Annotated in this window: 37 protein-coding genes (1 of these 37 running past the window's edge); 16 read left to right on the top strand and 21 right to left on the bottom strand. The window is 60.6% G+C overall.

Going from position 1 to position 57,671, the window contains the following annotated elements; translation table 11 throughout:
• Positions 1-11,209: the 5' portion of a GEVED domain-containing protein gene (locus tag H1B37_RS22420; RefSeq protein ID WP_182868970.1), read on the bottom strand. 4,595 nt of this gene lie to the left of the window's left edge; only the first 11,209 of its 15,804 coding nucleotides appear in the window; the start codon lies at positions 11,207-11,209; its stop codon lies beyond the left edge, outside the window.
• Between the two features lie 479 nt (positions 11,210-11,688).
• Here H1B37_RS22420 and H1B37_RS22415 point away from each other — a divergent pair, with 479 nt between their 5' ends.
• The 9 genes from H1B37_RS22415 to H1B37_RS22375 all read left to right on the top strand — a co-directional run bounded on the left by H1B37_RS22415 (position 11,689) and on the right by H1B37_RS22375 (position 23,246).
• Positions 11,689-12,486 (top strand): tetratricopeptide repeat protein, encoded by a 798-nt coding sequence (locus H1B37_RS22415; protein WP_182868968.1) that lies wholly within the window; start codon positions 11,689-11,691, stop codon positions 12,484-12,486.
• Between the two features lie 225 nt (positions 12,487-12,711).
• Positions 12,712-13,338, top strand: coding sequence for a Uma2 family endonuclease (locus H1B37_RS22410; RefSeq protein WP_182868966.1), 627 nt, complete (start codon positions 12,712-12,714; stop codon positions 13,336-13,338).
• A gap of 317 nt (positions 13,339-13,655) precedes the next feature.
• The gene (gene scpC / locus H1B37_RS22405) at positions 13,656-15,185 is read left to right on the top strand and encodes a succinyl-CoA:acetate CoA-transferase ScpC (RefSeq protein WP_353620895.1); all 1,530 of its coding nucleotides are present in this window, start codon (positions 13,656-13,658) and stop codon (positions 15,183-15,185) included.
• A gap of 361 nt (positions 15,186-15,546) precedes the next feature.
• The gene (locus H1B37_RS22400) at positions 15,547-17,157 is read left to right on the top strand and encodes a glycine--tRNA ligase (RefSeq protein ID WP_182869016.1); all 1,611 of its coding nucleotides are present in this window, start codon (positions 15,547-15,549) and stop codon (positions 17,155-17,157) included.
• Positions 17,158-17,610: 453 nt separating this feature from the next.
• A complete protein-coding gene (locus tag H1B37_RS22395) occupies positions 17,611-18,348 on the top strand; it encodes a hypothetical protein (protein WP_182868962.1) in 738 nt (245 codons plus the stop codon).
• A gap of 58 nt (positions 18,349-18,406) precedes the next feature.
• Positions 18,407-20,668, top strand: coding sequence for a hypothetical protein (locus tag H1B37_RS22390; protein ID WP_182868960.1), 2,262 nt, complete (start codon positions 18,407-18,409; stop codon positions 20,666-20,668).
• A gap of 10 nt (positions 20,669-20,678) precedes the next feature.
• Positions 20,679-21,977 carry an esterase/lipase family protein gene (locus H1B37_RS22385; RefSeq protein ID WP_182868959.1) on the top strand — a complete coding sequence of 433 codons (1,299 nt, stop codon included), beginning with the start codon at positions 20,679-20,681 and terminating at the stop codon, positions 21,975-21,977.
• Positions 21,978-22,239: 262 nt separating this feature from the next.
• Positions 22,240-22,863, top strand: a complete 624-nt coding sequence (locus H1B37_RS22380; RefSeq protein WP_182868957.1) for an RNA polymerase sigma factor — start codon at positions 22,240-22,242, stop codon at positions 22,861-22,863.
• On the top strand, positions 22,860-23,246 hold the full coding sequence (locus H1B37_RS22375; RefSeq protein WP_182868955.1) for a hypothetical protein: 387 nt from the start codon (positions 22,860-22,862) through the stop codon (positions 23,244-23,246). The genes H1B37_RS22380 and H1B37_RS22375 overlap by 4 nt, the downstream gene beginning before the upstream one ends.
• Before the next feature lie 141 nt (positions 23,247-23,387).
• Here H1B37_RS22375 and H1B37_RS22370 read toward each other — a convergent pair whose 3' ends face one another.
• The 16 genes from H1B37_RS22370 to H1B37_RS22295 form a co-directional block, all read right to left on the bottom strand.
• Positions 23,388-25,340, bottom strand: a complete 1,953-nt coding sequence (locus H1B37_RS22370; RefSeq protein WP_182868953.1) for a hypothetical protein — start codon at positions 25,338-25,340, stop codon at positions 23,388-23,390.
• A gap of 377 nt (positions 25,341-25,717) precedes the next feature.
• Positions 25,718-27,427 (bottom strand): vWA domain-containing protein, encoded by a 1,710-nt coding sequence (locus tag H1B37_RS22365; protein WP_182868951.1) that lies wholly within the window; start codon positions 27,425-27,427, stop codon positions 25,718-25,720.
• 5 nt (positions 27,428-27,432) lie between these two features.
• Positions 27,433-28,857, bottom strand: a complete 1,425-nt coding sequence (locus tag H1B37_RS22360; RefSeq protein ID WP_182868949.1) for a magnesium chelatase ATPase subunit I — start codon at positions 28,855-28,857, stop codon at positions 27,433-27,435.
• A gap of 408 nt (positions 28,858-29,265) precedes the next feature.
• Positions 29,266-30,015 carry a hypothetical protein gene (locus H1B37_RS22355; protein ID WP_182868948.1) on the bottom strand — a complete coding sequence of 250 codons (750 nt, stop codon included), beginning with the start codon at positions 30,013-30,015 and terminating at the stop codon, positions 29,266-29,268.
• Positions 30,016-30,712: 697 nt separating this feature from the next.
• Positions 30,713-33,136 (bottom strand): carboxylesterase family protein, encoded by a 2,424-nt coding sequence (locus tag H1B37_RS22350; protein WP_182868946.1) that lies wholly within the window; start codon positions 33,134-33,136, stop codon positions 30,713-30,715.
• A gap of 221 nt (positions 33,137-33,357) precedes the next feature.
• Positions 33,358-34,038: a hypothetical protein gene (locus tag H1B37_RS22345; RefSeq protein ID WP_182868944.1), complete on the bottom strand. Its 681-nt coding sequence runs from the start codon at positions 34,036-34,038 to the stop codon at positions 33,358-33,360.
• Positions 34,035-34,703 carry an RNA polymerase sigma factor gene (locus tag H1B37_RS22340; protein WP_182868942.1) on the bottom strand — a complete coding sequence of 223 codons (669 nt, stop codon included), beginning with the start codon at positions 34,701-34,703 and terminating at the stop codon, positions 34,035-34,037. Before H1B37_RS22340 ends, H1B37_RS22345 begins: the two co-directional genes overlap by 4 nt.
• A 4-nt stretch (positions 34,704-34,707) precedes the next feature.
• Entirely contained in the window at positions 34,708-35,412 is a 705-nt protein-coding gene (locus tag H1B37_RS22335; protein ID WP_182868940.1) for an FHA domain-containing protein, read from the bottom strand.
• A 345-nt stretch (positions 35,413-35,757) separates the two neighbouring features.
• Complete coding sequence (locus H1B37_RS22330) at positions 35,758-36,522, bottom strand: lipoate--protein ligase family protein (protein ID WP_182868938.1); 765 nt, start codon at positions 36,520-36,522, stop codon at positions 35,758-35,760.
• A 4-nt stretch (positions 36,523-36,526) separates the two neighbouring features.
• The gene (gcvH, locus tag H1B37_RS22325; RefSeq protein WP_182868936.1) at positions 36,527-36,928 is read right to left on the bottom strand and encodes a glycine cleavage system protein GcvH; all 402 of its coding nucleotides are present in this window, start codon (positions 36,926-36,928) and stop codon (positions 36,527-36,529) included.
• A gap of 214 nt (positions 36,929-37,142) precedes the next feature.
• On the bottom strand, positions 37,143-38,279 hold the full coding sequence (gene gcvT, locus H1B37_RS22320; RefSeq protein ID WP_182868934.1) for a glycine cleavage system aminomethyltransferase GcvT: 1,137 nt from the start codon (positions 38,277-38,279) through the stop codon (positions 37,143-37,145).
• Positions 38,280-38,514: 235 nt separating this feature from the next.
• Positions 38,515-40,785, bottom strand: a complete 2,271-nt coding sequence (locus H1B37_RS22315) for a ribonuclease R family protein (protein WP_182868932.1) — start codon at positions 40,783-40,785, stop codon at positions 38,515-38,517.
• 323 nt (positions 40,786-41,108) lie between these two features.
• A complete protein-coding gene (locus H1B37_RS22310) occupies positions 41,109-42,536 on the bottom strand; it encodes an aldehyde dehydrogenase family protein (protein ID WP_182868930.1) in 1,428 nt (475 codons plus the stop codon).
• Positions 42,533-43,237, bottom strand: a complete 705-nt coding sequence (locus H1B37_RS22305) for a class I SAM-dependent methyltransferase (protein WP_182868928.1) — start codon at positions 43,235-43,237, stop codon at positions 42,533-42,535. Before H1B37_RS22305 ends, H1B37_RS22310 begins: the two co-directional genes overlap by 4 nt.
• Complete coding sequence (locus H1B37_RS22300) at positions 43,234-44,427, bottom strand: glycosyltransferase family 2 protein (protein WP_220498322.1); 1,194 nt, start codon at positions 44,425-44,427, stop codon at positions 43,234-43,236. Before H1B37_RS22300 ends, H1B37_RS22305 begins: the two co-directional genes overlap by 4 nt.
• Positions 44,428-44,593: 166 nt before the next feature.
• Positions 44,594-46,081, bottom strand: coding sequence for an ArnT family glycosyltransferase (locus tag H1B37_RS22295; protein WP_182868924.1), 1,488 nt, complete (start codon positions 46,079-46,081; stop codon positions 44,594-44,596).
• Between the two features lie 184 nt (positions 46,082-46,265).
• On the opposite strand from H1B37_RS22295, the gene arsS reads away from it, so the two are divergent.
• Positions 46,266-47,297 (top strand): arsenosugar biosynthesis radical SAM (seleno)protein ArsS, encoded by a 1,032-nt coding sequence (gene arsS / locus H1B37_RS22290; RefSeq protein WP_182868922.1) that lies wholly within the window; start codon positions 46,266-46,268, stop codon positions 47,295-47,297.
• Between the two features lie 37 nt (positions 47,298-47,334).
• On the top strand, positions 47,335-48,489 hold the full coding sequence (locus tag H1B37_RS22285; RefSeq protein ID WP_182868920.1) for a DUF8838 domain-containing protein: 1,155 nt from the start codon (positions 47,335-47,337) through the stop codon (positions 48,487-48,489).
• Between the two features lie 55 nt (positions 48,490-48,544).
• On the opposite strand, the gene H1B37_RS22280 is transcribed toward H1B37_RS22285, so the two are convergent.
• Positions 48,545-48,769, bottom strand: a complete 225-nt coding sequence (locus H1B37_RS22280) for a hypothetical protein (protein ID WP_182868919.1) — start codon at positions 48,767-48,769, stop codon at positions 48,545-48,547.
• A gap of 9 nt (positions 48,770-48,778) precedes the next feature.
• Entirely contained in the window at positions 48,779-49,567 is a 789-nt protein-coding gene (locus H1B37_RS22275; RefSeq protein WP_182868917.1) for a GxxExxY protein, read from the bottom strand.
• 90 nt (positions 49,568-49,657) lie between these two features.
• Between H1B37_RS22275 and H1B37_RS22270 the strand changes: the two genes are divergently transcribed.
• Together H1B37_RS22270 and H1B37_RS22265 are read left to right on the top strand one after the other, a co-directional pair.
• Entirely contained in the window at positions 49,658-50,053 is a 396-nt protein-coding gene (locus tag H1B37_RS22270) for a VOC family protein (protein ID WP_182868915.1), read from the top strand.
• Between the two features lie 175 nt (positions 50,054-50,228).
• A complete protein-coding gene (locus tag H1B37_RS22265; protein WP_182868913.1) occupies positions 50,229-50,768 on the top strand; it encodes a Uma2 family endonuclease in 540 nt (179 codons plus the stop codon).
• Between the two features lie 98 nt (positions 50,769-50,866).
• Here the strand turns inward: H1B37_RS22265 and H1B37_RS22260 are convergent, their stop codons facing one another.
• Complete coding sequence (locus H1B37_RS22260; RefSeq protein ID WP_182868911.1) at positions 50,867-52,837, bottom strand: sulfatase-like hydrolase/transferase; 1,971 nt, start codon at positions 52,835-52,837, stop codon at positions 50,867-50,869.
• Positions 52,838-53,172: 335 nt separating this feature from the next.
• On the opposite strand from H1B37_RS22260, the gene H1B37_RS22255 reads away from it, so the two are divergent.
• The 3 genes from H1B37_RS22255 to H1B37_RS22245 all read left to right on the top strand — a co-directional run bounded on the left by H1B37_RS22255 (position 53,173) and on the right by H1B37_RS22245 (position 56,659).
• Positions 53,173-54,603 (top strand): sulfatase, encoded by a 1,431-nt coding sequence (locus H1B37_RS22255; RefSeq protein ID WP_182868909.1) that lies wholly within the window; start codon positions 53,173-53,175, stop codon positions 54,601-54,603.
• 264 nt (positions 54,604-54,867) lie between these two features.
• Positions 54,868-55,686, top strand: coding sequence for an alpha/beta hydrolase (locus H1B37_RS22250; protein WP_182868908.1), 819 nt, complete (start codon positions 54,868-54,870; stop codon positions 55,684-55,686).
• A gap of 7 nt (positions 55,687-55,693) precedes the next feature.
• Positions 55,694-56,659, top strand: a complete 966-nt coding sequence (locus H1B37_RS22245; RefSeq protein ID WP_182868906.1) for a bile acid:sodium symporter family protein — start codon at positions 55,694-55,696, stop codon at positions 56,657-56,659.
• A gap of 149 nt (positions 56,660-56,808) precedes the next feature.
• Here H1B37_RS22245 and H1B37_RS22240 read toward each other — a convergent pair whose 3' ends face one another.
• Positions 56,809-57,501 (bottom strand): hypothetical protein, encoded by a 693-nt coding sequence (locus H1B37_RS22240; protein ID WP_286178042.1) that lies wholly within the window; start codon positions 57,499-57,501, stop codon positions 56,809-56,811.
• Positions 57,502-57,671 lie beyond the last annotated feature (170 nt).

The raw sequence follows: 57,671 nt of genomic DNA, 5'->3' as shown, positions 1-57,671 counted from the left end.
CGATCGAGTTCGGCAGGAAGCGTTCCAGGATCGCGGTCTGGACCGCCACGGCGACCTCGCTGGCCGACATTGCCGCACGCACGTCAATCAGGTTGGCCCCCGACACCGACGTGTTGCGGATCGTGATCAGGTTGGAACTGGATGTCAGGTCGACGGCGTCACCGAATTCGACCGTGTTGCGGTCGGCCACGAAATCGTAAAGGGTCAGGGTCGACGGCGGCGCCGCGGTGACGGCCGCTTGAATCAACGAGGAGATTTCCGCGGCCGTCAAATCGGCCACGTCGGCGGTTCCCGTCAGGCCGCTGGTCAAATCGATCGAAATCTCATTCGGTGCCGAATTGGGGTCATTGGGATCCGAGGGCGATGTGTCAACGGTCCGAGTGCCGTCATTGAGCACGTAGGTTTGACCGTCCAGCACGAAGGTCGCCCGGTTGTTCGGATCGGCCACGTAGGCGGTCGCAATTTGCGCCCCGGCCGGCGCGATCAGGGTCGGCGGGAAGTCGACGGTGAACGTTTCGCCGCTGATCCGAATCGTTTGGCCTTCGACCAGATCCGAGGCGGCGACGGTGCGAATCGAAGTCGACCCGGTATCCAATTGCCCGGCGGTGGTGAACTCGATCCGCAAGCTGAGGCCGGCTTGCCCGGCGAAGTCGGACAGCGGGACGCGGGCTTGTCGCCACGTCGCGGTGTTGTCGAACAGTTGTTGCTTGTCGACATCGATCACGTCGTTGTAGGGGGCGACCGGATCGGGATCGTCGAATTCGTCGTTCGCACCCGGGGCCGCGTTCCGCGCGGTCGTGTTGAGTGCGACGGCGTGTTCGGTGCCGTCGGGCTGGACGACATACACTCGCAACGCGTCGGTGTTTCCGCCGCCATCGGCTTCGATCAGGTAGTTGAAGTACAGGACCGGAACGTCGCTGGGCGAGTAGTTTTCCAACGAGAACGTCTTACTTTGGACTTGGCCTTTGGCACCGCCGGGGAAGTTGTACGTGTTGTTGACGCCCTGGCCGTCACGCCGCGCCGTGCTGGTCGGGTACTCCGCCGGGCTGCTGTAATTGTTCTGGAAGGACGTTTCGTAGGTGAACGCCAGCGAGGTGCTGCCGCCGTGTCCGGCGTCGCCGCTGCGGGCGCCGGTGTAGTGCCAGAGGTTGTAATCGAGCGTGCTGAAATCAAGGCCTTCGGCGTTGGTGATTCCGGTCGAGATGCTCGAACGGCCGCCGGCGAAGTAGGGCAGGAATTCCCCGTCGGTGTTGAACGCATAGATATCGCCGCCGGGGGTGATGCCAAACAGGACATCGGCAAACACTCCGCCGTCGACACTGTTGGGGCCGGCGCGGAGTCCGGTGAAGCCGCCCGGAACCCGCAACAGGTCGGTGGCCGATTCGACGTAGGTTCCGATCTGGCGGTTGCCGTTGAGGAACTGGTTGCCGCCGCCGGTCAGTTCGGCGTCGGTGACCCGGAACAAGCCGCCGGCATCGGTGATCGCGTACATGTCGTTGCCGACCATTTCCACGCCGGTGACCGTTCCGCCTTGCGGCAGGCCGCCAGCGACCAGATTTCCGCTCGCCCCGCCGATGAATCCGCCGGTGATGGAGACGCTGCGGTTTTCGGCGGTCGCGCTGGCGTTGCCGCCCAGGTTGTTGATCGCGTCGGCGACCTTTTGGGCGACGTCGGCGGCGGTGTCGGACAATTCCAGTTGGATCGGAATGCGACCGACCTGGACGCCGGGGCTGCCGCCGCTGACCAGGGCTTGGGAATCCACGCTGATGGAGGTCGCGCCGGGGACCGAGAACGATTGGCCGACGACCGTGTGGGCGATGCCGTTGGCGGTCAAGGCGTCCGTGATAGCGTCGAGCACCTCGGTCGCACCGAAGGACTCGTCGACCGGGATTGCGATGTTGCCGGCGGTCACGCCGTTGGCACCGACGATCGACATGCCGGCCCCGTCGAACGTGAACGTCGCGTTGTCAAACGCCAGGTCCGTGTTCAACACGGTGGTCGTCACGCCGGTCAGGTTGGCTTGGATCGCGAGCGCCAAATCGTTGTTGATTTGGCCCGCCGTGCGGGCTTGCCCGCTCGTCAGGCGGATGTTGATCGGGATGTTTCCCGGGGCCGCGGCATCCCCTTGGTTGACGAACTCGAAGGTCGCGCTGGCGTTGCTCGAATCAGTCACCGTCAACGTTTGTCCGATGTCCAGACCGCCGTTGGCCGAAACGGCGGCCAGTTGCAGACGCGGGCCGGCGTCGAATTCGAACACACTCGATCCGATCGTCAGCGTGTCGCCGTCCAGGACCGGAGCGCCGGTCACGGCCACGTCGCCGGCGATGTTGAATTCGAATGTCGTCGTCGTGGTGCCGCTGATCAGGGTGAACGTGTCGCCGTCGAAGAGCTGTTGCTGCAGCAAACCGTTGCCGGCGACTTCGACGACGTCGGAAACGCCCAGTTGAGTCGACAGTGCGGTCGCCGGCGCCGAGGTGTCGATCTGGCCGATTTCACGCGGGATCGTTCCCGCACCAGAATTGAACAGGAATCGGTTGAACGACGGACCGACCGCCAGACCGGATTGCGGGCTGAATTCCCACAACACGTTGTCGCGATACTGTAGACCCGACGCCCCGTTGAGCGTCGGACGACTGCCGACGAACAGCCCCCGTTCGACGTTCTTGTATTCGCGGATCGAAATCGCTTCGACAAAAATCCCTTCGTTGGCCACCGCGTCGAGGATCTGTTGCGAATTGACCTCGACCAAAATGTCGCCATAGGTCGTGATGCCGGCCCCGGTGCTGATCTGATTCAGCGACGCGTCTCCGGTATCGATTTGCGTGTAGAACCAGGTGTTGTCGCTGCGGACCCGGTTGGAAAAACCGGTGTAGGCATACAGTTCGCCGTTGCTGCGGAACGCCACGTCGTAGATGTCTTCGCCGCCGAAGGAGCCGACCTGGCCGTAGTTTTGGCCGGTGAACGGGTTGACGACGTGCAGCCCGGAACTGGTGTTGACGTACAGCACCACATCGTCCAGCGAATAGGGGACGATCGAGCTTTCGTCGAACAGCACGCGATCGTTCATGTCGTCTTCGGCGATCCGATCGATCGCGGCGATCGGTTCCAGGCGGACCAGCGGGTTGTTGCTCGCGGCGTTGAAGAACTGATCCAACGCGATCGGAACCTGCGTCTGGTTGGAGATCGCCACGTAGTACGTCCCCTCGATCAGTTCCACGCTGCCCAGGAACGGATCCTGGACTCCCGCCCCGCCACGGCTGAGGTCGTCGCTGCTGTTGTTGGAGTTGGAGGCCGGCAGGTCGTTGGCGACGTTGCTGTCGGTGGCCGTGTAGATCAGGTCGCCTTGAGCGTTGAAGACGTACAGGGCCATGTCGCTGCGGGCGAAGTTGGACGCGTAGTCCAAATCGATGATCGTCGACAGGTACAGCGGTGATCCGTCCCGCGTCAGGTTTTCGTAAGCGATATCGAACGAGTACCAGTCCACGTCGGTCGCCGAGTCGATGGTTCCGGCGAAGGACTTGGCCAGCCGATCGCTCTGCAGCGGTCCGGCTTCGATGCCCGCATCGGCCCCGACGCCGTAATACCCGAGCCGCTGGGCATCGGAGGCGGTGTCATTGGGTGCGGTCGTCTCGGCATCTTCGCCCGTCAAAGCCGAGTGCAGCGGTTGCCCGATGATTTGGACGCCGTTGGTGGCGTAGCGGACGTCGGTCAGGTTGATCTGGGTCCCGGCGCTTTCATCGGTTTCACCCAGGCGGATCTGCATCGAGTACCGGCCTTGGGTCAGGCCACCCAGGACGTTTCCGTTGACCAGACCGTCCAGGTCGCTGCCGTCGCGGACGTTGCTGCTTCGCACACGCACGTGATACTGGTTCAGCGTGCCCGATTCACCCGGCAGACGGATTCGCATCCCGGCGTCTTTCGGGTTGTAGGAATACGTGTCTTGAAGGACCGAGTCGCGGACGTCGGTTTCAAACCCGAGGCTGTCGATGGCCGGGAAGACCGGGTTGGCCGTTCCGATGATCTGGGGCACTTGCAGGGCCGTGAAGAAGGCCGCGTCGAAGCGGACTTCGACGACGAAGTCACTGGTGGCACCGCGTGAGAGCAACTGGGCGGTGACGAAACCGAGTTCATCGGCGAAGGCGGTGTTGAAGGCGTCGGCGATCGCGCCGGCGGGATCGGCCACAAAATCGGCCGCGTCGACGTCGACCGTCGTGCCCGGCACGCCCGCCAGACCGAACGTCAGGTTGCCGCTGGTCGCGTTGACGATCTCGTAATCGACGGTGATGCGTTGGACGGGGATCCGTTCCTCGTTGACCGTCAGCGGTTGGGCGGCGTCGCTGTCCAACCGCGGCGAAACATAGATTCCCGTCGCCACGTCGCGCTCGGCCAACAGCGAGTCATTGGATGCGGCCAGGATGTCGCCGTTGAAGTCGATCAATTCGATCACCGTGTCCAGTCCGCTGCTGGTGCGGTCAATGTCCAACCAGACTTCGGTGTTGCTTTCGGCGATGAACGTGTACACGTCCACGTCATCGCGGGTGGTGATGGCACCATCGACGATGAATCCGAGGCGACGATTCTCGTCCCCGGATTGCTCGTCGGGGGCCAATTCGCCCAAAAATTGGGCTTGGCCCGGGAACGCGTTGGTGTCGAACACGGTGGTGCGGACCGGTTCTTGTTCGGCCGCGGCGGCGACGTTGCGGTCATCGGCAGCTTCACGAATCGTGACGCCGTTCCATTGGCCCGGTTGGACCAGGTTGGCCCGGTCGACGGTCGGATCCGATGCCAACAGTTCCAGGAAACTGGTCACTCGTGCGCTCGACGCAGTGGAGTCGACAATCCAAGAATGCGCGGTGGTGATGTCGTTGGGCCCGAAGGTCGTTCCGAACACCGGGTCAATGCCTTGCGGCAGGTCGCCCAAGTCGATCACGCCGGGAATCGAATAGGTCTGTGTGCCGGCGGTGATTTGGGTCCGCAGCTCGGCAAATTGATCGGCCGCCCAGCCCTCGTACGTCGCCCCCAGCTGGTTGACACCGTCATTGGTGTAGAAGCCACCGTGGGAGAAACCGACTCGCAACGGTCCGTCGACGGTGTAGACCCGGAAATCGGCTTGGCCGGGGGTGCCGACCGTGTACAGCAGATCGTCTGAAATGCTTTGGACGTCCTCGTCCAGGTAGCTGACGACGCGGATGTCGCCCAGCGGCGAGGCCGATTGCAGGTCCAGGGTCGAGAACAGGGTGGGCAAGCCGTTGATGAAGTAACTGGTGGCGATCCAGTTGACGTCCCCATTGGGACCGGTGTAGGTACCGCGGCTTTCCACGCGGTCGTCGGCGATCAGCGTGGCGGGCTGTGTGATCGTGGTCGCCGCCAGCGCGGTCGTGGTGCCGCCGCTGGTCAGGTACGTGCTGTACTGGAAGACATAATCCTGGTTGACCAGTTGTTGTGCGGTGGGGGTCTGGACGGTCACGGCACTCGAGAGCACGTCGTTGGCATCGCCGATCGTCGCGGTGAACGATCCGGTGATGGTCGTCGCGACGTCGTTGTCGATCGTGTTGCCCAGGTTGACTTCGGGGCCGGTCGGAAGCGTTCCCACAAATGACCCGCCGCTGCCCGTGTCGTCATCGTCGTCCCCGGTGATGACGCCGCTGATCACGCCATCGTTGTCGGTGTCGACCTGTGCAAAGCCGTCGATGGTGAATCCGGCGCCGGAGAAGTCGTCCGACAGCGCGGTCATGATCACCGGGAAATCGGGGTGTCCGATCAATTGCAGCGAGCCGCCGATGCGATCGGCGATGTCGACGAATTCATCTGCCGCGGACAGCAATGAGCCGCCGACGACGATCCCGGCGGGGTTGGTTTCCTCTTCGCCTTCTTGGGTCTGCAGTTTGACGACCAGCGAGCCCCGGGCGTCACTGATCAGTCGCAGACCGCCATAGATGTGCTTGTTGGGGATTTCGATCATGTCGGTGACGACGTGGACGATATCGACGTCGTCCCAAACGCCTTCGGTGACCAGTTCTCCGCCGCGGACGGCCATGCCGTTGATCGCGTTGCGGGTGATCGAGTTGTCGTCGATCAGCGGGCCGCTATTGCCGATGATGTCGAACTTGTCGATCGACCCGGTGGACCGTCCGCCGTCAAAGACTTCTTGGGAGTTGAGCGAGTTGATGTCGATCGAGATTGCTGCGGCTTCGTTATCGATGAAGTCGTTGTCGACGATGATCGGGGTCGCGGCACGGACGAACACGGCCCCCGAGGCGTTGTCGCTGCGTCCGACGCGGGTGCCGTTGAGCGCACCGCGTCCGTCGGCACTCTGTTCGATGCGGCTGTTGGTCAATCGCAACTGGCCTTGGTGAACTTCGATCGCGTTGAAGGAGGCAAAGCCGCCTTCGATTCGGGTTGTGCCGCCGCCGCCGGCGATCACGGCGTTGTCGATGCTGGCCGACGAACCGTGGCCGATGTACAGTCCGCCCCAATCGCCGGGGTTGATTTCGCCGGCGTTGCCGCGGTCATTGGTGTCGAAGGTGCCGCCGCCGCCATAGCGTTGGTCCTCCAGACTGGTGATCACGACCGGGTTACCCGAGGTGCCTTCGGCGATCAGATTGGCGCCGAAACGGGCTTCGATCCTTGCCGAGTCGACTTTCAGCACGGTCGAGGGGTCGATCACCAAGCTGGCGTCCAACCGGCTGCGGAGCGGGCTGGCCGAAAGTTGAAGCGTTGCACCACCGTCGGCCAGGCGATCGGTAAAGGTCGTGCTGCTGGCGTTGAGCTCGGCGACCAGTTGGAACGGGCCGGGGACACCGCTGGCGTCGACCGTCGCGCGGTACAAACGTCTTGCCACCGTCGCGCTTCCCGGTTCCACCGTCGGCAGTTGTTGCAGCAGGATTCCGCCGGTGGCGACCGTCGTGATCGACACGGTTGCGTCACTGGCGGCCGATTCCAAATTGGCGTCGGTCACGTTGGTCAATCGATAGACATACGTGCCCGCGGGGACGGCGCCGTCGGTGGGGCGGGCGGTCAGGCGAACCAGGAATGACGAGGGCGCGTCGGATTGCAGGATCGGGCCGCCCGGCGTACCGGCGATGACCAAGTTTTCGGTCAACACGTGCGTGATGTCGCTGTCGTCAAAACGCGTGCTGGTGGTGATCGATTCCAGCGTCGATCCGCTCCGCGTCCGCAATCGCACGAACAGACCGTTGATGCTGTTGTCGATCACCGTGTTGCCGTGGATTTCCGGACCGACTCGGGTGTAATCCGGGGTGAAGGATCCCGCTTGCTGGTATTTCGGGTCGGTGAAACGGTCCTCGCGGAACGTGTCCGGGGTGGCCGCGATTGCAGCGTCGGCGCTGTTGGAGATCTTCGAATTGATGATCGTCGGTCGGGTGATCGCCATGTCGATCGGTGAGACGACGACGTTGCGTCCGCCGATCGAAACCGAGCTTCCCCCGTAGCGAATGTCGGCGTACTGGACCAAGTTGTTGAAGATGCCCTCGTCTTCGGGATTGAAGCGAAGTTCGTCGGCCGAATCGAGGTCGCCGCGGAAATCGATGCCGCCCCAATCGCCGGGACGTGCCGCCGGCAGCACACCGGTCTGGTTGCCGGTGCCGACCGAGTCGTCGTTGACGCTGGTGAAATACACGCTGCCGGGGATGATGCCGCCGGATTCATCGCGGGCGGGCAAGCCGTTGCTGGTGACGATCGTCGGCGTTCCCAGCACTTGCAGGTTGGACCCGCTCAAGTCGATCGTCGGCGCGATGCTGCCGACGCCCAATCGCGTGTTGCTGAACTTGAGAATCGCTCCGGCGTCGACCATCAGTTGAACGCCCGCGGGTAAGTTCAAACTAGAGCCGTCTTCCAGGGCCAATCCGCTGCCGTTGACACCGATGTTGTAGCTGAAGTTGTCGCCCGCGGTTTGCACCAATCCGTCGCGACCGCCGTTGCCGAGCACACGAATCGTCAAATCCAAGCCGGCCAAATAATTGCTGATTGCCGCGGCACGTTGGATGTCGTTTTGGTTGCCGGACAGACGCAACTGATTCAATTCGGTCAGCGTTCCGTTGAAGGCTTGTTGTTTCAGCACCGAGATCCGACTGGCGTCGGCAATCGCCAAGTCGATTTCGTCGTAGGCGCTGTTGACATAACCGATCGTTCGGGTCTGGAACGCTTCGATGAAGGCCAGGTCGCCCAGACCGGACGGGATGAACCCGCCGGCCTGACGCAGCGTCACGTTGCCCTTGTCGACGTACAGGGTCTCGGACGGGTCGGAGGGTTTGAACCAATAGTTGAACGTGCCGCCGGGCCGGCCGTCGGCATCACCGTCCAGCGGGATGCCGGTGTTGTCGGTCATCATGCTGACCGCCGAGGGCGTGAAATCCACACGCAATTCGTAACTGCCTTGGCTGAGACCGCCAAAACCGGTGCCCGGGATCGCGGGGTCGTAGGTGTCGTTGCCCTTGGCGCTGACCCCGATCATGTAATTGCCGGGGTTGATGTTGTCGATCCGGATCAGCGAATCGTTGCTGAAGTAGTCGTCGTTCTGGGCGATTTCGACGAACCGACCGTCGGCGTCTTCGACGTACAGACGCAGCTGGGTGTCCAGCAGGCTGGGCGTGCCCAAACGCTCGGCGATGGTTTCGATCGCCACCGATCCGGTCTGGTCGACCTGGAATCGGTACATGTCGATGTCGGTGCTGTCGGGGCGGTACAGGTATTGCCCGTGGACGATGTCGGCATAACTGGGGAACGCGGGCTCGTTGTCGGTGCCCGGTTGGAAGATAAAGTCGGTGCTTTGGGTGACCGGTTGGGGCAGATCGTCGGCATAGCCATAGCCGAGCAGCTGTCCGACGCCGAACATCGCACCGCGGAAGAATTCGCCACCGAATTGGTCGTCGACCGACTCGTCAAAGTCCTGGAAGTCCATCACGACCAAGTCGTCGGTGCCGTCGCCGTCACGGTCTCGGGTGACAACCGCCAGACCGCCTTGGGCGCTGGCTTCGCGCTCGTCGCCGCCATACAGGTCGCCGACGACGATCGAGAAGCCGGCGATGTCGGCGGGGTCGCGATCGGAAACTTCGACGAACGCCACGCCCAAGTACTCGCTGAACAGCGACATCACTTCGCGGACGCGTTGTTTCTGTTCCGCGCTGATGATGTTGAAGTAATTGGTGTCCGCGGTGATCCCCGGACGGTTCGGGTCGTCGCCCAACCAGCTGGCGACGAAGTCGTATTCGATCGTCGTGATCCCGTCGACTTGGTCGGCAAATTGACGGACGTAATCCAAGGGGACGACGCGGTCGAGTCGCGACGGGTCTTCTTCCCGGATGTCCCGTGTGCCGGGAACATCGGGGCCGGGCAGATCCAGTTCGAAGGCCGTCTCGTTGCGGATTTCGCTGGTCAAGGTCGCCGAACGCGTGGTCGTCGCCCCGCTCAGGCTCCATGTCGTGTTCAGGTCAAAGGCGGTTTCGAAGCTGTCGCCGGCGCCATCGGGGGCGGCCGCCGTGCCCGGCGGCAGCGCGATTTCTTGCGGTGCCATCGGCAGGTCTTCGGTCGCGCCGATACGTAGCCGAGCGTTCCCCGAGAGCAGTTGGCCTGGGGTTTCTGGATCCGGGATTCGGGACAGCGGGATCTTGAAATCCAGCTTCGCGATATTCGTGATGGTGCTGTAGGTCACGCTGCCGGGAACACGGACGATCCAGCCATCTCCGACCTTGGTGTTGACGATGCCGCTGACGCTTGGGTCCAGGCGGATGATCACGTCGTCGGTGTTGTCGACGGTATCACGGGTGAAGATCAGCTGATAGAAGTCTTCGTTTTGGGCCGCCGACTGCAGCAGATCATCGTCGTTGAAGTGAACTTCGATGATCCCGGTTTCGGTGCTGAGGGTTCCGTTGGATTGGCGACGGACCGGCTCGGGCACGACCGCGACCACCTGGGGGCCCAGGTTGATGTTGAAAGTCCGTGTCAGATCGGTGCCGTCCTGGAACGCTTCGCCGTCTTCACCACGCAGCGCGAACGAACCGGTTCCCAACACGTCGATTTGGTAAATGTCGTCCGGCAGCGGTTCGGAAAACCGGAAGATCACTTCACGCGACGAATCGCCCAGGCCGACGAAGCCGGGTTCGACCACCACGTCGCTGACGCCGCTCAGATTGATCGGAGAATAGTTGACCGGCAGGTTGCCGATCGCGGTTGCCCCGTTGCCTTCCTGGATCGTGCCCTGAACCAATTGGCTGGCTTGCGGGTTTGAATTGAGCTGGGCGACAAGCTGTTCGGCCGTCGTCGGGGCGCCCGGGAAGCTGTTCAGTTGGATGCGGACCGATTGATCGGTGACGACGATCACAGGGTTGGCCGGCGCGCCGAAGTTTCGCTGTTCGACCACCAAGTTGGTTCCGCGGCCGTCCAAACCGGGCAGCTGCGAAATAAAGCGGACACGCACTGCGCCGTTGGTCCCAAAGTCCGTGACCGCTTGGGCCGCATTGGCGCCGTCCAGCACCAAGGTCTTGTCTTGCACACTGTCGGACGAACCGATCCGCTGCCCCGACGGGCCGCTGATTTGGATCGCTTCGATCAGATCACCCGCCCGCATCGGGTCGTCAGGATTGACACGCAGATCACGGTTGATCGCCGAAACCAGATCCCGCGCCAACGTCCGCTGTAGCGGATTGATGTTGATGTCGATCGTGATCTTGCGCCCCTCGCTCAGATCCGTCGTGATGATCGGTGCCGATGTGCCGACGCGATTGGTCTCGGTGAACTCCACCTCGATCCCGTTGCCCAGGCTGCCCGATTGCCGGGCGCGGAACTCAAACAACGCCGTGCCGCCGGTCCCCAAGTCGCTTGTCACCGCAGCCGACTCGAACGTGCGGTCCTCGCCGGCACGCGTGATCCGAATCGCATCCAGCGTGCTCTCGTCGATTCGCGTGTTGTCGTCGAACCGGAAAACCAATTCCTTGGGCGAGAAATTCAACGTGTCACCGTTGAACAGCAGATCGCCTTCGTTGGGCTGGATCCCGATCAGCTCGGGACCGGCCAGCAATTGCCGTGTCTCCAAGCTCTCCATCAGCGATCGTCGTTTCTCGTCGCGGCGTTTCCCGCTGCGGCGGTTGCGGCCGGCACGGTGGGCCGCGGGCGAAGTCGTACCATCGGTCGGCAACCCGGAGTTACGGCTGAGATGTGTGCGAAGGGAATGCGATGGTTTGCGGAAGGTCATCCAGAGGCCTCGTCATTATGCCCGTGGTGCGGGCAGTCAGTCTGTTGGGGCAGCACTTGTGGGGTTGAGTCCGACAACGCGGTCCGGTCAACGCGGTCCGGTTGTCGGAGTTGACCCGTTCTTAGGTCAAAAGTTGCAAATTCGATAAGCTAGGGGATCTGCGCGGTTGCGCGGCGGTACCTGGCACGAAGTGTAATTAGGCCGTGTCGATCCGCAACGAAAAACGCGTTTCTCACGGGGTTTGGGCGGTCGATAGTGAGCGTTACGACCGTCCTAATCCTTGCAGATTCGCATCACGAGCTCACGCGTGCCCCGTTCGACGTGTTCTGACGGACGAAAGTTCCTCTCTTGCGAGCTTTCCGCGCCGGTTGATACCGTCCGCTTGCACGATGCGACGCCCTTTTGGCCGCGAATCCTCCGCTGGGCCGAGTTAGCCCCCCTCGTTGGAAGCGGCCGCACCCTGTCAGGATGGCAGTTAGATGACTCTTCTAGCCGTACAGAAAGCCGCCCGTAAGAGCGGTGTCCCCCGCCGCCGGAATCGTTTTTTCGCAGTGAATCGCTCGGCGTTGCTGGTGCTTGCCGCGGCGCCCCTGCTTGCGTCAACCGGTTGTAGTTGGAACACCAGCGGCAAGAACGTCCTGGGGGCCCAGTTGCACCAACAGGGACAGTACACCGCGGCGCTGCAGCAATTTCAGCAGGTGGTGGCCGAAGACCCCACCAACCCCGACGGGTATTACAACCTGGCCGCGACCAAACACCGTTTGGCCAGCCAGCGGAACGACGAAGCGCTGTTTCGCAATGCCGAGGCGCTCTACAACCAGTGTCTCGACCACGATCCGAACCATATCGAGTGCCATCGCGGGTTGGCGGTTCTGTTGATGGATACCGGCCGGCCGGACCGCGCGTTCGCCTTGATTAAGAATTGGGCCTCGAACAATCCGCTGGCTTCGGAGCCACGGGTGGAACTGGCGCGGTTGTACGAAGAGGCCGGTGAGTCAGGGACGGCGCTGAAATACCTGGAGGATGCGGTGCAACTGGACGCCAACAATTCCCGGGCTTGGCTGGCGCTGGCGCGGCTGAGAGAATCCGATGGGGATCTGCCGCAGGCGTTGCAGAACTATCAGCGGGCCCTGGCGCTCAACAACACCCAGCCGATGATCGCCGAACGCGTCGCGGCGCTCAGCCGCCAAATCAATTCCGATTTGGATGCCGCCCGGACCAACGCGAACAGCCAAATCGCCACCCCGCTGCCGTATCCGACGACCTCGCGGTACTAGTGCGGGAAAAGGGGCAGGAGTCGATGGCACGGGCATAATGTTGGTGTGCAGGCTTTATTCGCCCACTGTCGCTGCGTCGCAGCGACCGGCAATCGCCTAAAGGCTAGACACCAACGGTTGCTGAATCCCTTTTCGTTTGCGGCGCTGTAGAATACGCGGGATAGGCTGTCCGCGTGTTGCCACGACGACGTTTCCAAATCCGTTGCTGTTTCGGCCGGTACGATCATGGATTCTCCCACGCCCCCTCTGCAATCGCCACGCTTAGCGACGGAGATCGCCAAAATTTTTCCGCCGCAGGGATCTTGGGCCAATGAGGACTACTTGCGGTTGACCGATCAATCGCGTTGTTTGGTCGAGCTTGTTGACGGGACAGTGGAGGTCTTGGAAATGCCGACCGAAGCACATCAATTGATGGTGAAGTTCTTGTTTTTGGCGTTTCATTCAGTGGTTGCTCCCGCTCGGCTGGGGACTTTGGTGTTCGCGCCGATTCGTATCCAAACGGGTGCAAATCGATTTCGCGAGCCCGATTTAGCATTCTCGCTGGCCGAAAATGCGGAGCGACGGACCAGCGCCTACTGGCGTGGTGCCGATCTGGTCGTTGAAGTGGTCAGTGAAGACGAATCCAGCCGCTATCGGGATTGGCGATCCAAGCCGGTCGAATATGCGGCCGCCGGAATTCGGGAGTATTGGATCATCGATCCTGAGCAACGCGTGATTCGAGTGCTCGGTTTGGATCAAGGGAGTTACAGCTCGGTCAGGGAGTTTTTTGACGGCGAGTTTGCCACATCCGAGTTGCTGGACGGTTTGTCGATCCGCGTTGACGATGTTTGGAAAGCTGCCGCCGGGGATTGAATCAACAAGCGAGACTGGGAATCGCTGTGCGAACGTAGCTACCTTCGCCAGAAGGTAAATTCCCGACGCTTTCCACGCTTTGGCGAACGTAGCGACAGCAAAGTGGCGTTGTCCGGCGAGGGGCGATATCGGCGCGGTGCGTCCGCATTGAAGGGGTTGAGCGGTGCACTAGCGGCTGTCGTTCCCTTGAGAAGACGTGAAACCCGCTGTTTCTCGGGACGATCCCTCTCCGCGTCCTAGGCTTGGACGGATGCGTTCCGGCTGACGAGCCTGGCGCCTGCGCAAAAGACATGCCGCCAAAAGCGAGGGGTATTGCAGTGGACTACGAAGGTTTTCCCATTCTTGACGCTGACGAAGTGGCCGGCCTGATCCCGGATGGGGCGATGGTGGCGTTCAGTGGGTTTACACCGGCCGGAGCGGCGAAAGCGGTTCCGCGGGCTCTGGCGCGTCGGGCGCGTGAGTACCACGCCGCAGGGTTGCCCTACAAGCTGCGGGTGCTGACCGGCGCGTCGACCGGCAGCAGTCTGGACGAAGCACTCGCCCAGGCCCAGGCGATCAGTTGGCGGGCACCCTATCAATCCTCGCGCACGCTCCGCGACCAAATCAACCGCGGCGACGTCGATTTCGTGGACATGCACCTGTCGGACGTTCCCCAGTTCACGTTGTTCGGCTTTTACGGGCCGATCGATTTCGCGGTCATCGAGGCGTCGGAGATCACCGCCGATGGACGAGTCTATCTGACCAACTCGATCGGCGCCTCGCCCGCATTCTTGCATTCGGCGGAGAACGTGATCATCGAGCTCAATCGCGGGCAGTCACGCCGTGTCGCCGAGATGTCCGACATCGTCGTCCCCAAGACGCCGCCCTATCGCCCGGCCATCGACTTGGATCATCCGCTGCAGCGGATCGGCAAACCCTACGCCCGCGTCGACCCGGAAAAGGTGATCGGGATCGTGGAAACCAACGAGCCGGATGAAGCGACCGATTTTTCTCAGGCCAACCAGATCAACAAGGCGATCGCCCAGCACGTCGCCGAGTTTTTTGCCAGCGAAATCGCTTGTGGCCGCATCCCACGCGAATTTTTACCGATCCAAAGTGGCGTCGGGAACGTGGCCAATGCCGTGCTGGAAGCGATCGGCGAGCATCCGGATCTGCCCGATTTCACCATGTACACCGAGGTCCTGCAGTCGTCGGCGTTTGAGCTGATGCGGCAGGGACGTCTCCGCGGCGCCAGCACCTGTGCGCTGGTGTTGTCACCGCAGCAGATGAAACAGTTGGTCGACGAGATTGATTACTTCTCCTCGCGGCTGGTCTTGCGGCCCCAGGACATTTCCAACAATCCCGCCGCCGTCCGCCAGCTGGGCATCATTTCGATGAACACCGCGCTGGAGATTGATATCTTTGCGCACGTCAATTCGACGCATGTTTGTGGCAAGCGGATCATGAACGGGATCGGCGGCAGCGGCGATTTTACCCGCAATGCCTATAAGTCGATCTTCATGTGCCCGTCGGTCGCCAAAGGCGGCAGCATTTCCACGATCGTCCCGATGTGCACCCACATCGACCACAGCGAACACTCGGTTCAAGTCGTGGTCACCGAGCAGGGGCTGGCCGACCTCCGCGGACTGGCCCCCAAGCAACGCGCGTTGACGATCATCGAGCGTTGTGCGCATCCCGATTATCGCGACTATCTGTATCGATACTTGCATGATTCCGGGGCCAGCCATGTCCAGCATGATCTGACCCGCTGTTTCAAACTGCACCAGAATTTCCTCCGCTACGGGTCGATGCTCCACGACGAAATCCCCGAATCGGAAATCGACCGGATCTTCTCGGCGTCCTTCTGACGGTCGGATTGCGGGCGTGCCGGAAAGGGCCTTGGGACGCTCGGCCGGTCGGTGCGCGTGTCTGGTCAAAAATTGGGCTGGTCAAAAATTGGGCTGGTCAAAAATTGGAGGACGGGCCGGTTGTGGTGTGAGCCAGGGGGAGCGAATCGGTGTCCTAGCGGCATCGCGTCTCGCAGACTGCTTTCTTCTTTCATTTTTTGACCACTCCATTTTTTGACCCTTTTTCTCCCCAGCCCCCCCAAAACCGTATCTCGGGGCCGAGCTGACCTCCCGCTCGTCACCCGTTGCCCGTACATTCTTCCAATTCGAGATCCTTCCTCCCCCTTTCCCCAACCTTTCGATCTGTCTGACCATGAAATCGATGGACAAAATCGTGTCGCTGTGCAAGCGACGTGGCTTCCTCTTCCAATCCAGCGAGATTTATGGCGGCGTCCAGGGGTTTTGGGACTACGGTCCGCTGGGGGTCGAGCTGAAACGGAATTTGAAGGAGGCGTGGTGGCAGGACATGATCCGAGGCCACAACGACCTGGTGGCTCCCGCGGGGGCCCCGGCGGCCTTCGAGATGGTCGGTCTGGATTGCACGATCATCATGCACCCCCAGGTTTGGAAGTGTAGCGGCCATTACGACCTGTTCCACGATCACATGGTCGATTGCCGGGAGTCCAAGAAACGCTACCGATTCGACCAGGTACGCGGCCGCTGGTGCGAGCGGGGCGACAAGAAAATCTTTGTCTCCACGCTGGCCGAGGTCGAACAGGAACTCGATGAAGTCCGGCGCCGTGCGATGAAGTTTTTCAAGCTTCGCGCCAAGAACGCCGACGAGCTGACGATCGCCGATGAATCGTTGACTTTGGACCAGCTCGATGACACCGAATCGGTGCTTGCCCCCGACGCAAAATCGCTGGGCACGTTGACCGAGCCGCGTGAATTCAACTTGATGTTCAAAACGACGCTCGGGGCGCTCGGCGGCGAGGACGACACCACGTTTTTGCGCCCGGAAACGGCTCAGGGGATCTTCGTCAACTTCAAGAACGTGCTCGATTCGTCACGCGTAAAGGTCCCCTTCGGCATCGGCCAGATCGGCAAGAGTTTTCGCAACGAAATCACGCCGCGTAACTTCACGTTCCGCTCGCGCGAGTTCGAACAGATGGAGATCGAATTCTTTTGCCCGCCGGATCAGTCCCAAGCCTGGTACCGTTATTGGCGTGATCGCCGGATGGCCTGGTACACCGAATTGGGACTGTCCAGCGAATCGTTGATCATGCGTGAACACGAACCGGCCGAACTGGCCCACTACAGCGTCGGGACGGCGGACATCGAGTACGCGTTTCCGTTCTTGCCGCCGGGGGAATACGGCGAGCTGGAAGGCATCGCCCACCGTGGCGATTTCGACTTGCGAAGCCACATGGAGGGCAAGTTGAACCCCGATTCGCCCGAGGGCCAGCCGATGCAGGTCGAGCTGAACGAGCACGGCAAGCCGAAGTATCGCGGCAGCGGCAAAGACCTTTCGTACCGCGACGAAGCGACCAATGAAAAATTCGTGCCGCACGTGGTCGAGCCGTCCGCGGGTGCCGATCGCGGTGTTTTGGCGTTCTTGTGCGAAGCGTACACCGAAGACGAAGCGCCCGACGACAAGGGGAACATGCAAACGCGAACGGTGATGAAGCTGCATCCGCGGTTGGCGCCGATCAAGGCCGCGGTTTTCCCGCTGGTCAAAAAGGACGGCATGCCCGAAGTCGCACAAGAAATCTATGGCGAACTGAAACAGCACATGAACGTCTTCTATGACGACAAGGGTGCCGTCGGCCGACGGTATCGCCGTCAGGATGAAGCGGGGACACCGTTTTGCATCACCGTCGACGGCGAATCGCTGAGCGACAAGACGGTCACGATCCGCGATCGCGATTCGCTGGAACAGACGCGGGTCAAGATCGACGATCTGAAGGGCGAATTGACCCAGCGATTGAGCTGAATGCAACCTGGGATAGGCTTCCAGCCTGTCATCACACCATCGATGCGCTGTGCGAACGTAGCGACCTTCGCCAGAAGGTGGATCCCCGGCGCATTCCACGCTCGCATCGCTTCGTCAGAGTGGCGCTGTCCCGCTAGACAGCAATCTCCATCGACACGTCAAAAGCGGAAACTCACTCGCTTGCGGCCTGTCGACTAAATCGACAGCCCGCTTGCGCGTCGTGCTTGTATTGCGTGGCGAAACTCTTGGCGAGTTCCGCTACTGCAGAATCCAGCGCTGACGAAACGCTCGCTCTTTATCGGTCGTGACGGTTCTTTCGATTCACAACTGAACCTCTGACGCTGCCCACCCAGCGGGTGGAGGAGATGTCCGCCCCGACGCGCGAATGCTGACGTACGGTTTTCGACCCTTCGGTAGAAAAACGTCCTTCTTCACTCGCCGGCAAGCGTATCCATGCAATACATCGCTCAGGACATCCCACAGGAACAGTTTTTGGCCCTCGGCGCGATCGGGTTTGCGATCATCGGGGCCGTCCTCTTTGTGACCTTCGCGATGATGGCGGGCACATTGAAGCTGTCGATCGCTTGGCTCGGCAAAGCGTCCCCCAGCTATCTGGCCTGCTTCGGTTGGTTGTTGGCGATCACGTTCGTCAATTGTTTTCTTGTTGTCGCAACACAAAGCCTGTTCGGGGAAACGGCGGTGCTGTTGGTCACGCCTTTGACCTGGTTCGTGACACTGTACATGGTTTCCACGGCCGCCGACTGTGGACTGCTGCGCGCGTTCGGGATTTGGATCGTCAATTCGTTCTTGTCCGCGTTCGGATTGGCTGCGGTTTTGTTACTCGTGCTGATTCCCTTGTCGATCCTGGGGGCAGGGCTGGATGCCGGCGGTGATCGGCTGCAGGCAGAGTTCGAAAAAGTCGACGCGATGATGGCGGAGCTGGACGAACAGCAACAGACGCTCGACCAAATCGAAATTCCCGAAATCGTCGAGGTGAATTTTCCATCCGAAGAAGACGCTGAATCGTCGCAGCCGGGCGAATCAAACGACGCTGATCCGACAGACCAAAATAGGAAAGCTGCCTCAACGATCCGCTTCATGCCCCGGTCCAATGATCGACCGGACCGAACAACCGTCACGCCCCGGCGCGCCGCCGACGGTAGCCTGGTGAACCCGTTCTTCGAAAACTGATCGTCCGCGATCGGCCGCGCAATTGTCTCGCGCGATCGATTCCGATCCAGGAGGACCGATGTCCAGCGTCGTCTTACGCACCAGCGAGTCCGAAGTTTGCCGCATCCGCTGCGGACCGCCGTTGCAGGCATTCGCGATGCGTTGGAACTATGTCGTTCGCCAGCGGCATCGCTGGGCCGATGATCCGGCGGCCCGAAAACGACAGACGATGCGGTTGCAGCGCGACCTCCGCTCGCTCGGGGTCACCGCCAAACATCTCCGCCGGCTCAAGGGCATCGTGGAGGTCTCCGTTCCCGATTCCGACACCGATCAGTACTGGGAATCCAGGATCTTGCCCTGGGAGTACGTGCTGGCAGCGGCGACCAAGCCGTATCGTGTTGACGATGCGATCCTGGTCGTTCGGCATTTGAAAACCGGCCGCCGGAAACGCACGCGGACACCGAAGCGGTTGGTGGTGATCGAGACGGCACCGGGTGGACTGGCGCGGCACTTCAATTTCTCCGCCCAACGGCAGCTGGTCACCGGCGGCCTTCAAGCACTCGAGTGTGAACAGATCGCGGTTTTGGAAAACCCGACCGAACGGCAATTCGGCCGGCAGATCAAAACGGTGTCCCCGGACATCGTGCACGTGACCGGGTTCGATAACCGCAGCGGCCGCGAGCGGCTGGGCAGCAACCTGTCAGGCGTCCGCGACGGGCTGTACCTGGCCGATCCTTCCAGCGAAGCCAAAGAGTACCGCGCCGAAGTCATCGCGCGGTTGCTCAACCGCGGTTCGCCGAATCCGTTGTTGGTCGGATTGCAGTGCTGGGACTCGGCGGCGCGGTTGGCCCCGATGACGATCCACGCCGGTGCCCGCTCGGCGATCGGGTTCCAGCACACGTTTGACGAAGCGGTCGCCGAGATTTTCTTTTTGCATTTCTATCGTGCTTACGCCGATTCCGAGTGGAATCTGCTGGCCGCGTTTTGCAGCGGCTGGGAATCGATCGCCGCCTATCGGCCACGGATTCGCGGCAGCAGCATCGTGCTTTGGTCGGCCGATTCGTTGGTTTCGGCGGCAGCCGAAATCGGACGCGACTGTCTTGGTGCGGTCGCGTCGAAGACAAAATCGTCGGCGCTGCGAAGTTCTTTCGTACGCAGGGCCGATCCAAGCCAGGAGCGAATCCGCGACCTGGTCCAGGTTTCGGTGAGGCCCCACAAGCAACTGAACTACTCTTCGCTTCACAACGGCCAGAGCGTGTTTGACCAATTGACGTTGCGGTTGAACCCGAACGAAGACCAACGCGACGCGATCACACAGATCGATGACGTGGAATTGGAAGTCCAACTGCATGTCGGTGTGGATTCGTATCCGTTTCGATCAAGGCTGGATTTGAGCACCCGGACCTATCGCTACGATTTGGCCGACCGAGTGACGTTGCCACTGACCGGCGATGTGTTCCGCGAGATCAACGAACGCGTTCAAACCAGCTTGTTCGTCGATCTGCGTTGGCACGACCAGGTGTTGTATCGTCACACCCATGCGATCTGGTTGGCCCCGATGGACCAGTGGACGTTGGACGCTTCTCAGATCGGCTGGTTGCCGTCGTTCGTGCAACCGCGCGACCCGGCGGTGGCACGGACCATCGACGTCGCCCAGGGCTACCTGCAATGTTTGAATGATCGGGTCGGGGCGGGATTTGACGGCTACCAAAGCTATGACGGAATCGCCACGGGGTTGGAATGTTGGGCGGGTGTGGATCGGCAAGTGCGATCGATTTGGGCGGCGCTGTCGCTCGGCGCGAAGCTTCGCTATATCAATCCGCCGCCGTCGTATGCGGATTTCACTCAGCGGTTACGAACACCCGGTGAAACCCTCGGCGGCGGTTTCGGCACCTGTGTCGATTTGGCGATCGTGATGGCGTCGTGTTTGGAGTGGATCGAAGTGCATCCGGTGTTGTTCTTGTTGCACGGGCATGTTTTCGTCGGCTACTGGAAAGACCTCCGTGCCCATCGCCGGTTTTTGGATGTGGTCACCGAGGATCTGCCGACCCAGAGCGGTGAAAGTGAGTTGCCGCGTGATGACGGAACGCAGCGTTGGGTGTCGGGGCCGAAAACGTATGCGGAGATCAAAGGGTTTGTCGATCGCGGTGAATTGGTGCCGATCGAGACGGTGGCGTTGACGACGGGAAAAGGATTCGGTGCGGCGATTGACGAGGGGCGTGGTCACTTCTACAAAAAACGCAGTCGCGCGTTTCGCGCCATGATCGATTTGGTCAGTGCCCGAGCCGACGACGGTGTCACACCGCTGCCCCTTCGATTTTCCGATCATCACGTCGGCTAGGAGGTCCATCATGGACGGCAAGTTTCTTGAGATCGCGCGTGCGGCCACCGGCGGCAGCAGCCAGGTCCAGCCCTTGGTTCAGCCACCCGAGCGGACACGGGTTCGCACGACGACCGCCGCACCGGCGGACCAGCGGACGCCCGTGGTGCGTCTGCAACTGGTCGACGATGATGGCATCTTGGACTGGGAAGACGTCACCGCGATGCCGCCGGATTTGGGACGCTTTCGCGGCACGCCGTCGATCAAGGCCCGCGAGACGTTCGAGGTCATGGAGTTGGAATTTGAGCGGTTGCCGCCCTCCAAGATCACTCAGTTCTTGACCCACCGCGACGAAAAACTGACGCCCCATCGAGGCTTGCGGCGTCTGGACGGTGACACCAAGACGCTCTCACCGGCGGAGTTTCCCGATGCCGGTGAAGCGTTGGTGTTCGTGCACGGGACGTTCAGCAACAGCGAGAACATGATCGCCGGATTGTTGGACGAGAAAAACGAACGCGGCGGCGAGTTTCTTGAGCAGGCGATCCGGCGTTACAACGGCAACGTGTTCACCTTCGATCATCCGACGCTGTCGGTCGGGCCGATTTTGAACGCGTTTGATCTGCAGCGTGCCATCGGTGCCAGCGAAGCGAAGATCCATCTGGTCAGCCACAGCCGCGGCGGGTTGGTGTCGCGGTGGTGGTGCGAGACGTTTGATCCGCTGGCCCGTCGCTGCGACAAGTCGATCTTTGTCGGTTCACCGTTGGCGGGGACGGGATTGGCCGCACCGCCGAATATCCGCGAAACGATTCATTTGTTGACCCAGTTCTCGCGGGCATTGCAGACCGCGGCCGGATTGACCGCGCTGGCGATTCCCGTCTTTTCGGTCGTCGAGGCGATGTTGCGCGTCGTCACGTCGATCACCAATCTGGCGGCACGAACGCCGGTGGCCGATGCGGCGATGGCAATGGTGCCCGGTTTGTTCGGCATGTCCCGCGTCGGCAACAACCCCGAACTGCGGCGGTTGTTGGAAACGCCGATGTCGCAAACGGAACGCTATTATGCGGTCCGGTCGGATTTCCAACCCGTCGATCCGGCCTGGAAGTTTTGGCGGATGTTCCGCAAAGAACGCGTGGTCAACGCCGCCGCGGACGCGTTGTTTGACGGTGCCAACGATCTGGTCGTCGACACGCCTTCGATGATCAACTTGGCCGACGAAGTGAAGATCCCCAAATCGCGAGCCTGGGATTTCGGCCAGTCGGCGACTGTGCACCACCTGAACTATTTTTACCAAAGCGATACGGCCAAATTCTTGGGCGATACGCTGTTGTAGGGGCGGCCAGCGGTTAACGTTTACCTTTCGTTTTTCGGGCTCCGGGCCTGTCAAATGAGTAAAACCCACGGATAGCAGCGCGTCCCCACGGATTCCAGGCTGGACTTTGGCGTAGCCACGCTCGCCAGAGCGTGGAAAACCCTGGGGATCCACTTTGGCGTAGCTACGTTCGGACCAGCGAGCGGAGACCGCGGAGAGGAATCTGATCAAAATCGGATTTTGTTAGACAAATCCGCGGCCGAGGCGCATCATGGAGGGCGTCATGCCCAGCGATGCCCCCTTGAACGCCCAAATTCGTCAAGCCGCCCGCCAGATCGCGGGCGAGCGAGAATCGTCTGCGCAGACGCTGGCGATGGCCCAGTTGTACGATTTGACGGCTGATCGGCTGGTCCGTTTCGCCGCTTCGATCACCCGCCGCCAGCACGACGCCGAAGACGCGGTGAGCGCGACGATGGTCAAAGTCGCTTCGCGCCCCAAGTTGCTGGTGGCCGCTGATCGCCCCTGGCACTACCTGTTGCGGATGGTCCGCAATGAATCGTTGGTGATTCTGCGTTCGCGGTCCCGCTGGTCGGCAATCGGTTCGCTCGCCGACCGGTTGATCGGTCGCACCTTTGACGTCGTTGAACGCGATGACGAGAACCGGTTGGTCTGGCAGGCACTGGCATCGCTGCCGGCCCCGCAAAGCGAAGTCGTGGTGTTGAAGATTTGGGAACAATTGACGTTTGCCGAGATTGCCGAAGTCTTGCAGATCACACCCTCGACCGCCGCCAGTCGCTATCGCTATGCGTTGGAGAAACTGGCCGGCAAACTCGCTCGTCCCTCTGCGGCTAATTCGGCTGTCCAACCGGCGGCGTCGCCGAAACCGACTGCGGAGCTGGTGCGATGACGATGCATCATGACGGACGCAAGGGGACTCCGCTCGGCGATGATTATGCGGCGGTGGAGCGTCAGATTGCGGCGCTCGGTGGCGCGATCCTGCCCGGACGTCGCCATCGCGACCAAGTGCTCGAGCACACGTCCGATTCGGTCGGGCGAACACGCAATCAGCGGCGAACCGTCCAGGTGACCCTGGTCATGGCGATGTTGTTGGTGTTGGTCTCGCCCCTGATCGGCGCCCTGACCCGTGTCCAGCCACCGCATCCGCAAACGGCCGATCAAACCAACGCCGCCGCGCTGCGTCACGCCGAAGCCAGCCAGATGAGTTTTGACTGGGCGTTGGTCGACATCTTTCGCCAATTCCGCGAACGCAAGCGGGCCGACATGCGGTGAGCTTCGGGGCGAACAGTCGCCGTCCTCTCCGAGGTCGGCGCATGGAAAAGCTTCGCTGTTGCGCGCACGCCGAGTTCGGAGAACACGGCGACCAATCGGGGCGCATCGCCACTTTGGCGCAGTATCCCACTGACAATCGCCCTAGCGGATCTCAAACGGGATGCTCGATTGGCCGTACTTTTTACCCACGACGTCTTCGATCGTCAGCTGCAATCGATAGGTCCCATGCGGCAGGCCTTTGGGCAGGTTCATTTGATAGGCGACGAAGTAGTCGCGCAGTCGATTGCGTGAGCGTTGTTGGTCGACGGGCAACAATTGACTGATGACCTTGGTCCCGTCGGCGTTGTAGATGTCGTAACTTCCTTGCAAGCGTGTTTGGAAGTATCCGCTGTGATCTTCGGCGGCAAAGTTTTCGATTTCGCAGTACAAGATCACTTGCTGTCCGGCGACGAATCGGTTGCCCTCAAATGGCTTGATCTGGCCATACGATTCGATTTCGGTGCAAAACTCCAAACAGGTCAGGGCCAGGGAATCGGTTGCGGTCGCCATGTGCCGCGTCGCTTCACGGAACTTCGGCAACGCCTCGGTGATCCGGCGACCGGATGACGGATGGCCTTCGGGATCGATCATCGTCCACAGACCCATCAACTGATTCTGTAGGTACAGTTGCTCCGTCGGGTTCAATCCCTGCATGGACTCGATGGCACTTTCCGGCTGGCCGGCCAACACCATCAGGTGACGCATCACGATCTGCCGTCGTTCACGTTGAATCGGACTTTCACCGTCCTGCGTTTGTGAAATCCGATCCAAGAGTTGTTGATACAATTCCGCTTCGGTCAGCTCGGCCGTCATGGCCTCGGGAGTCACGACCTCCGGGGCAACCCGTTCTTCGTCCGCCACCTGCTGGTGGCTGGCGACTTCCAATTCGCCGGCGTCGCCGGCGTGGGAGGCCGGTTGCACTTGGTTGGCATTCATCACGACGCCGGGATCGTCCTGAGCGGCTTGCTGAAAATCGTCTTGGGCGGCAAGTCGCGGCTCGGTCGCGGGCGTTTCTGGTTCGGTTGATGGAGGCGGCGGCACCGGGTTGCCGACCGCAGGCCGGCTGGCCAACGAGTCGTCGGTCACGGGCAGGTTGGCGACCGCTTCGCTGATCACGGGTTCATTGCCAACCGGCTCTTTGGTAACCGGATTGCCGGCTGTGGTTGTGCTGGTTGGGGGACCGCTCGCTGCAACCGCCGTTGGGCTTTCCGCCAGGTCGTTGGCGGGCAGGTCATCGACGGGCAGGTCATCGACGGGAGCGTCTTCGATCGACGTTTCGGCAACTTGGTCCAAAGGCGTGGATTGCGGTGCGGACCGCAGGTCGTCCAGCCGGGCCAGTTGGTCGGCGCCAGTGCCCAGTCGCACCGGAGACAGGTCGCCCGCCACCATCCGCGAATCGGGCAACGCGGGAAGTTCGTTCAGCGATTGTTCAATCGCGACGGTCAAGGCATGGGGAAGTTCGGTCTGGTTGAACGTCTGTCGCTGCGTGGTGGGTCGCCGCTGGGATGATCCGCCGGCGAGTGTTTGAGTTCTTGCCACCGGGGTCGCGCGGACTGCCGCTTCGGCATCACCGGGCCGATTCGACTGGTGCGTCGCGCTCAGGTCGCTCAGCGAGGCCGAGACGAGACCGGCCGCGGAGACGTCGACGTCGGTCGCCCCGGTCACGCTCGACGCATCGGTCAGGCTCATCTGCGTCTGCGGAGCTGTCTTTGGGGGTGCGGCCACCGCGCGGGGTGCCGGTTTTTCCTGACGCGGCTCCGGTTTATTCGTCGCGGTACTGGCCAGATTCGCCTGCGTCGCATCGCGCCCGACCCTGACCAATCCCCGTTCTTTCCCAGTGGACGACGTGGCCAGACGCTGCTCCGGAGCCGGCAGATCGGCGACGACGGCCGTCGGATCCTCGGTCACTTGGACGGTCGATCGGATCGGATTACCGCTCCGACACCCCGACAGCGCCAGACTGGTCGTCGCGAGGGCCACCCAGCAGGCGGCCGCCTGCAATGCAGCATGAGCGGAGTGTTTCTGGCTGTCGTCTGTGTGTCTCGCCGAGCGCATCCGTGCCTCGCAGGTCCAATTCAAAATTTTTTCGTGATCGGTGACGTCAATTCGACGTCCCGTCAGCGGCTTTAACGCAAGTTCAGAACTTTCAATACAAAATCTGCTTGGCGACCGGCAATGTCAAACCCGAGGCGATGGCGATTTGGGATTGGGGGGTGGATGTCCCTGCCGCAGATTGGTTTGCGTCTTTGGCGATGCGTTTGGAGGGTCGCCGTGTTCTCCGAACTCGGCGTGCTCGAAAAAGCGGAGCTTTGCTCCGCGCCGACCTCGGAGAGGACGGCGACTGTCTATGCTAGGTGCGACGCGTCGGCGAGCGGCCCGTCAGTCAACAGTACCGCCAGCGCGGACCACTGGCTCACGCGTCGCACCTAGCATCAGGCGATGATTTCGCGTTTGTTTTGGACGTAGTCCCAGAGGACGAATCGATCCAGGTTGTTTCCGCTGGTGAAGAACACGCGTCCGGAGGTGGATTGTGCCAAACGGTTTGCGAACCGGATGTCTTCTTCGGATTGGGACCAACTGGGCACCAGAAAGATGTTGATCGTGATGCCATCTTTACTGCACAACGCGGCCTCGCGCATCGTGGCTTGTTCGGTTTGCGGGTCCGGGGGGTACAGCATGTACAGCCATTCGCCTTCGCAATGCGCGGTCGGAAGCCCGTCGGTGATCAGCACGATTTGACGGTTGGGGGTGTCACAGTTGGCCAGATTCTGGCGAGCCAATTGCAGTGAACGCTGGATGTTGGTGAAGTGGGGATGGATTTGTGCTTCGCTGATCTCGGGATCGCTGAGGTCGGCTTTCAGCCGCACCCAAGGGTCGTGGATGGTCACCGGTTTGGGCATCAGGTTGATGATTTCTCCGGGGGCCCTCAATTTGGCGAAGGTGTACATTTCGATGAAACGCAGGAAATCGCCGGGGTACTCCGATTGGATCAATCCCTGCAGGGCCAGCGCCATGCGTTTGACGTTCATGTACTGGCCGTCGTAGCGCATCGAGCCGCTCATGTCCATGATCACGCAGGTGGCGCATTTGGGGTGATTGCGTGTCTTGTGGATTTCGATGTCGTCGCTGCGAAGCCGCAGCGGCCGCTCGTCACCTTGGCGGAGCAGGGCGTTGATGACCGTTTGCGGGATGTCCATGTTGGTGACCGAATCACCAAACTCGTACGGTTTGGTCTGCTGCAATTCCACCACCCCTTCGCCGACGACCGGGCCCTGGTGTCGTCCGCTGCGTGAGGGCGCCAGTTCGCTGAAGATCCGCTCCAGCAGTCGGCCTTGGAACAGCTTGTAGGCCTGGGGCGTGAGACGAAATTGTCCGGCCGAATCACGCTGCAACCCTTGGCGTTCGGCTTCTTCGCGGATCAGGTTTTCGACCTGCCGCCGCATCTCTTCGAGTTGTTCCATGTCGCCCGGCTGAGCGAACTCGCCGAGCATGTCCATGTCGATCAGCCCGATCTGGGCCGACTTGGCTGCCTCTTCGAGTTGTTTGAGCAGCTCGTCGATTTTTTCAAGCTCTTCCTTGATCTCCAGTGCTTTGGGCACGGACATCGATTCGTTGCCGGTGAACTCGTACTTGCTGGCCAGTTCTTCGATGTTGTGTTTGTCACCCATGCGTGCGGCGACTTTCAGCAGGTCGGTCGACAGCGAACCGCCGTGATCTTCGGCACGATACCAGAGCGATTCGAGCAGGTAGGGTTGTTCGCGGTTGATCGCCTGGCGGTAGGTTTCGGCAAGTTTTCGGGGAACCCGCACGTCCTTGGCGGCTGAATGAAAGGCTTTGCGCGCCTTCTTTTGGACCGACCTTGATTCGTAGGTTTCCAGGATCTTTCGTTTGCGTTCTTCCAGCATCGCCTTGAGAAAATCGATGCTCGGGCCTAGCCCTTGAATTTGGCTGGGGTCCAGGCGGACCGCGCGGGCGAGTTCCTCTTCGCTTAATTCACGGAACTCGCCGTACATCAACGCCTGTTCGAAGGCGGGCGAGACCAAGTCCGGTGGCGGCTCGCTCGGCGGTGGGAACGAGGCCGGGTCGTATTTCTGGTAGGCGTGGATGATGCCGCCGATTCGGCCGCCGCGTTGCTGGTTCATTGCAATTAAATTTCGTATTCGATTTTGCCGTGACGTTGGGCGCGGCTGATGCGATCCATGCTATACAGTCCCGCCAAGACAAACTCGACGCAACTGGCGCGAACGGCTTCGTTTTCACTGGCGTTGACTTCAAAAGCCAGGTCCCAAGCCGGCGGGACACTTTGCAATCGCTCGGCGTACTGGCTGCTGGGCAACAGGTCGCCGACTTCGACCCGGACGCCGCTGCGGAAGATCTCGGCGATTTCGCCCAGCCCGTGTTTTTCGACGTATTCAGCGAAGATCACCGAGACGGCTTTGGCGACGACGGCGTCCAGCACCTGCCGTTCGCTCATTTGGTGCGTCCCCATCAGATCCAACTCCAGTTTCCCCAGAGAACTGGAATAAAGATGCCCCAGGTCGCTGATCCGTGGCACGGCCGGTCGTTCGTTGTGCAGGATGCCGCGTTGACGGGCCGAGGCGATCATGGTGCGGAAATTGGCGAGCGAGAATCGTGCCGACACGCCCGACGCCTGGTCGATGAACTTGCTGCGCCGCGCCTGCTCGGTGATCTCCTCGATCAACTGAAACATAAAGTAGGGCACTTGGACCGGATACTCCCCGCCCAAGTCCTCCCCGATCTCCTGACGCAGGATGTCGATTCCCTGGTCCCGCTCGGTCGGATAATGCGTTTGGACGATCGTTCCGATTCGGTCTTTCAGCTGCGGGATCACCTTGCCGCTGCGGTTGTAGGTCGCCGGGTTGGCCGAAAACAGGATCATGATGTCCAGGTCGAATCGGATCGGATAACCGCGAATCTGGACGTCGCGTTCTTCGAGAATGTTGAACAAGCCGACTTGAACCAGATCATCCAGTTCGGGCAATTCGTTCATGGCAAAGATGCCGCGGTGCATCCGCGGGATCAGCCCGAACGACAACGCCTCTTCGGCGCTCATGCTGACCCCGCCGGTCAGTTTGGCCGGATCGATTTCGCCGATGATGTCGGCAAACTTCGTTCCCGGCGACAACCGTTCGGAATAGCGGTGGTCACGATGCCACCAAGCGATCTTGATCTGGTCGGGATCCAAGGTTTGGATCAACTGTTTGCCGAGCGAGGTGACCGGATGGGTCGGGTCTTCGTGAACGGGCAGGTCGGGGTGATCGATGTAGGGAATCCACTCGTCCAAGAAACGCGTCAGCATCCGCATGATGCGGCTTTTAGCTTGTCCCTTTTCGCCCAGGAACAGCATGTCGTGGCCGGCCAGCAGGGCCAAATTGATTTCGGGGATCACGGTGTCGTCATAGCCGACGATCCCCGGAAACAACTCCTCGCCGCCGGCAAGCATTCGCGTGAAGTTGTCGCGGATTTCTTGCTTGACCGTTTTCGATTTCCAACCGCTCTCGATCAACTCTTTTAAAGTCGTAGCCGTGGGCGTTGCCGTCGCGACGTTCATTCACCATCGTCCGTAGAAGTTAAGAAACGAGCCTTCTGTCTGCGTCTGTCTGTCAGCGTCTGATTGTAGCCTGTTGCAAAGACCGCAATGCTTGACGCCTGATCGACGGGGCATCACACCACGCACGCTAAGTTAAGGCGAACCCGCGGATCTCAGGCCGCATCACATCCGTGGGTTCACGCTGCTATCCGTGGGCTTTTACGGTACCCCCCAGGCCTCCTGCCCGAACGCACCATCTAAAGGCAAGCTTCCTGCTAAGGAGAGTGAATCTCGTAAACGCCTTGCATCTGAGAGGTTAAATACCGCACGCTCTCTGGAACGGGGAGCTTCAGGAATTCGACGACGTCGCGCCTTAACTTGCGTCTCTAGGAATCCACAGCATGTACCGCGCGGCAAACGGCTGCTGCGTCAGCGGCTGCTTGCCGAGGGCAGCGATCTGCCTGGCCAGGCGTTCAGACTGTGCCCCCAGTTCCAAACCGCACCGGCGGTCAACAACAGGGCCACGATCATGGTCACAATCAAACTCGGGCGGGTGCATTGACGTCGCAGCCGCGCGATCCATCCGCGGGATGCGACGGGGTGATCGCGAATCTCGCCGTCGGCGGGCTTGCCGCTCGGATTCGCACCCACCAAGTTCTCGTGAACCGGTGGTTGCGTCAACGATTGCTCGGCCGGCGGCAACGGGCATTCCAGGGGCGGCGGAGTGATCGTGCGAGTGCGTTGGTTGCAGACCTCGTCAATGTGATGGGTTGCGACCGACGTCTCGGACGATTCACAGGACTGAATCAAAATGGGGCCGTCGGCGAACTCCGCGCGACCGGCTCGATACAAGGTCGCCGGGCGAATTCGACCGACATGGGCGCGGGAATGTTGGTCGGTTCGCTGACGCGGGTCCAGCAATCGGTACGTCGAAACGGCGATCCGAGAAAGTTGCTGTTCGGTCAACGTGTTGGGGGCATGGAGCTGTCGTTTGGCCAGTGATTCGGCGGCGCGGCTGGCCGCGCGTCGGATCACCGCGAGCCGAGTTTCCTTGGGCTGGATCCCGATCCGTTGAAAATCGTCGGGACCTAATGTCACCACCTCATCCGCCGCGTCGACATCGCCGACCGGTGGGGAAAGGAATTCGAATTCAGCCGATTTGCACAAAGTGACAATCACGTTTTAAGGAAATCAGTTCGCCGCACAGGCCGCTCGCCGAGTCACGGGGAGACCGCTTGAGGGGCCGAATTTGGACGTGGGCAACTGATGGGACGGTGGGGGCAGTGGTCGCAGCGTGGTTATCGCTGGGCACACCGCCGACGTGGAAGGCAATGCCTCTACTACTGGGAGCCCCACAACCGGGAAACGGTTCGCGGTGAAGGATGCACCCTTTTTTTCTGAGACTCAATTCGACAGATTTAGTGCCATATTGTCGGTGCGTGGAATAGGTTCGTCCAGTTTTTTGTCCGCGAGTGATCGGTCTTGCCGTCAGAGACGTGGCAGGGTGCAGATCAGGGCCTTAACGAATTCGGTTGCCCAAGTTTCCCCCCGTTGTGGCTTACCACAACGACGCCGAACCGGTGGATTCCAAAACTCTCCCAACAGGCGCGTGGCCGCATTCACAGAACGCGGGTGCCCGCCCCGTCGTAGCTACGCTCGCCAGAGCGTGGGGGGCATCCCCGAGTGAACCACCTTCTGGCGAAGGTAGCTACGTGCATGAGGGCTTCTCGACACTTCATGCGTGCTGCGATGCGTTCGGAAGGTCGCCGTGTTCTCCGAACTCGGCGTGCGCGAAAAAGCGAAGCTTTGCTTCGCGCCGACCTCGGAGAGGACGGCGACTGTCCAGCCCAATCGAAAACGAAGCGACGGTTGACGGCTAGTCATTCAGGGGCACGGGGATTCTGGCCCAAAAGGGGCGTTTGCGGTCGGCGCGGCGCCGGGTGTCTTCCAAGATGGTTTCCAGTTCGCCGTCAAACCGGAAGTAGTCCGGAACGCGATCTCGGGAGCGCCGAATGACGACTTGCTCGTTCAGGTCGATTCCCATGTCCGGGCGCAGGCAGAGCATGTAGGAGTCGCAGGGGCCGTCCATCCGGATTTGGTTTCCGCCGCCGATCGACGCATCAACGACCCCGGCCCGTTTGCGTTCGGCCTGCTCCCAGAGCACCGGGTTGATTTCCACCAGCGGTTTCAGCGGTCCCAGTTCCAGCCACCAAAAGTACTGGTCGCCTTTGCGCATCGTGCGGGCATCGATGTCCTGGGGCATCGGTTTGCGGACGTGTGTGGCAACATTCATCCACTCGAAAAGTTTGGGGATCTCTTCATAAAAGTCTTCTCGTGCACGTCCCCGATACATCACCACGGTCGCATCGTTACGCACGTTCATGTAGTCGTCCAAGACGGCGCCCATCCGGATCAGCGGCGGCTTCGGACCGGAGGCCTCGCCCATCACGAAGTACAGCGGAATGTGTTCCGCATTGGGAAAGTAATGTTGAATCGTCTTGGACGGTTCGCCGTTGATGCTGATCATGCCCGCCCAATGGTCCGGATGGGACAGTGCGATATCCCACGCGGCGGTCGCGCCGTCACCGTGGCCGGCCAGAAAGACACGATCGGCATCGATCGACGCACGACGCATCGCATGCCGCAGCGAGGAGAGCACCGCATGGTGTTCGCGCGGCGTGTATTCGTAAGTCCGCTGGGTGTCGCGTCCCCATTTGGGCGCAACGACGATGTAACCGTTTCGTGTCGCATGTCCGATACGGGCATTCAGCGACGGGTCAAAATCACCCGCCCACCATGCCAATTCCAATTCCGGCGGCGCGCCCGGCGGTGCCAGCACGACCAAACACGGATACTCGCGTAGCGGATCGTATTCCGGCGGCAACTGGACCAGATAATCGGGAGTGTCAATCAGCGACTGCTCGGCGGCGTCTGTGTCGGCGGTGCCGCCGATCCAAAACAGGCCGGGAATGTCGGGATCGGCGGATCCCTCGGGCCATGACTTGACCGGCAGCAGTTGTGGCAGCAATCTCGCGACGTATTCGATCTGTGCGCCTTCGATCGTGCGCAGCTCTTCCAGGATCTGTGGCCGTCGGATCAGATCGGCCGGCCCCAGGTATTCGGCGACCAGATCGCGGACTTTGACCAACGAGGTCGCGACGACCAGGTTCTGTTCGCCCGATCCCGGCCCCATCAACCAACCGGCCACCGCCAGTGCGACTCGTTCATCCAGCGAGACCGTGTCCGACTTTCGCAATCGTGAGTAATCGTTCAGCCGGGGCAGGGTTGCCGAGCTGAGGCCTTTTTCGATCTCTGAAAAAACGCTTTGAAGCGATTCGCGTTGGCCTTCGGGAAGTTGCTCCAGGTCCGCGCGCAAGGCGTCGACCAGCTCTTTGACTTGGCGGTCGGTTTCGCTCAGTTTCTCCACCGCGATTTTGACCTTCTCGCGCGTGATCCGTCCGACGGCGTTCATCGGGAACCGTTGGTAGACGCTGCGGGCATACTGTTCCTGGCCCACGCTCGCTCGCAGGGCCGCTTCGTCGATCAATTGATTGGCTTGTCGATTGACGATGCCGATCAACTGGGTCTTCATGTCTTTTAGTTCGGGGAACGCGCGGATCGTCCGCGTCAGTTCCTCTTCGGCGGCGCGAAACCGTTCGGCTTCGATGAAGAAACGGACGACGGTCAGTCGCTCGTTGACATCGGATTGGTCGATCCGTTGACGGAAGATGTTTTGCAGCGTGTCGGACATGATCGTGCTGGTCGCGACCCGCATGTCCCACACGTACGACGGTCGTGCCTTGAGCGCCTCGACCTTCGCGTAGCGCGAGTTCAGTTCCGTGATGCCTTGAACGATGTCGATCGCTTCGCCGGTCGGGCCGCGGATCGTGATCGTCCGTCGTCCGTATTCGTTGAAATCCGAGACGCCCAGGATGTCGCCGATGCCCTGGATCGGGCTGCCGCCCAGCGGAACGGATTGTTTGAATTCGATCGTTCGTTCGATCCCACGAACATCTTGCGGCGGACCGGCGACCATGCCGCGCTCGTGGATGTACACACGACGCAGCCCATCATCGACCAGCAGGATGGGACGCGATTTGGGTTGCCCTCGGCCGCCCGCATCGAACGGGTTTTCGTTCAGCGAGGCGATTTCCGCGAACAGACCTTCCAACGCGATCCCGCTCTTGAGCACGATCCGTTGGTCGGCGTGGGCAATGGAACACAGCGCGAGAACGGCCGCCAGAGCGCAGGCGATGGCTGTCCAGCGAAAATCGCGTCGTTGCGGCAAGTGTCGCGTCATCGTGGGATGCCTCGGCGGATGAGTTTTCGTCTCTTCATTGTAGGGTAGCGGGACTCGCCAACGGTTTGTTGATTGATCCTGATGCAGGGTGCCTATGCCAGGCGCGAGCGAAAAGGGGACGGGGGTCAATAGCCGGTACGGCCCGCTGGGTGCTTCGCACGATTAACCCCCGTCCCCTTTTCGCACCGAATCGCCACGGCCTCACGGTTTTCATACAGAGGCTAGACCCATCCGGTATCGGGGGCGACCGTCGAGGTTTGTTCTTGGAACGGTTTGGCTTGGACCGACGGCGCCAGGCTGGACGCGTCGATCCTAGTCGCCTGGGTTGGGATCATCAGGATCGTCATCGCCTGTTTCATCGAACGACCGATCGGCGCGACTCCGATTCGAACGGAGTTAACGGCTGGAAGGGTGTGGTCCACCCAGGGTTCGTCCGACATCGCACTCCACCACTGGCTGGTCTGCCAGTTGAGGGCCGTTGAGGGGGGCAATGGATCGGACGTTGCGGCGGCGTTCTCGTGGGCAGGCATCTCATCGGCGTGGTCGATGCCGTCGGCAAGGTCGACGGGCTGCCCGAGGTTCGTCGACGCGATCACGCTGTCGCGTGATTGGGAGGACGATCGCCAAAGACCGGCCAGGCCGACGCAGACGATGACGACGGCCGCGCAGGCCACGGCCCAGATTGTCGCGTTCGAGATGGGAAGGGCCGTTTGGGGGGACGGTGCGTCGTGATCAGGTTCGGCGGCCGGGTTGATGTGTTCGTCGATCGTGCACCAGATCTGCAGGCTGTCGTGACAGGTCGGGCACTTGTTGGCGTGGTCACGCAGCAAGGTGTCTTGGCGGACGTCGGCACGCCGGTCCAACAGAAGATCCAGTCGATCATGAAATTGGTCGCATCTCATTTCGAGGCTCCTTTGGGCTGCGGCGGGGTGTCGGTTGATTCAGCGGGAACCACCTCTCGCTGACGGAGTTGTTCGATCAGAGAAAGTCGGGCACGGTGCACGAGCGTTTTGACGGTTCCGATCGGACAACGCATCTGCCCGGAGATTTGCGCATAGGACATCGCGTGTTCATGAAAACATTCAAACGCGATGCGCTGTCGTTCCGGCAAATTCCCCAGGGCTAACACGATTTCTTCACGCATCGCATCGGCGGCGTGGTTTTGGCGGGTCGCCAGCGATTGCGGTTCGGCCGCGGCGCTCAACGGCGCATAGACTTTGCGGCGGGCCAAGTGGCTGCGCGAGCGGTTGCCGGCGACCGTGGCCAACCAGGGCTGAATCGGTCGACGGGGATCCCAACGGTCCAGATATCGGGCGACACGGCTGAAGGTGTCTTGGGTGGCGTCTTCGGCGTCTTGGCGATGACGCAGGATTGCGAAACAGATTCGAAAAACGAAATCGTGATAGCGGTCGACCAGGATCGCAAAGGCCCCGCTGTCTTGGGCCAAGATGCGACGTGCGAGCGAGGCATCGGATTCGAGGACTGCGCCGCCGGCGCCGGTGAGCGTCCGTTGCAGGTCGGCGGCATCGGAGCGGCCGGACGTCGAATGGTCTTGGCGGCGCGACAAAGCGTTAACGTCCGCTAAAGAATCGTTTCAAAGCGTCGTCGGCGGCGGCCTTGGAACTGTCCGTCATCGACTTTTTGAAACCTTCGGGAAGTTTGCCTTTCTTGGCTTTCTTTTGTTCACGCAACCGTTCCAGCAGGGAGCTGTCGTTGACGGAAAGTTCGGTGCTGTCGCCGGAGGCGTCTTTCGAGTCTTCGTCGCTGCCTTCCTCTTGTTCGGCGCGTTTGAGATCGTCGATCCGGAACTGGCGGGTGTCGGGGTCGGCGAGTTTGCGGACGCGATCGATTTGGTCGGCTTCGTCCAGCCAGCCGGTCACGTCCACCTCTTCAAATCGGCTGTCGCTGTCTTGGACGGTGCGTGCGGCCGCTTCGCCCACGTCGGCGACCTGCGGTTTCTTCTGCCCTTTCAGCCCGTGTTCGATGACCACTTCGAAGAGCAGTTTGCCGATTTTCAGCGAGTCGCCGGCGGACAGGATTTTGGCGCGATCGCTGGGCAAGCGTTTCTCATTGACATACGTTCCGTTGCGGCTTTTCAGGTCCTGGATCAACAGGCGACCGTCTCGGATGACCAGAATGCAATGCTTTCGGCTGATCGAATCACTCTTGGGACGCAACTGGCAAGATTCGCTTCGACCGATCAGGAACTTCTCGCCGCTGATAGGGATTTCCGTTCCCTCGTGACTCCCCGTCATCACCCTGAGCTTCACTTGCATACGGCACCTGTTCCTATCTTGTCTTCCGCTTTCATCACGGTTGGAGCATTATGACCTGTCAGCGGCTGAAAAGTGGTGGGATCGCGGAAAACGCGCGACCGCTGCTGACACGCCGGTGTTGCATTGTAGACGGTTGTGCCGGCCGGGAAAATGTCGTAATGGGCGTTTTGCATCAACCCGCAGACTCGTCGATACCCGCCCTCGGAAGGGGGCTGGCGAGTTCACGCACTTGCAACGCCGCCTCGAAATCGTTTCCCGCGGGAACTCCAACCGCCGCGTGCTAATCAAAGCATAGCCGATTTCTAGCCGCGGCGTCGCTCGGTTCCGGCTTGAACCCGGCGATTTCTAACGACGCTGCCACCAATCGTCCCGGTTAAAGCGACGCTCCGCGATCCGCTCGGCCCGCGCCTGTTCTTCAGGCGACAACGCATCGCGGTGGAACGCGACGCCCGTCATGGCGGTGAATTCGTCGACGATTCGATTCAGCAGGGCATCGCTTTGCAGCGAAACGGAGGTCAAATCCACGATTCCCGGCAATTCGCTGGCATGGCCACTGGAACGCAACAGCAGGCTGCCGTGTTGCAGGATCGAGCGTTTGGCACGCCGCTGGGCGCTGCCCAGGACTTTGTATCCGCTGACGATCAGGTCTTCGTCGGTGCGGCGCGCAAAGCACAGGAACGCTTCATTGCCGTCGGCGTTCGACGGAGTCAAATGGTTCGGCCGGGCATCGATCCCGTGTCGATGCAGCGCGTTGATGACCGCCGCGTGGAACCCGCGGTACAGATCGGTTCGAGCGCCGTGTTCGCCCGCCCGCGCCGGCACGGTCAAGCTGTACGTCAATTCATGATGGTGCACGATTGCACCGCCCCCGGTGCTGCGTCGCACGCGTCGGATACGGTCAAAACGTGGCGATGCATCGCTGCTGGATTGGAAGTATCCCAGCGACAGAGTGGGTTCGGCCCAGGTGTAGAACCGCAGCGTGTAGGGCGGCGCGGCACCCGAGGCGGCGGCCTGGCCGACGGATTCGGCGATCGCTTGGTCCACCGCCATGTTCCAGGCCGATTGGCCATCACGGTGAAACAGCAAGCGTCCGGCGGTCGGGGCAGTCATCGGCTCAACCGGATTCGGCGCACTGTTTTTCGTAAGCCGCGAAATCCATCAGATTCCCCAACGCCGACTCGTCATTGATCTTCAACTTGACGATCCAGCCGAAGTCATACGGGTCGTCGTTGAGCTTTTCCAGGTTGTCCGGCAGTTCGGAGTGCACCTCGACCACTTCGCCGCCGACAGGGCTGTACAGCGGACTGACCGCCTTGACCGATTCGACTTCACCGAACTCCTCCCCGGCGTCGATCGTCTTTCCCACTTCGGGGAGTTCCATGTAGACCAGGTCGTTGAGTTGTTCGAGTGCAAAGCCCGAGATGCCGATCGTCGCGATCTTCTGACCGTCTTGTTCGGCCACATCGACCCACTCATGGGTTTCGGCATACAGAAGTTTGCTCTTGTCGCGTGACACGGTGGTGGATTCCCTTTGAAGTGGTGTTGGAACAATGAAAGGTTAGTCGGGCAATGGAACGTTGCCGCCGGAGGACGAATCACGCCACCGGCGACTGATCTCGCGTCGTAGCTACGCTCGCCAGAGCGTGGAGGCCTCCGCCGTCTGGCGACGGCAGCTACGCCACAAAGAAACCGAGCGTTGCCCGCTCGCCGCCCCAGTATGACAGATGCGGCTACTTCTTGGCACGCCGGTAAAATGGCAACTTGGTGCGGGTGGCCGGAGCGCGTTTGCCGCGGATGTCGATTTCGAAATCGGATGCCGCGGCGTGCTCGGCGTCGACCATCGCCATCGCGATCGGATGGCCGAGTGTCGGTGAGGGGCCGCCGCTGGTGATCGTGCCGACGACCTGCCCCGCGGTCGACAGTACGTCGCACCCTTCGCGGGCCGGTCGGCGGCCTGCGGGCAACAATCCGATTCGAACGCGGCGGGGGCCGGCGGATTTGACTGCTGCGATCGCATCGCGGCCGATGAACTTGCGGTCGTCCAGGTTGCAGGCGAAGCTCAATCCGGCGGAAATCGGGTCGACCGTTTCGTCCAGTTCATGCCCGTACAGCGGCATCGCGGCTTCCATCCGCAACGTGTCGCGGGCACCCAGGCCGGCCGGAGCGAAACCGGCGTCGCGACCGGCCAGCAGGATGTTTTCCCAGATACGCGTCGCTTCTTCGGCCCGCACGACCAACTCGAATCCGTCTTCGCCCGTGTATCCGGTTCGGCTGACGATCGCCGGTTTGGAAAACTGGTCGGTGATCCGCGCCTGGTAATACTTCAATCGACTCGGGTCGAACGAAAACAGTTTCTTGCACGTTTCCATCGCCAGCGGTCCCTGGACGGCGATCATGGCCGTCAACTCGGTGCGATCGGAAAAGGTGACCTTGGGGAAATCGTCGAGGTGGGGCTTGATCCACTCGACGATTTTCGCCCGATTGGAGGCGTTGACGACCAACAGGTGGTAGCGTGTTTCGCTGGGCGTTTTCAGATGCGAAACCAGAACGTCGTCCAGGATTCCGCCCTCGTCGTTGCAAACCATGCCGTAACGCACGCCGCCGATGGGCAGATCCGTCACACGCCGCGTCAGCAAGCGGTCCAACAGGTCTTCGCTGCCGTCGCCGTCGAAACGCAATCGCCCCATATGAGAGACGTCAAACAGCGCCGCGGCGCTTCGACAGGCCCGGTGCTCGCTGACGATCGATTCGTATTGAATCGGCATTTCGTACCCGGCGAACGGGACCATCTTGGCCCCCGCCGATCGATGCCAGTCGCCCAGCGGGGTTTGTGCGTACGTTTGGGAAGATGGATCGGCCTGACTCATGCGTCACTCTTAAAATGGGTGATGGCGTGGTCGCTCAAAAAGCGGGGCGAAGATGTCAATGATCGGCTGGGCAAGGGGCGTCAAAACACGCTGCCGGTCAAAAAGTGTACCGACATCAATCGGGCTGTTGAAGGGTCGACCCCTCACCGCACAAAGGGGACGGGGGTTGATTGGGATTCGGGGGCGATGGCGTGATAAACGACCCCCGTCCCCTTTAGGGGGCGGGCGGGATTGGTTAGCGTCGTTTGCGTTTGCCTTTTTGGCGGCGTTCCTTTTTGCGTTTGGACTTGTGCGTCGACTTGCCGCGGTGGGACTTGCCGAAATTCCCGCCGCGGTCGTTGGGGTTGCTGTTGCCGACCGAATGGTTTTTGACCGGATCGAGGAACAGTTCACGCTGGATCAGATCGACGCGGCTGATCTTGACCGTCAATTGATCGCCCAGGCGATAGCGGTGATGGGCCTTGAATCCGACCAGCATCTGGCCGCGGCGTTCGAACCGATATTGGTCCGACGGCAGCTGGTCGACACTGACGTATCCGTCAACGGGCAGCTTGATACAGCGGGCCAGAAAACCGTCGGCGAAGACTCGGCTGATGACGGCGGTCATCGTGTCGCCGATGTGTTTCTTCAAGTAGTGCAGTAGCTTCAATTCGGTCAGTTCGCGTTCGGCTTGGGCCGCGTTGCGTTCCATGTCGCTGCAATGGTGCCCCAGTTGCAACAACGCACCGACGGATTCGTCCGGAGTCTTTTCGCCGCCGCGAAGTCGATCGATCAGGCGATGCACCGTCAAATCCGGGTAGCGACGGATCGGACTGGTGAAGTGACAGTAGTGCTGCATGTCGAGCGCATAGTGGCCGTCGGTCTGGGGACCATAGACGGCTTTGTTCATGCTCTTGAGCACCGCAAAATTGACCGCGTCTTCGAGCGGCGTGCCGGCCACGCGGTCGAGCACGTGTTGGATTTCGAAACGGCTTTCGACCGAATCGATTCCCAGTCGCAAGTCGCGAACAAAGTGCGACAGTTGACGCAGCTTGCGGCGTTCCGGTGGCGGGTGGATGCGATGCAGGAAGTTCAGTCGGGCATCATCCAACCAGGTCGCGACGGCCTGATTGGCCGCCAACATGAACTCTTCGATCAATTGATGACTCTCGGTATTCTCCGTCCGGTAGGCGCCTTTGACCTTGCCGCTGCGATCGAGTTGCAATTTGACTTCGGGCATCTCCATCGAGATCGCGCCACGTTTGAAACGCCGCTTGCGAATCGTCATCGCCAGCGCGTGCATGTCGCGAAGCATGTCGCAGATCGCATCGCCCCACTTCTCGCGATACTTGTCGGGGTTCTCCAGGAACTGGTCGACCAATTGATAGTGCAACCGCATGTCGCTGCGGATCACACTGTTGTGCACTTCGGTGTGGATCACGGTGCCGTCGTCGGTCATTTCGATCTCGACCGATTTGGCCAAGCGGACCTTTTCCGGTTGCAGGCTGGCCAGGTGATTGCTGATGATTTCGGGCACCATCGGGATCACGCGGTCGGGCAGATAAACACTCGTCGCCCGCCGGTGGGCCTCCTGGTCCAACTGGCCGCCGGGATGAATGAAATAGCCGACATCGGCGATGTGCACCCACAAACGCCAACGGCCTTCGTCTTCACGAACCAGTGAAATCGCGTCGTCAAAGTCACGTGCGTCGTAGGGATCGATCGTCAGCGTCAGATGCCCGGTCAGGTCCAGCCGATCGGCCGGCGGGTGGTCTTCGTCGAATTCATCGGCGCGCTGCCTCGCTTCGTCGATCACTGCTTCGGGGAACTCATCGGGCAATCCGAATTGCCGCATGATGGTTAACGTGTCGATCCCGGGGTTGTTGGTGCTGCCGAGTCGTTCCAGCAGGACCGCTTCGCCGCCCTTGCCGTTTTCGCCTGGGAACGTCACCACTTCGACGAACACCTTGTCGTCCTTCTCGATCGGCAAACCTTGGATGTCGCCGATAAAGACGGGCGCGTCGTGCGGTGTGCCGTCCAAATAAACCGCCGGGCGGCGGTTGACCATGTCGAACGTGCCGGTGAATTGACGCCGCGAACGCTCAATGATCCGGCACACACTGCCTTCGCTTCCGCCGCGTCGACTCGGCCGAACCTTGATTTCGACCAGGTCGCCTTCGAACGCCCCGCCGGTCTGTCCCGGCGGGATGAACAGGTCTTCGCTGACCGCTCCGTCACCGGAGTCGCCGGGGCGGACGAATCCGAATTGGCCGCCGGCCGCCATCCGAAACACGCCGCGAATGCGGTCCAGGGGGCCGCCGATCGCCCCGGTGCTGATCACCAAGTGATTGGATGCATAAATCAACCGGCCTTCTAAGACGAGTTGCTTGATCGTTCGCCGCAGTTCCCGGTAGTCATCCGGTCCCAGGTTCAAAATGGCTGCGATCTGTTTGGGTTTGCTCGGCCGGTATTCCGCCGAAACGACCAACCGCATCACGCGGTCGGCAAGGTCTTGTGAGATTTCCATATCGTGAAGGTAACGGGGATGGATTTAAGTTCCAAGTTGTGGGTTCTGAGTTCGGGTTTGCGAAATCCGCTCAAGGAGGTTTCGTTTGTGACGGTGGCGGGGAGGTTTGGTCAAAAAATTGAGTGGTCAAAAAATAAGAGAAATTCGGACGGGACCTTCATCGAACAATTACGCCTTCATTTTTTGACCAACTCATCTCTTCTGAATTCACCTTCCTGGCGGCAGGGCGAACGATGCAACAAAACGGCATCCATGAATCCCGTTGGAGATCAGCGACTTTCACTGCTGAAACCTCAGCTCCCGGACGATCAGGGCGTGGAATGCTATCCCCGCAGGGTGACCCATTTCCAGGTCGTGAAGTCTTCGATCCCGGTTTCCATGCCTTCGCGGCCGAAACCGGCGGACCCGTCGCCACCGAACGGGACTTCGGGTTCCTGCTGGATCGTCATGTCATTGACGTGGACCATCGACGCGTCGAGAGAGTCGGCGAAGGTCATCGCCGCATCAAGGTCGTTGGTGAAGACGGCGGCCGAGAGCATGCCGGGGGAGGCATTGGCGAGTTCCAATGCGTGGTGGCGATCGTTTGCGGTTTCGACCGAGACGACCGGCCCGAAGGTTTCTTCGCGAAACAGCTTCATGGCAGACGTGACACCGGTGATGACGGTCGGGTTCACTCGATTTCCGGTCCAGCTGTTTCCGCACAACACGTTCGCGCCGCCGTCGAGGGCATCGGCCAAGTGATCGCGGATTCGCTGCCGTGCTTTGGCGCTGATGATCGGACCGATCATCGTCTTCGGATCGGTCAGGTCGCCCATGCCCACGGATTGTGCCGCGGCGACGAACCGCTCGGTGAACGCATCGACCAGCGACCGGTCGACGATCACACGACTGGATGCCATGCAGATCTGCCCTTGGTAAATGAACCCACCGCGAACGGCCGCGGCGACCGCTGCGTCCAGGTCCGCGTCGGCGAGCACGATCAGCGGGTTTTTGCCACCAAGTTCCAATGTCACCCGTTTTCCGTGACTGCCGCACAGTGTTTGCACGTGCCGTCCGACCGCCGCCGAACCGGTGAAGCTGACCGCCCGGACCGGTGCCGCGCTGACCAAGTCGTCGCCGATCTCCGCCCCCAGTCCCTGCACCACGTTCAATGCTCCCGCAGGTAATCCCGCGTCGTGGTACAACCGCGCAATCGCGTCGGCGATCAGGGGGGTCTGTTCCGAGGGAAGCCAGACGACGGTGTTGCCGGTGGCCAGCGGCATACTGCTGTGCTTGATGCCCTTGATCAGTGGAACGTTGAACGGCGTGATGCTGGCGACCACGCCGATCGGTTTGCGAAACCCCAGACTCCAACGCCCCGGCACGTCGCTCTTGTAGGTCCGTCCGGTCATCCGACGGGCCATCGCCGCGTTGGCCTTCAACACCCGCGTCGCGATCCCGATTTCCATCATGGCTTTCGAGACGGGCGATCCGATTTCGCGAATCAGCAGGTCGCGAAACTGTGCCGATCGCTGGTCCAGCAGTTCCGCCGTGTGCAGCAAAATGGATTCACGTTGTGACGGGCTGGATTCTCGAAAGGCTTCAAAGGCCGCGGCAGCTGAATCGACGGCGAACGTGACATCGCGGGCATCGCCGCGGGCGGCCCGCGCGATCACCGAGTCGTCTTCGGGGGCCAGCGACTCGAATGTACGATCGGACCTCGAGGCGTGGTGGGTGCCTGCGATCCAGTGATCCGTGGTGGGTTGGTTCAAGGTTGTCTCGGCGATCCGATGGCGGCAAGTTTTCCCCAGGACGTCTTCCATGATCGGATGTCAAAGTGTCGATCGAACGTCTCGCGGATCACTTCGGGCATCCCCAGCCATTGATCATACGTCACACGCTCCCGCTCCGTCATGACGGCCAAGGCGTCCCCTTTGGCGTACAGCTTTCGCACGATCGATCGATCGGTGACGGCGTGGGCAAAGACCAAAAACGGTGTCTTCCACGGCTCGATCACATAAAACGTGCCGGTGGGTTTCAGAATCCGGCGGACTCCGGCGAGCGAGCGGTCTAGGTCGGTCGGCACGTTCGGTAAATGATGCAGGCCGCCTTGGACGATCACGACATCATAGGCATCGCTTTCCAGCGGCAGCTCCAAACAATCGGCCAGATGAAGTTGTGCCGGCCCGTGATACTCTTCCAGCAGACTGTCGCTCAGATCGACGCCTTCCAGATTGCCGAACCCCAACCGTTCCAAGGCGACCAGCCCGTTGCCGCGGCCGCAGAAGATTTCGACGATTCGGCTGTCGCGATCAAGCGATTCGAAATCGAACCGCCGCAGCCGGGCAATGAATTTTGCGATCTCTTGTTCCGGTGTTTCAAACCGCTTGTACGCGGCTTCCCAGACCGGGTCGCAACACAGTTGTCCCGCGGCGACGTGGCGAATGATGGGCGGTTGCACCGGATCGTTCATGACGAAACCTCCTGCAGCTGGTCATCGGAATTCGTCGCGATCGGGCAATCGAGTCGCCGTGAACGTTGCATCATCAACACGCCACTCATCAACGATGCCATCGCGGTCTGGAAACCGATCGCCACCAGCGTGACACCGGGCACGACCCAACGCATCGTCTGCGGATAGTCGAGCGCGCCGAATCCTTGTTGCCACCACCGCCAAACGACCGCACCGATCATCGCCGCCCCGAGGATTCCGGCGACGATGCCGAACGCCAATCCGCGTTCGACGGTGACGTGTTCCAGTTTCTCATGCGGCGGCATCATGCCTTCCCGGCCGGTGAAAATCCTGGCCAACGTCGCCAACAACACGCACTGCCATCCCATCAACACGAACAAACTGGCAACCAACAGTGTGTGAACGTCCAACGCCGCGCCGAACACTTTCACTTGGGGAAGCGCCAACGCGTAGCCGATCAATCCGATGCCCAGCAAAACCAACCCGGGACGAAAGAAGGTCCAGTTGGGGCTGAAGGCGAGGAACAATCGCAGTGTTCGCCAGCCGTCGCGAAACGTCCGCAGGTGGGGCGGGTGTGCTTGGCGGCCGTCGGGATGCAGCGTGATCGGGACCTGGCTCCATGACGTGCCGTGGGAATCCCGGTGCAGTCCGCTCTTGATGATCATCTCCGTCGCAAATTCCATCCCCGGCGAACGCAGGTCCAGCTGGTCATAGTGCTTTCGTGTGAAACCTCGCATGCCGCAATAGATGTCATTGATCGGGATGCGAAACATCAACCGGACGAGCCAGCTGAGCACGGGATTGCCGAACCAGCGGTGCAAAAACGGCATTGCCCCGGGCAGGACTCTTCCGCCGCCACGGGGCAGGCGACAGCCTTGGACCAAGTCGTGTCCCTGACGCAGCGAGTCGACGAACTTGGGGATTTCCAAAAAGTCATAGCTGTCGTCAGCGTCGCCCATCAGCACGTACTTGCCGCGGCTGGCTTCGATGCCGTGCATCAGTGCCGCCCCGTAGCCTCGCTGCGGCACGTCGACGACGCGTGCACCTTGCCCGAGTGCCAAGTCCTGTGATCCATCGGTGCTGCCGTTGTCGGCGACGACGACTTCACCGACGATGTTCGCCTCTCGCATCGCCCGGACGGCTTTCTCGACACAGATCGCCACCGTGTCGGCTTCATTCAAGCAGGGCATGATGACCGACAATTCAATCGGCCTGTTTGCATCCCTCGGCCCACATTCCACTGAACTGCTCATTCTGACTTGGTCGTTTCGGTGGGATCGTTGTTGGGGAACAGTGGGGCAAACGCTGGGTTGGTCAAAAAATGGGTTGTCAAAAGATCAGGGCATTGGATTTTGATCAGATTTCTTCCTCGTTCTCTCCTGTTTTTTGACCAACAAATTTTTTGACCCCACTTCCCCACCAAACTCTCAATCCCCCATCACACGTCGAAATCGAGACGATCGCCAGCGCGATCACCAGCAGGACAATCGGCTCGACGATCATGCGGTAGCGATACGCGGGGATCTCCAGCACCGCGGTGATGGTGGCAAAATAACCCAGGATCGCTCCCAGCCAAAGGCCCGCGGCGCGTGTGGGCCGTCGCCAGATCAACAGCATCGTCGAAGCGAGCGTGGCGAGCATCAGCAACGTGTTGCCCGCCAGCGAATTGCTCCACCGATGGCGGAGGCCTGTAGCGACGGGCGCGACTGTAACGCCCCATATCGGCTGTCCGGCAAACAGGTCCGACGAGAGTCTTTCACGCGCCCCGGTGCCGTCCGGATCCAGATCCGCGATCTGATCTGGCAGCTCGGTGGCTCGCGTTCGCCAAAAGTTGATCCAGCGGCGGACGGTCTTTTTGCCAAACGCCAGCGGTGACGCAGCGATCGCATCGGTTGCCACCGCCTTCATCAACCGGTCCGCCGAGGGGTCGTCCATCCCCGACGTTGTCAGTGCCTTGGAGACGGTCCAGGTTTCGCGCCAACGCTCGTCGGCGGCCAGACGTTCCCAGCCTTGGTCTCCTAGCTGCGTTTTAAGCTGCACCGCAGCAGCCGTTGCCGGCAGATCCAACCCGGCACCGCTGCCGTCTTGAAAGGTGACGATCCAGACGTTGCGGCCGACGAATTCGGTCAACATCGCTTTGCCAAACAACGCATGGTTGCGGGCCAGCCAGGGACTGACACAACCCACCGTGACGATCCCCGCCAATGCAACACTGATCCAGCCACGTCGGCGACCGATCGGGCCCGTCGACGGATTCGGGATCCAGTGCCAGCAGGTGATCACGTAAATCAGATCGGCGATCCACACCAGCATCGCCACCGGACGGGTCAGGATCGCCAGTCCCAGTGTCAGTCCGACGAACACGCCGGCCCAAAGCGATGGCCGCCGCGTCAACCGGGCGACCGCCCACAGGTGCAAGACGAGAGAAAACACGAACAGTGTTTCGGTCAACATGGTCGCGACGTACACGACCGACGCAAGCATCGGGATCGCCATCGCCACGACCAACCCAGCCGCCTGCCGCCGCTGCGAAATCTCCACCGCCAACGCCGCGACCAATCCGATTCCGGCGACCCAGAGCAGACCTTGAAAGCTGACGAGTACCGGCAGCGGATTGTCGAAAACCGCTCGGAACAGTCCGATCAACCACGGATAGGCCGGCGTGCGAAACGCGATCGGGCGTTGCATCATCAGCCAATCGCCCTCGGCGACCAACCCGCCCAATTCCCAATACCCCGCGGCGTCCAAGACCAACGGGCTGGGGCCACGCATCACCACACTCACGACCTTGGCGATCAAGAGGAAGACGAGCAGGGTGAACGCCAGTTTGCGCGGCAAAGACAATTTCGTCCAATCGGTCAACAGATGGAGGGGCGAGGTGCGTTTGGCGAGTGCTACGCCGCGGGTGCCGGGAAAGTTCTCTCCCGCGATCGGCCGCAAAACCTCCCTGGCGGTTGCACACGACGCGTGAACATTGTCTTATCCTTGCAGTTCGTCCGCGTCCCCCGCTCCCAAGCTTGCTGCGTCTATGAAGTCCCTGTTACCGGTGATCAATACCGGTTTGCCGACCAATCTGGTTCAACCCTTCGCGGCCCGCGTGGCCCGCGATGCGTCGCCACTACGGCGTGCGGCGGTGGAACAATTGCAAATCAATTTGGGCAAATTGTGCAATCAAACCTGCACCCACTGCCACGTCGAAGCCGGGCCGACCAAAAAACGCGAAAACATGGACGCCAAGACCGCCGCACGCGTGGTCGAGTTGTCACGCGATTGTCTCAGCCTCCACACGGTGGACCTGACCGGCGGTGCGCCGGAAATGAACCCGCTTTTTCGCGACCTGGTCCGTGAGTTCCGAGGCCGGCGGATCCGCGTGATCGATCGTTGCAATCTGACGATTCTACAACAACCCGGGTACGAATGGGCCGCGCCGTTCTTGGCCGAACAAGGCGTCGACGTGGTCGCTTCGTTGCCTTGCTACCTGGAGCAAAACGTGGACGGCCAACGCGGCGAAGGGGTGTTCCGCCAAAGTATCGATGCGCTGCGCAAGTTGAATGATCTGGGCTACGGCGATGATTCCTCTCCGCTTCGATTGGACTTGGTCTACAACCCCACCGGACCCTCGCTGCCGCCCGACCAGGCGAGCTTGCAAGCGGATTACAAACGTGAACTGTTCGCCCGCTACGACATCCGGTTCAATCGCCTGCTGACGATCACGAACATTCCGATCAAACGCTATGCAATGTTCTTGGCAAAGAAGGAACGCTTGGAACAGTACATGCACCTGCTGGAGCAGAATTTTAATTCCGACGCAGCCGAGGCGGTGATGTGTCGATCGTTGTTGTCGATCGCCTGGGACGGAACGATCTACGATTGTGATTTCAATCAAATGATCGACTTGCCCGCCGGTGGCCTGGCCGCCCATCGCGACGTGGCTCAGCCGCCGACGGTCTGGAACACCGATTCGCTGCACCAGTTTGCCAACCGCAAAATCGCGACCGCGGACCACTGCTACGGATGCACTGCCGGGGCAGGCAGCAGTTGTAGCGGTGCGTTATTGTAAACCTTCTCCTTTTCACCTCGATCCTCCTTCACCTGCCATGTCGACCTTGAACACCGAATCCGCCGTCCGTAGACGCTATTCCTCGGCCGCCGAAGCACGTGAACCCGCGCTGTGTTGTCCGGTCGATTATGACCGCAGCTACTTGAAGGTGATTCCGCAGGAGGTGATCGATCGCGATTACGGTTGCGGTGACCCGTCGAAGTATGTCCGCCCAGGCGAGACGGTTCTGGACCTCGGCAGCGGCGGCGGCAAAATCTGTTTTATTGCGTCGCAAGTCGTCGGGGAATCCGGCGCCGTCATCGGCGTCGACATGAACGACGATATGTTGGCGTTGGCACGCAACAGCCAGCCGATCGTGGCCGAGCGGATCGGGTACGACAACATCAGGTTCTGCAAGGGCAAGATCCAGGACATGCAGATCGATCGGGACCGTTTGGATGCCTACTTGAACGAAAATCCCGTCGATAGCGAAGCTGCATTGCAGCGGTTGGAGGCGTTTGTCGCCGAGATGCGGTTGCAACAACCGATGATCCCCGATAACTCGGTGGACGTGGTGGTCAGCAACTGTGTGTTGAATCTGGTCGATGCGGCGGAGAAAGAGAAACTGTTCGCGGAGATCTTTCGCGTGTTGCGCCCCGGCGGCAGAGCCGTGATCAGCGACATCGTCAGCGACGAACCGGTGCCGTTGCACCTGCAGCAGGACGGCCAGCTGTGGAGCGGGTGTATCAGCGGGGCGCTGCAGGAAAAGGACTTCATCGACGCCTTCGTGCGGGCTGGATTTCAGGGAGCCGAGATGCCGGTTTATCAGATGGAACCGTGGCAGATCGTCGAAGGGATCGAATTCCGATCGGTCACCGTGATCGCCTACAAGTACCCCGAGACCCCGTGCTATGAACACAACGAAGCGGTCCTGTACCGGGGGCCCTATGCCAGTGTGAAAGATGACGACGGCCACGAGTTTACCCGCGGTGTTCGAGCCGCCGTGTGCCGCAAAACGTTCGAGAAGATGCAGCGCGAGCCCTACGCCCAGGACTTCCTCGGCATCTCCCCGGTAACCGCGATCCCGCCCGAAGATGCGGCGCCATACGACTGCACCGGCGGCCAAGTCGTCCGCCCGCCAAGCGTCACCAAAGCCGGCGGCAGGACGGTGAAACCGGTCGAAGATTGCTGCGGGGAAGGAGGGTGTTGCTGATGGTTGGTCAAGGAATGAGTTGGTCAAAAGATGAGTTGGTCAAAAGATGAGTTGGTCAAAAAATGGGTTGGTCAAAAAATGGGTTGGTCAAAAAATAGGCGCGTGATATTGCGATGAAAGTACTACTCTCTTCTTTCTTATTTTTTGACCACCAAATTTTTTGACCAAACCTCCCCACCAAACCTCCCCACCAAACCTCCCCACCAAACCTCCCCACCAAACCTCCCCACCAAACCTCCCCACCAAACCGCCCCACCAAACCTTCAAACCAAACCTTCAAACCAAACCTTCAAACCACCGTCAAAAACCGAACCTCCTTGAGTGTGATATTGACCCAATGAATCGCCTCAAACGGACTGTGGCGGAGTAGCTTGCGCAGGTTCTGTTCATACTGGCGATGACCGTTTAGCAATGCTGTCACCTCAAACGCAGATTTGTCGTTTAATGTGTGAAACCGTTGCCGACCCAGAGGCAATCCGTCACGATTCATCGGGACCTGTTTCACCACTCGCTCTTCGCCTCCGAGCAAATGCGTCAGCGCCTGGTAGTACAAGGGCAGACTCAGGCCGGTTCCCCAATCTCGAAGGATCTCGATACAAAGGTGTCTCAGCGGTGAAGTGTCTTTCCAGCACACATCGTCGACGCCGAATCTCTGACGCTGAGATCGAGTCGTTCCCGAATTCACGAATCGACACTCCACTCGATCGGTTCGAAAGTTGATCAATTTTCCGCGTTCGAGATCCAGCAAGTAGAGATAGTTCAACAGTTGCATCTCATGCTCTGGCGTCAAAGCACGTGCCACTTTGAGCTCGTAGACACCACATCTGCCAACGACCACGTCCAGGACATAGCGTTTTTCGAAGCTGTCGAAGGTCACGTAAACCGGAACGTCAATCAGCGTCTCCAGTCCCGACTCGCGTAGCCTGGCGGCGAAGTCGGACTTGTAAACGAATTCGTCGGCCAGAGGCCCGAGGCAATTGTGAGTGCAAAACGCCTGAGGCATGACTCGGCAGTAATCCAGCTCTTTGAACGCTTCGTAAGAAGGACTACGAATCGACAGCGGGCATGAAATGGGCATGGGCAATCCTTTTTGTCGCGCAGAAGAGGATCGCATTTTATAAAATTCTCGCGGCCTTTGATCATCCGACACGCTGCCCTGAGACTTTCAATGCAATTTGGTTACACGCTGCTTTATGTTGCCGACGTAGAACAAACGCTGACGTTCTATGAGGCCGCGTTCGGTTTGGCTCGCAAGTTCGTCCACACCGATGGCGACCAGGCCTACGGCGAACTGGACACCGGTGCGGTCACACTCGGGTTTGTGTCCCATGCCTTGGCCAAGTCACACGGGTTCGACTATGCCGAAACGCGCCCCGATGGTCCTGCCGCGGCCGTTGAAATCGCATTCACAACCGATGATGTCCAAATGGGCTATGATCGCGCGGTTAGCAATGGTGCCGTCGCCGTGTCACCGCCGAAGACAAAGCCGTGGGGGCAAACGGTTTCCTATGTCCGCGACAACAACGGTTTCTTGGTCGAGATCTGTTCGCCGATGGGCGGGTAGGGCGATCGTCTTGGTAGATGGGGGTGGGGCAAAACAATGGGGCAGAATGATGGGATGGCAGAATGATGGGAGGGCAGAATGATGGGAGGGCGAAGGTCCCCGATTGGCGTGCACACTCCGAGGTAGATAGACTTAGGGGCATTCGACGCTTTTACTTTCTAACCGCCGATTTTGCATGAGTAGCGCGCCTCGATACCGTCCGGCCTACACCGTGGAGGATTACGCGCGATGGGAAGGCGAGTGGGAGCTTTGGGAGGGGCTGCCTGTTTCGATGAGCCCCAGTCCTTTCGGTCGGCACTCTCAGCTGCTCGTTCGCATCGCAACCCAACTGGAGCTTGCGGTCGAGCTGAGCGGATGCCATGCCGCGGTGCTCGCCGAGATTGACTGGATCATTTCTAACGAGACGGTCGTCCGCCCCGATGTGTCAGTGGTTTGTGGAGACGTCCCGGTCAGGCATGTCGAAAAGCCGCCTGCACTCGTCGTGGAAGTGCTTTCGGACGCGACCCGCAGTCGCGATGTCGGAGAAAAGAAGGGCCTGTATCGCGACGAAGGCGTCCGTTGGTATCTGGTCATCGACCCCGAGGCGAACAGCCTGTCAGCGTGGTCGCTTGACGCCGACGGAAGCTACCTGTCGGTTCCCGCAACCGAATCTCTCGCCGTTGACATTTGCAGTGACTGCCGATTGTCTCTCGATGTGAAACGCATGTTGCGTTAATGAGGCGGGGCAAGACGATGGGGGCAAAACGATGGGGGCAAAACGATGAAGAGGCAGAATGATGGAGAGGCAGAATGATGGGGAGGCAGGGCTACATTTCAGTGTGAGTGAGCTGATGTGCCGGTCGTGACCTCGCAGGCGACGATCGTTGCGGTGAAGGTGTTGGGGGCTTCGTAGTCGCCTGCGGCTGAGAGGTCGTCTGAACCGACCGAGAGTCCGTCTTTGGGTTGCACTGAGATCAAACCGGGCGATGGCAGCGTGGTCGGCGTGCCGCCGTTGACCGACAGGCTGATCGTTTGGCCGTCGAGCGTGGCGACCAAGCGGCTCTGCCCGCTGACTTTGAGGTTCGATTTCAGGCGTGTCACCGTGCCGGACCGCCGGACATCGAATACGGGTTCGCCGTCGATCAGGTGCAGCGCGTAGCCGTGCTCGCGGCCACCTTGTGCGACGACAACCCCGTGTGGCTTGGGGCCTGTGATGGTCGCTTCGATGGTCAAGTTCCGATTCGCGATCGGCGGCGTCTTCAAGACCGGGAAATTCTTTTGGGCCGAACGAGACGGCACGCGACGGACTTTCCGCACCGCTTCGGGGTACGTTGCCAGGATTGCTTTTAATTTTGCCAGGACGTCTGGTTTTGAATCCGCCAAGTTCTGTGTCTCATGCGGATCGGTTTGGTAGTCATACAGTTCGTACTCGGCATCCGTGGACCCCTTTCCCGGCGTTTTCCACTCGACTAAGCGATACCGTGCGGTGCGAATTGCTCGGCCCATCTTGCGTTTGGGGTACGCGTGGAAGGCGTGATCCCGCAGGCGGGCGTCGGGGGTTTTCAGCACCGGCACCAGGCTGACGCCGTCGATCGCTTGGGGGCCGTTGGGCTGGGGCAATCCGGCCAACTCGGCGAGCGTCGGGTAGATGTCGACGCTCTCGGTCGGCTGGCTGGTGGACTGGTTCGGCTTCGTCGTGCCCGGCGCGATGATGAAGATCGGTATCCGATTGGCTTGTTCGTAATTGGTGTGTTTGGTCCAAATGCCCAGGTCGCCGAGGTGAAAGCCGTGATCGCCCCACAGCACGATAATCGTGTTGTCGGCAAGTTGAAGGTCGTCAAGTGCGTCGATGACCTTGCCGATTTGTGCGTCGACAAAACTGGTGCTGGCATAGTAGCCGTGAATCAGGTTGCGTTTCAGTTCGTCGGAGTATTCCGCATCGCGCTCTTCGGGGACGGGTTTGTAATTCGTGATTTCTCCGCCACGTTTGTGGGCGACGGTCGGCGAGTCGTTGGGCAGGTCCTCGTGGATCGGCATCGGCAATGAGTCTGGATCGTACAGGTCCCAGTACCGCTGGGGTGCCGAAAACGGCAGGTGGGGGCGGGCGAATCCGGCAGCGATCAGGAACGGCGTCCCTTCGGTATCACGGCGCTGTTTGGCCGCACGCAGGCGGCGAACCGTCTCTGCGGCCACCCGTCCGTCGGCATAGGCTTCGTCGTCAACCCTGGGCGATTCATAGGCCGCCCCACGCGGCAGCGACTTGATCCGGTCGAGTTGTTGATTCGTGAAATACGCTTCTTCACGCGTCAGTTGCCCGCCGTCGGTGCTTTCCGGATCGACATACTCGATCACTTTTTCTTTGAAGTGTTCGACCGAAAACGACTCGGGATCGCCGTGGTTGCCGTGGCCGATGTGAAAGATCTTGCCCAGCGATTCGGTGCGGTAGCCGTGGTTGGCAAAGTGTTGCGGTAGCGTGACCGCCTTCGGGATGACCTTGCGCAATTCGCTGCCCAGGCCGTACAGTCCCGTCGAAGTGGAATGGGATCCGAGCATCAGGGTGAATCGCGACGGCGCGCAGACGGCTTGGTTGCAGTAGGCGGCGTCGAACCGCATGCCCCGCGCCGCCAACGCATCCAAATTCGGAGTCTGGGCGATCGGGTCGCCGTAGCACCCCAGTGCTGGTTTCAAGTCATCGACCAAGATCATCAACACGTTGGGCCGCTCGGCTCGCACGCTCGCGGCGGCGAGCGAAATGGCAAGCAGGCAACACAATCGGAGGGGAAAAGAGCGTGGGCGGACGTTCATCGGTGCTGGGGGCAGGAAGGGCGTCGGATGGGAGTGGGACGTTCTATTACAGCCTGTCGTGGTGCCACGTGCCATGTAATCAGGCGTATTGTCGCTTTGATTTATTGTCAGACCGTCGGGAGAGGTTGGTCAAAAAATGGGTGGGTCAAAAAATTGGGGGCGGAAGATGGCGACGGATGGGGACCACGGATGGCAGAGCGTACCCACGGATGTTGTGACGTAAGAAAACAGCGAGTGCGGTTTCTGGTATTTTTTGACCAACCCATTTTTTGACCCGCTCTCCGGCTACCATAGTCCCACCCCGAATTCCCGCCGCACACAGATTCCCCAAACCGATGCACCGCTTCCGACAGATTTCCACCCTCGTCGTCATCCTGCTCGCCGCGTCGACACTCACGGCTGACCGTCCCAACGTTCTGCTGATTTGCGTCGATGACCTTCGCCCGGAGCTGAATTGTTTCGGTAAATCGTATATCCAGTCGCCGAACATCGATTCGCTCGCGGCATCGGGGCGTGCGTTTCATCGGCACTATGTCCAAGCACCGACCTGCGGCGCGTCTCGCTACACGTTGCTGACCGGTTTGTACGGTCCGGCCAGCAATGGAGCGTTGTTTGCTCGCGCGAAGCAAATGCAAAACGATGCCGCGGCAGTCCCCCCAAGCATGCCCGCTTGGTTTCGCAAATATGGCTACCGGACGGTTTCGGTCGGCAAGGTGTCGCATCATCCCGGTGGCCGAGGCGGTCCGAACTGGGACGACGAAGCGATGCCCGAAATGCCGGACTCCTGGGATCGGCACTTGCTGCCCGCTGGTCCTTGGCAGCATCCACGCGGTTGGATGCACGGGCTGGCTCATGGCGAGATTCGCAAAAACGCCAAAGACATGGACGTGTTCCAGTCGGTCGCCGGTGATGATTCGATCTATCCCGACGGAATCTCGATCGATGAAGCGCTCCGCCAGTTGGACCAGGTGACTGCCGAGGACCAACCGCCGTTCTTTCTAGCGGTCGGGATTCTGCGTCCCCATTTGCCCTTCGGTGCGCCGGCCAAGTACATGCAACCGTACATCGATTTGGAACTGCCGCCGATTCCGCATCCCGAAAAGCCGCAAGGGAAAACGACCTGGCACTCTTCCGGCGAATTCATGAAGTACAACCGCTGGGGACGCGACCCGAACAAGGACGATGCGTTCGCCACCGAAGTCCGTCGGCACTATGCCGCCTGCGTCACCTATGCCGACGCCCAGGTCGGACGGGTGCTGTCGAAATTGGAACAGTCGGGGCAGGCGGAGAACACGATTGTGGTGTTGTGGGGCGACCACGGCTGGAATCTCGGCGAGCATGCGATCTGGGGAAAGCATTGCTTGTTCGAAGAATCGTTGCGGTCTCCGTTGATCATCCGCTACCCGGAAATGAAACGCGCCGGAAAGTCGGCCGATGGTGTTGTTGAAACCCTGGACGTCTTTCCCACGCTGTGTGATTTGACCGGCGTGCCGACGCCGGACTTCGTGCACGGTCGGTCGCTGCGACCGCTGTTGGAAAACGAATCGGCGGCGGGGCATCCGGCGATCGCGTATCGCAACAACGCGAAAACGATCCGCACCGACACGCATCGCTTGACCGTGCACAACGACGGGTTTGTCGAGTTATACGACCACCGAAATCCGGACGCCGAAACGGTCAATTTGGCGACCTCGGATGATCGACCCGACGCGTTGATCGAGGAGCTGATCGGGATGATCGAGAAGCGTCTGCCCCGTTCCAATTGAGTATCGAACCGTCGCGTTGAAGATGCATCCCCACTTTCAATAGGACTTTCACTCGTGTTTCTCGTTTTTCAAACACCGATCCGACTGTCTCGCAAACTGTCTCGCAAGACTGCGATTCGATGCGCTCTCGTTGCCACGTTCTCCATCTTTGCGTTGTTGCCCCATTCCGCACACGCTCAACAGAGCGCGAAGCAAAGCTCCAGCGAGGCGACGACAAAGAAGAGGGCCAAGCGTCCGTCGAAACCGTTTCGGTGGGTCAATGAGATGCCACCGAAACACGCACCGGGGTTGCGGCATGGCACGTTTGCCAGTCGCATCGCCGGGCAGGATGTCGGCTACTGTGTGTTGCTGCCGGAGGACTACGATTCGACATCCAAGCGTTATCCGGTGGTGTATTATCTACATGGCGGACGCCCCGGCGACGAAACCAAGAGCATCAAGTTGGCCGAGCATTGGGTGCGATTGCAAAACGCACATGACATCCAACCGATCCTTTATGTCCTGGTCAATGGCGGACCGGTCAGTCATTACAACGTGCCGGATCGGGTCGGAGTCCAGGGACAGCCGGATGCCTTGGGTGCGGACGTCTTTATCAAAGAGTTGATTCCGCACATTGACGCGAGCTACCGAACCATCGCCGATCGACAGGCTCGGGGACTGGAAGGGTTTTCTCAAGGCGGACGGGGGACGATGCGGCTTTCGCTTGGCCACCCCGAACTATTTTCCAGCGTGGCGGCGGGCGGTGGCGGGTATGCGACGGAGAAACGGATCAGCGAATCACCTGACTCGGCCGAGTCGGAGACGTTGCGGTTTGCCAAGGGGGACAACACGTGGGATTTGGCCCGAGCGTACGCCGCACGCTCCGACGCACCCAGGTTTAATTTGATGATTTACGTCGGAACCAAGGGATTCAATTACGAAAACAACTTGCAGTACATGGCATTCTTAAAAGAGCAGGGGATTGAACATCAGTCGCTGATCGTGCCTGGTGTGACGCATTCAGCGACCGGGATCTATGCCGCCCGAGGGTTGCAGATCATGCGATTCCACGAAGCAAACCTCGTCCGGCGCTCGGCCAGATAAGCGGTTGATGCCCGACACTCAAACACAATCGAAATTCGGCGGGGCCGGCGTCCTGGCGGCGCTGGTGGCTAGCTCGGCGTTGGCGTATTTCTGGCCGGTGTTCACGGAGACGATTGACCCGTTTCGCTTGAACCCCAATGGCCTCTCGGGGTTGGTCGTCGTCACGATGTTCTGTTTGGGTTTGGTCGTTCGGCAGGATGAATTGACGGAGCTGCGACAACGTCCGCTGACCGTGTTTCTGGGGGTGGTCGTTCAATGCACCGCAATGCCCGTCCTGGCGTGGTTGGTGGTCCGCACGTTGGGACTGGAGGGCAACTTGGCCTACGGCGTGTTGTTGTGTGGGTGTGTTCCCGGGGCGATGGCGTCCAATGTGTTGACGATGACTGCGCGGGGAAACGTCAGCTACAGCGTCAGTCTGACCTCGGTGGCCACGTTGCTGTCGCCCGTCACTGTTCCGGCCGCGTTGATGGTGGTTGCCGGTTTGGAAACGGGATCGGAAGTGTTCAAACCGGCGAAGATGGCCGTGACTTTGTTGTTGACCGTGGTGGTTCCCGTGATCGCCGGCTACTGGGCCAAACGACTCAGTTCGTTCATGCGGAACCATGCACCGCTGCTCGCGCCGCCGGTGGCCACCGTTGCGTTGTTGTGGATCATTGCATCGGTCGTCGCCGGCAATCGGGATCGTTTGTCGCAGGTCGCGATCAGTTTGCTGGCCGGGTTGCTGGTGATGAACGTGTTGGGCTATGTCAGTGGCTACACCGTCGGCCGGGTCACGCGGATGCCTGAAGCGATGCGCCGCGCGTTGACGTTAGAAGTCGGCATGCAGAACGCGGGATTGGGGACGATGTTGGCGGCCACGCTGTTGGGAGCCGATTCGGCGGCACAGATTCCGACGGCCGCGTACACGTTCGGCTGCATGTTGACCGGCACCGTGCTGGCCGCCGCTTGGGCGGGGAGAGGCAACGTGGGATAGGGGAGGCAGTCGTCTGCCGCAGCTTAACGCTTGGATTCGTGCCGTAGCGGAAGCCGCCAAGGCTTTCGGCCCTCCGGTGCGGCGTCGCCACACCCATGCGAAACTCTTGGCGAGTTCCGCTACCGTTAAGCCAAGGTGCGGTGTCGTTGCTAACGGCGACTGCGATTGGTGAACACGGCCAACCCGACGCCGAGGATCCAGTCGTCTGCGTCGCGGCCTTCGGTCGAGATCATGTAGCGTCCGTAGCCGGTCAGACGGATCTGGGGTGTCCACCAGAAGTGTCCGCCGAGTTCGGGATAGAACGCCGCCAGCGCGCCGGAGATTCGCTCCTCGTCTTCGCCGTGTTCGTCGATGAAGCCGTCGTCGTCGTTGTCTTTCCAGTCATCGTCGGCCGACACGACTTCTTTGGCGAATCCGCCGTAGACCCCCGCGCCGACGAACGGTGCCAAGCGACTGGGGGTTTGCAATCGCAATCCCGTGTCCACGCCGGTGAACCAGTCTTCGCCGTTGCCCATGCCCATCAATGACGCCCGGCCGGTCAGGTAGCTGGCGAAGTAGGTTTCCGCTCCGATGTCGATCGCGAACAGGCCATTGTCGGCATCCGAGCGCTGGGTGTAGCCGCCGGAGACGAAGATCCCGTCGGCGTCTTCGAGAAACCGCGCGTCGACGGCTTGTTTCAGTTTCCCCAGCGGGTCGCTTTTTTCCGCCCCGTCACAGTATTTTTCGGCGTATTCGGGATCGTCCATGGCCCAACGCGAACGCAAAATCCCGGTCGGCAGCGCGCAGCCGCATTGCGTGATCACGGCGGCGGTGATCGCCAGCATCAGGGCGGGGGCTTGCATGGGGCTCACGATGACAGAGTCTCGAAAATCTCGTTGGCGATGGATGGAGGAACGGCTTCGTGATCATCCCTAGCAAATGGGGCGGGGCGGGGTCAATCGCTGCTGGCATGGGGTGATACCAGCACGTGGCGTGAGCCAGTGGCGGGCGTTGGTGGTTCGGTCGACGTGGA

It is taken from the genome of Stieleria mannarensis, from assembly GCF_014154935.1.
Classification (GTDB): domain Bacteria; phylum Planctomycetota; class Planctomycetia; order Pirellulales; family Pirellulaceae; genus Stieleria; species Stieleria mannarensis.
Note: the sequence above shows the minus strand (reverse complement) of the source record. Positions and strands in the feature narration are given on the sequence as shown.

Bases quoted from the DNA above. Each gene is read 5' to 3' on its own strand.
- H1B37_RS22415 (WP_182868968.1), top strand. From the start codon at position 11,689: ATGACTCTTCTAGCCGTACAGAAAGCCGCCCGTAAGAGCGGTGTCCCC.
- H1B37_RS22410 (WP_182868966.1), top strand. From the start codon at position 12,712: ATGGATTCTCCCACGCCCCCTCTGCAATCGCCACGCTTAGCGACGGAG.
- H1B37_RS22400 (WP_182869016.1), top strand. From the start codon at position 15,547: ATGGACAAAATCGTGTCGCTGTGCAAGCGACGTGGCTTCCTCTTCCAA.
- H1B37_RS22395 (WP_182868962.1), top strand. From the start codon at position 17,611: ATGCAATACATCGCTCAGGACATCCCACAGGAACAGTTTTTGGCCCTC.
- H1B37_RS22390 (WP_182868960.1), top strand. From the start codon at position 18,407: ATGTCCAGCGTCGTCTTACGCACCAGCGAGTCCGAAGTTTGCCGCATC.
- H1B37_RS22385 (WP_182868959.1), top strand. From the start codon at position 20,679: ATGGACGGCAAGTTTCTTGAGATCGCGCGTGCGGCCACCGGCGGCAGC.
- H1B37_RS22380 (WP_182868957.1), top strand. From the start codon at position 22,240: ATGCCCAGCGATGCCCCCTTGAACGCCCAAATTCGTCAAGCCGCCCGC.
- H1B37_RS22375 (WP_182868955.1), top strand. From the start codon at position 22,860: ATGACGATGCATCATGACGGACGCAAGGGGACTCCGCTCGGCGATGAT.
- H1B37_RS22370 (WP_182868953.1), bottom strand. From the start codon at position 25,340: ATGCGCTCGGCGAGACACACAGACGACAGCCAGAAACACTCCGCTCAT.
- H1B37_RS22365 (WP_182868951.1), bottom strand. From the start codon at position 27,427: ATGAACCAGCAACGCGGCGGCCGAATCGGCGGCATCATCCACGCCTAC.
- H1B37_RS22360 (WP_182868949.1), bottom strand. From the start codon at position 28,857: ATGAACGTCGCGACGGCAACGCCCACGGCTACGACTTTAAAAGAGTTG.
- H1B37_RS22350 (WP_182868946.1), bottom strand. From the start codon at position 33,136: ATGACGCGACACTTGCCGCAACGACGCGATTTTCGCTGGACAGCCATC.
- H1B37_RS22345 (WP_182868944.1), bottom strand. From the start codon at position 34,038: ATGAGATGCGACCAATTTCATGATCGACTGGATCTTCTGTTGGACCGG.
- H1B37_RS22335 (WP_182868940.1), bottom strand. From the start codon at position 35,412: ATGCAAGTGAAGCTCAGGGTGATGACGGGGAGTCACGAGGGAACGGAA.
- H1B37_RS22330 (WP_182868938.1), bottom strand. From the start codon at position 36,522: ATGACTGCCCCGACCGCCGGACGCTTGCTGTTTCACCGTGATGGCCAA.
- gcvT (WP_182868934.1), bottom strand. From the start codon at position 38,279: ATGAGTCAGGCCGATCCATCTTCCCAAACGTACGCACAAACCCCGCTG.
- H1B37_RS22315 (WP_182868932.1), bottom strand. From the start codon at position 40,785: ATGGAAATCTCACAAGACCTTGCCGACCGCGTGATGCGGTTGGTCGTT.
- H1B37_RS22305 (WP_182868928.1), bottom strand. From the start codon at position 43,237: ATGAACGATCCGGTGCAACCGCCCATCATTCGCCACGTCGCCGCGGGA.
- H1B37_RS22300 (WP_220498322.1), bottom strand. From the start codon at position 44,427: ATGCCCTGCTTGAATGAAGCCGACACGGTGGCGATCTGTGTCGAGAAA.
- arsS (WP_182868922.1), top strand. From the start codon at position 46,266: ATGAAGTCCCTGTTACCGGTGATCAATACCGGTTTGCCGACCAATCTG.
- H1B37_RS22285 (WP_182868920.1), top strand. From the start codon at position 47,335: ATGTCGACCTTGAACACCGAATCCGCCGTCCGTAGACGCTATTCCTCG.
- H1B37_RS22275 (WP_182868917.1), bottom strand. From the start codon at position 49,567: ATGCCCATTTCATGCCCGCTGTCGATTCGTAGTCCTTCTTACGAAGCG.
- H1B37_RS22270 (WP_182868915.1), top strand. From the start codon at position 49,658: ATGCAATTTGGTTACACGCTGCTTTATGTTGCCGACGTAGAACAAACG.
- H1B37_RS22265 (WP_182868913.1), top strand. From the start codon at position 50,229: ATGAGTAGCGCGCCTCGATACCGTCCGGCCTACACCGTGGAGGATTAC.
- H1B37_RS22260 (WP_182868911.1), bottom strand. From the start codon at position 52,837: ATGAACGTCCGCCCACGCTCTTTTCCCCTCCGATTGTGTTGCCTGCTT.
- H1B37_RS22255 (WP_182868909.1), top strand. From the start codon at position 53,173: ATGCACCGCTTCCGACAGATTTCCACCCTCGTCGTCATCCTGCTCGCC.
- H1B37_RS22250 (WP_182868908.1), top strand. From the start codon at position 54,868: ATGCCACCGAAACACGCACCGGGGTTGCGGCATGGCACGTTTGCCAGT.
- H1B37_RS22245 (WP_182868906.1), top strand. From the start codon at position 55,694: ATGCCCGACACTCAAACACAATCGAAATTCGGCGGGGCCGGCGTCCTG.
- H1B37_RS22240 (WP_286178042.1), bottom strand. From the start codon at position 57,501: ATGCAAGCCCCCGCCCTGATGCTGGCGATCACCGCCGCCGTGATCACG.